Below are 56511 nucleotides of genomic sequence, written 5' to 3' on the forward strand. Positions count from 1 at the left end.
GTCGTCCAAGGAGATCTCCGTTGATTCAAGATGGTCAGCGAGTCGTCGGCGCCTGCGCCGAGCGACTCCCGCCGAGAAGCGGTCGCAAGATCTTCACACAATGATCATATTTTTGACAAGATATGGTCGTACCTAAGGAGGGGTCATGGCCCGAGCCTCGCACGGCTCCGTCACGGACGCGATCGGCACACGGATCGCCGACGGCGACCTCGCCCCGGGCACGGTGCTGACGCTGGGTGGCCTGGAGAGCGAGTACGGCGTGTCCCGCACGGTCGTGCGCGAGGCGGTGCGGGTCCTCGAGGCGATGGGCCTGGTCGAGCAGCGCCGTCGCGTCGGCGTCACCGTCCGCCCTCCCAGCGCGTGGAGCGCCCTCGACACCCGCCTGATCGGCTGGCAGCTGGCCGGAAACCGTCGGGACCAGCTCATCGTCAACACCACGGAGCTGCGGGCGGCGATCGAACCCATCGCCGCCCGCCTCAGCGCGCAGCGGTCGAGCGACGTGCAACGCCGCGAGATTCTCCGCCTCGCGGACGAATTGGCGCGTCTCGGCGCTGAGGGGCGCGGCGACTCCCCGGAGTACCTCGAGGCCGACATCGCCTTCCACGACCTCATCCTCGTCTCCAGCGGAAACCTCATGCTCGCCGCCGCGCGGGCCCCTATCGCCGCCGCGATCGAGGGACGCTCCCTCCACGGCCTGACACCCGGGGTGCCCAATCCCGAGGCCCTCCACAACCACATCGAGACGGCGGCGGCCATCGGACGCGCCGACCCCGACGCCGCCGAGGAGCACACGCGCCGCTACGTCGCCGCCGTGCTCACCGAAGTCCGCCGAACCATCTGATCGACCCCTCCGCGACACCGCGCTTCACCGAAGAGAGAGCCCCTTGGTCACTACCGCCCCCGTCCTCGTCTTCATGGGCCCCGCCGGTACCGGCAAGTCGACCGTCGCGGGCATGCTCGCTGGGCGTCTGGGGTGGGAGTTCCAGGAGGGAGATGACCTGCACCCCGCCGAGAACGTGGCGAAGATGGCGGCCGGTCACGCGCTGAACGATGACGATCGGTGGCCGTGGCTGGACCGGGTCGCGGCGTGGATCGACGGTCAGATCGCGGCGGGCCGCCCGGGCGTCATCACCTGCTCGGCCCTCAAGCGCAGCTATCGCGATGTGCTGCGCCGCGACGGGGTCACCTTCGTGCTTCTCATGGGGGATCCCGCGCTCGTGCTCGAACGGCTCCTGCGTCGACAGGGGCACTACATGCCGCCGTCCCTGCTGACCTCGCAGTTCGAGGCCCTGCAGATGCCGGATGCCGACGAGCAGGCCATCCGCGTCGACCTCGACATGACCCCGCAGCAGCAGGTCGACGAGGTGGTCGCGCGCCTGCACCTCTCCCCCGGCGCCTGATCGGCACCGGACCGAGCCGATACAGTGGCGGGGTGCGCGACTCCCGCCCGCCCACCCTCCTTCCGCACGTGAACACGGAGCAACGAATGACGTCGACCCCCTCCCCGACCGGCCTTTCGACAGACCAGGATCAGGCGCCCCACGAGGCCGCCCAGCACCACGAGGGGGCTCCCGCTCCCGAGGACGTGGCCCGTCCGACCGCCGACGCCGACTCCCGCCCGGAGGGCGAGGGCGACGCCCGCGCGAACATCGGCGTGGTGGGTCTGGCGGTGATGGGCTCGAACCTGGCCCGCAACCTCGCCAGCCGCGAGGGCAACACCGTCGCGGTGTTCAACCGCAGCGCCGACAAGACCGAGCACCTGCTCGAGCAGCACCCCGAGGCGGAATTCGTCGCGTCGTTCTCGTATGAGGACTTCGCCGCGTCCCTGTCGCGGCCGCGCACGGCGATCATCATGGTCAAGGCCGGCCGCGCGACGGACTTCGTCATCGACGAGCTGGTGAAGGTGTTCGAGCCGGGCGACATCATCGTCGACGGCGGCAACGCCCTGTTCAGCGACACCATCCGTCGCGAGAAGGCCGTCCGCGAGACGGGGATCAACTACGTCGGCATGGGTGTGTCCGGTGGCGAGGAGGGCGCGCTCCTGGGTCCGTCGCTGATGCCCGGCGGCTCCGACGAGTCGTGGCAGACGCTCGGCCCGATCCTGCGCTCGATCGCCGCGGTCGCCGAGGGCGAGCCGTGCGTGACCCACGTCGGCCATGACGGCGCCGGTCACTTCGTGAAGATGGTGCACAACGGCATCGAGTACGCCGACATGCAGCTCATCGCCGAGGCCTACGACCTCATCCGTCGCGCCACGGGCAAGACGCCCACCGAGATCGCCGACGTCTTCGCCGAATGGAACCGCGGCGAGCTGGAGTCCTACCTGATCGAGATCACCGCCGAGGTCCTGCGCCAGACGGACGCCGAGACCGGCGAACCCCTCGTCGACGTCATCCTCGACCAGGCCGGCGCGAAGGGCACCGGCGCCTGGACGGTGCAGACCGCCCTCGATCTCGGCGTCCCCGTCTCGGGCATCGCCGAAGCGACGTTCGCGCGTTCTCTCTCGAGCCACCCCGAGCAGCGCGCGGTCTCGCGCGACCTGCCCGGCCCCTCCGGCACCGACCTCCTCGCCGGGGAAGACGCCGACGCGTTCATCGAACAGGTGCGTCTGGCCCTCTACGCCTCCAAGATCGTCGCCTACTCGCAGGGATTCGACGAGATCCGCGCCGGCGCCGCCCAGTACGACTGGAACATCGACCTCGGCGCCGTCTCCAAGATCTGGCGCGGTGGCTGCATCATCCGTGCGCAGTTCCTCAACCGCATCGCCGACGCCTACGACGCCGAGCCCGAGCTGCCCGTGCTGCTGACCGCCCCGTACTTCGTCGAGGCCCTCGGCCGCGCCCAGGAGGCCTGGCGCCACATCGTCTCGCTGTCCGCGGCCAGCGGCATCCCCGCCCCCGCGTTCAGCTCGTCGCTGGCGTACTACGACGGGCTCCGCGCCGACCGACTCCCCGCAGCGCTCATCCAGGGGCAACGCGACTTCTTCGGCGCGCACACCTACCGCCGCATCGACAAGGAGGGCACCTTCCACACCCTCTGGTCCGGCGACCGCACTGAGATCGAGGCCGAGGACACCCACTGACGACGACACACACGAAGCGGCGACGGGCACTGCTCGTCGCCGCTTCGGCGCTGTACGCGTCCGCCCTGTGGTGGATGACGCTGCGACCCGAGCCGTACGGCCCCCGGACGGCCGGCATCCTCCGGCGGGTCTTCGCGCTGCTGGCCGACTGGCCCGCCACGGCGTGGGTGACGTTCGACATGGTCGAGTTCTCGGCGAACATCGTGATGTTCGTCCCCGTGGGGTGCCTCGTCCTGGCCTGGGGCGGGCGCCCGTGGCAGGGCATCCTGATCGGGGTCGCGCTCAGTGCCGCGATCGAGATCACGCAACTGCTCGCGCTTCCCACGCGTGTCGCGGACGTGCGCGACCTCGTGGCCAACACGGTGGGGGCGGCGCTGGGCGTCCTCCTCATCGTCTCCCTCCGGCGAGCCGCCCGGGCTTCACAGCGAGCGCATAGCCGCCGCCATAGAAAGCTCATAGATACCGGCGCACAATGAATGCCATGACCGCGACCGCCAGCGCTCCCGCCTTCACCCGCCCCGATGGCAGTGCCCTCCGCGTCCTCGTCGTCGATGACGAGCAGATGCTCACCGACCTGCTGTCGATGGCCCTGCGCATGGAAGGGTGGGACGTCCGCACCGCGGGCTCCGGATTCGACGCCCTGCAAGCCGCCCGGGATTTCGAACCGGATGCCATGGTGCTCGACATCATGATGCCCGACCTCGACGGCATGGCCGTGCTCCAGCGCCTCCGTCACTCGGGCAACGACGTTCCGGTGCTCTTCCTCACCGCCAAGGATGCCGTCGCCGATCGGGTCGCCGGGCTCACCGCCGGCGGCGACGACTACGTCACCAAGCCGTTCAGCCTCGAAGAGGTCGTGGCGCGTCTGCGCGGTCTCATGCGCCGGGCCGGAACGGCATCCACCCGCGACTCCGAGCCGATCCTGCACGTCGGCGACCTCTCGCTCAACGAGGACAGCCACGAGGTGGTGCGCGCCGGCACCGAGATCGAACTGACGGCGACCGAGTTCGAGCTGTTGCGTTTCCTCATGCGCAATCAGCGCCGAGTGGTGTCGAAGGCGCAGATCCTCGACCGGGTGTGGAACTACGACTTCGGGGGCCGCTCCAGTGTCGTAGAGCTGTACATCTCGTACCTCCGCAAGAAGATCGACGCCGGCCAGGAACCGCTCATCCACACCGTCCGCGGCGTCGGCTACATGATCAAAGCGCCTCAGTGAGCCGAGTCGAAGCGCGCCACCGCTGGACGCTGCAGTCGCGACTGATGGTCGCGGTGATCGGCATGGTGGCGTTCATCCTGGTCATGATCGCCGTCTCCACCGGCGCGATCATCACGGGCGTGCTGCAGACGGGCCTGAACGCACAGGTGAGCGCCGCCGTCCGCAACGTCCAAGTGGGTCCGACGTCGACGGCGATCGACGCGCTCTCGGCGGGCCCCTTCCCCGACGGCACCGTGCTCGTCCTGCGAAATCCCGGCACGGGTGACACCGGCGCGTACGTGGACGGACGTTCCATCCGCGCCCTCGACGAGTCGCAGGTCGACGAGATCCGCGACGCCGTGGCCACCGGACTGCCCCAATCCGACACCATCGACCTGCCGGGGCTGGGCGACTACCGCATCGGCCTCACCGGGAACCAGTCGGGCACGGTCGCCGTGCTCGGTCTCCCCCTCAGCCAGGTCACCGCGACCATCGGGGCGATCCTCACGACCGTCGGCCTCGTGACCGCGGGGGGCCTGCTGCTGCTCTCCGCGATCATCGCCCTCGTCATCCGCGCCGGGTTGCGCCCCCTGCGCGCCGTGGCGGAGACCGCGACGCGCGTGGCCTCCCTCCGCATGGACCAAGGCGACGTCTCCATCGACGAACGCGTGCCCGCCGACCAGGTCGACGAGCACACCGAGATCGGGCAGGTCGGCGCGGCGCTGAACACGCTCCTCGACAAGGTCGATGCCTCGCTGGCGGCCCGCCAGCGCAACGAGGAGCTCATGCGCCGATTCGTGGCGGATGCCAGCCACGAGCTGCGCACGCCCCTGGCATCCATCCGCGGGTTCTCGGAGCTGTCGCTGCGCGCGATGCGTCAGGCGCAGGACGACGAGAGCCGACAGCGGACCGCCGTCGCCGTGGAGACCACGGAGCAGTCGCTCGAGCGCATCCAGGCGCAGTCGCTGCGCATGACCACGCTCGTCGAGGACCTGTTGCTCCTCGCGCGCCTCGACGAGGGCCAGGAGCTCGTCTACGGCACCGTCGATCTGACGCGACTCGCGGTCGAGGCGGTCGGCGACGCGCGCCCCGCCGGGCCCGATCATGCGTGGTCGATCGACGTCGACGACGACCCGGTGGAACTCGCCGGCGATGCCGCGCGCCTCAACCAGGTCGTCGCCAACCTGCTCGCGAACGCCCGCACGCACACTCCCGCCGGCACCGAGGTGACCGTCTCGGTGACACGCGAGGGCGACGACGCCGTGCTCCGGGTGCACGACGACGGCCCCGGGATCGACCCGTCGGTCGCCCCTCAGCTGTTCGAGAGATTCGCCCGTGCCGACCGGTCGCGTGACCGCAAGACCGGCGGCACCGGCCTCGGGCTCTCGATCGCCAAGGCGATCGTGGAAGCCCACAACGGCACCGTCAGCGTGCGCAGCACCCCCGGCGACACCACGTTCGAGGTGCGCCTCCCGGCGAAGCCCCGCGATCCGGCCTGAGCTCGGCCGGCCGCGAGGGCGCCGGTGAAGAGCGTGACGCGGTCGAACTTGCGGCATCACTCCCCCGGGGCTGCGCGTCACCGACGAGAGAACGCAGCCGCACGGCTTCCACTCCGACGCCCGTCGTCCGCGACCGCCACCCGGTCGTCAGTAGCCCGCGAAGGCGTCTGTCGTGAGCGACGTCGCGCGGGCGAGCGCCGGGGCCAGCGCCGCGATCAGCCGCGGCGGTCCGGACACGTAAGCCGCGCGCTGGGCGATGTCGGGAACGGCTCTCCGGAGCCCCTCGGCATCCACGCGGTCGGGACCGGCCCACGTCCACCGCGGGGGAAGGTCCAGCGGCTCGTCCCTGCAGAACACGACCACGGGGATGCCACGGGCGGCGATGTCGTCGCGGAACGCCAGCTCGCTCGCCTCCGAGACGACGTACACGAGCACGACGTCGCGGTGCTGTCCGGTGGCCGCGAGGTGCCGCAGCTGCGACACGAACGGTGTCACGCCGATGCCCGCCGCGACCAGGAGGACGGGAGACGTCGGACGCGCGGGGAGCACGAAATCGCCCCACACTCCGGTCGCCGTCAGGGTGCCGCCGATCGGAACCGCGGCGAGGGCGCGCTTGTACGACGACTGCGAACCGTCCTTGAACGCGATGCGCACCGTCGGAAGGTCCTCGGGCGCCGACGCGATGGAGAACTCCCGCCGCGTGCCGCGCCCGTCGGGACGCCGGTGCGGGACGTCGAGCTCCAGGTACTGCCCCGGCGAGAACGAGAACGACCGCGCCGCCTGGAACGTCAGCTCCCGCACCGTCGGGGTCAGGTCACGGCGACCTTCCAGGCGCAGGCGCACCGCCCCGCGCAGGCAGAACAGGAACGCCACGAGATTGCCGATGAGCAGGGCACGTTCCTGACCGAGCGTGATGCCGCCGAGGGCGATCGGCCAGCCGACGAGCACACCGACGATCGCGGCGACGGCGAACTGCTGCCGCCGACGCGGCGGCAGGGTCAGCGGTTCGGACAGCATGAACGCGCCGAGGAACAGCAGCGGCGACGAGAACGCCACCTGCTGCAGCACCGCCAGCACATCGACGGGGAATCCGGCCGCCTGGAACTGCACCGTGGTCCGGAGGAACGCCACCGTCGCGGCGACCACCCAGAACACCGCCACGACCGCGAGCCGGTCCGTTCGGGCGAGCAGCAGCAGCCCGAGGACGAGGACCGGACCGGCCAGCCACGGCGAGCCCACCCACCACGCGGACCCGCCGAGGTCGGGCGCCGCCACCCCCACGATCGTGAGGACGGTCGCCCCCGTGGCGGCCGGATTGAAGATGTGCCGGCCGCGCCACGCGAGGACGTACTTCGACAGGGATGCCACCGCACCCGCGAGCACGAGGCCGACCAGGCCCAACGGCTCCACTGTCGGGCGCAGCACGAACAGAAGGATCGCGGCGGTGATCAGCGAGGACTCCAGGCGTCGCGGCATCCGGAGCACGCTCTGCGCGGCCAAGTCGGTGACGACGCACGCGGCCGCGAGCACCACGGCACTCACCGCGATCTCGAGCGGGTCGGGCACCACCAGTCCCGCGAAGGCCAGGGCGAGGGCGATGAGGGTCAGCAGCCCGAGAGAGCCCATCACGAGCCGGTACATCGAAACGCGCGCGAGGAGGCCGCGGACGCGGGTCGAACCCGCTGTCAGGGTGACGCTCATCAGAAGATCTCTCCCTCGAATCCGGGCGACCACTCCACGGCGCCATCCGTCCGCATGCGCACCCAGGGCGCACCCCAGGCGGCCGCGAGCTCGGGGCCTCCGTCGAAGAACAGGGCGGTGGCCAAGGCGTCCGCTCGCATCGCGGTGTCGGCGATCGCCCACGTGGCCGCGTAGGCTCGCACGGGCATTCCCGTCCGGGCGTCGAGCACGTGATGCAGGCCCGTACCCCACGTGCGACGCGTGATCGCCGACGCGCACAGCGCGGCATCCCGCACCTCGACCACGCCGATCGCTCGGGTGGGGTCGTAGGGGTGCTCCAACCCGATGCGTACGGGCGCGCCGCGGACGGCGATGTCGCCCGACCCGTCGACGATCACGTCGCCGTCCACGCGCGGCAGGAGCGTCTGGAGCACACGATCGACCAGGCGCCCCTTTCCGAGTGCCCCGACATCGATCGTCGCGGGCCGCGACAGCGACAGGATGCCACTCCCCCACGCGACGACATCCCGCCAGTGCGGCGCAGGCTCGGGGTCTCCCCACGGGGCCAGGGTGAACCGCGCGTCGTAGCCGAGCCGCGCGAGAGCATCGCCGACCAGAGGATTGACGGCACCGCCCGTCGCCGCGTCCACCTCGTCGTACAGCGCCAGCATGGCATCCGCGTCCTCGGGAGCCTCGACGGACGTCGCGCGTCCCTCGGCGAGAGCGGAGACCAGCGAATCCGTCCGGAATCGCGACCACTGCCGGTCGAAGCGGTCCACGACGGCGGACACCGCCGCGCGCGTCGCACTCGACAGTGGATGAGGGGTCTCGATGCCCCACTCCGTGCCGATCGCGTCGAACGTCCAGACCGATCCGGTCGCGGTCGCCGCGGTCATGGCGTCAGGCCCGCGCCTCGGACTTGATCGTGGCGAGGGCCTCCATGAAGCCTCCGCTGGTCAGCGACGAGCCCGCGACCTTGCTGACGGAGATCTCGTCGACCTTCTTGCCCACGACCTCGTCCTTGATACCCCCGATGAACTCGCTCTGGTAGCGGCGGGACTCGGCGGCCTGCGGGTCACCGGTGACGGTGACGTCGGTGACGGTGTCGTCGGCGATCGTGAGGGTCACGTCGACCGTCTCCACGCTCTCGGGGGTCGCGTACTGACCGGTGGCCTCGTACGTGCCGTCGGTGTAGGAGCCCGCGGACGATCCCCCCGCTGCGGCTCGTGCTCGGAGCCGACGAAACGGCGGGAGCGGAGGCCTCTTGATCGACAGCGTCGGCGTTCGCACCGGAGCAGCCGGCGAGCGTCACCACGCCGGCGACGCCCAGGAGGGCGGTACCGAGGCGGACGGGGCGGGGGACGGCGGTCGTGCGGATCATGAGGGTCCTCTTTCGGTCGTGCCTCATCGGCGCGGTCGTGCTCACGGTGAAGACACGATGCCCGTCCGACCCGGGTTCAGACTTTGTGGAACCTCTGCGCCGTCGATGGATCTCAGGCGTCGCCGCCGAACATGCTCGTGACCGATCCGTCCTCGAAGACCTCGTGGATCGCGCGCGCCAGGAGCGGTGCGATCGGCAGCACGGTGAGTCCGGGGAATCGGCGCTCCGGCGGGAGCGGAACGGTGTCGGTCACCACGACCTCATCGATCGCGGGGTCCTGCAGACGTTCGCTCGCGGGGTCGCTGAAGATCGCGTGCGTGGCGGCGACGATGACCTTGCGCGCGCCATTGGCCTTGAGCGCCTGAGCCGCCTTCTGGATCGTGCCCCCGGTGTCGATCATGTCGTCCACGAGCAGACACGTCCGCCCGGTCACATCACCGACGATCTCGTGCACCGACACCTGGTTGGCGACCTTCGGGTCACGACGCTTGTGGATGATCGCCAGCGGCGCGCCCAGGCTGTCCGACCACGTGTCGGCCACGCGGACACGGCCCATGTCGGGAGAGACGACCGTGAGGGTCTCGCGGTCCTCGCCGGTCAGTCCCTGCTCGAAGTGCTCGAGGAGGACGGGCTTGGCGAACAGGTGGTCCACGGGACCGTCGAAGAAGCCCTGGATCTGGGCCGCGTGCAGGTCGACGCTCATGATGCGGTCGGCGCCGGCGGTCTTCAGCAGGTCGGCGACGAGGCGCGCGCTGATCGGCTCGCGTCCGCGGCCCTTCTTGTCCTGACGCGAGTAGGGGAAGTACGGGGCGACGACCGTGATGCGCTTGGCCGAGGCGCGCTTGAGCGCGTCGAGCATGATGAGCAGTTCCATGAGCCACTCGTTGACCGGCGGACCGAACGACTGCACGACGAACACGTCGCAGCCACGGATCGAGACCTCGAAACGGGTGTAGATCTCGCCCGAGGCGAAGGTGCGGTGCTCGGTCGGTGCGAGCTCGGTGCCCAGGTGCTCAGCGACGTCGTGGGCCAGCCCGGGGTGCGACCGGCCCGAGGCGACGACGAGACGCTTCTTGGTCTTGGCGACCAGCCCGGGGGCGATGCCGTTGTCGCGGTCGAGATCTACACGGTTCTTCTTACGAGCCATCGCGCGCTTCCTGTTCACCCCGGGCCCGCGCGGCGACGTCCGCCGCTCCGGTGCCCGGTCGATTCTTCTCGACCCACCCCTCGACGTTGCGCTGGGGTGCGATGCTGAGTGCCAGGGCACCGGGCGGGACGTCCTTGCGGATCACCGCTCCGGCACCGGTCTTGGCGCCGTCTCCAATCGTAACCGGCGCGACGAAGACGTTGTGCGAGCCGCTGTGCACCTCGTCGCCGATGACCGTGCGGTGCTTGGCGAGGTCGTCGTAGTTGGCGGTGATCGCGCCCGCGCCGAGGTTGACGTTCCGACCGATCTGGGTGTCGCCGATGTACGACAGGTGCGGGACCTTGCTGCCCTCGCCGATGGAGGAGTTCTTCACCTCGACGAAGGTGCCGACCTTGCCGTTCGCGCCCACGCGCGCATTGGGACGCAGGTAGGCGAACGGGCCGACGGTCGCCCCCGCCGCAACCACGGCGAGGGTCGCGTCGGTACGGGTGATCGTGGCGTCCTCACCGACTTCGCAGTCCACCAGGCTCGTGTCGGGGCCGATCGTCGCGCCGGCGGCGATGACCGTCGCACCGCGGACGTGCGTGTTGGGGAGGATCGTCACGTCGGGCGCCAGGACGGCGGTCACGTCGATCCAGGTCGTGGCCGGGTCGACGACCGTGACCCCCTCGCGCTGCCAGTGGCGTACCGTGCGCGCGTTGAGGGTGCGCCCCGCCTCGGACAGCTGGACGCGGTCGTTCACCCCGAGCGCGGCGGCGGCGTCCGGGGTGACCGATGCCGCGACCCCGAGCTGCGCGTCCCGCAGCAGCGCCACAACATCGGTGAGGTACTTCTCGCCCTGCGCGTTGGCCGTGCCCACGCGCGCGAGCTGCTCCCGCAGCGGTGACGCGCGGAAGACGTAGACACCGACGTTGATCTCGCGGACCGCGGCTTCGTCGGGCGTGGCATCCTTCTGCTCCACGATGCGGCGCACGCCGTCGGAGTCGTCGCGGATGATGCGGCCGTAGCCCTGCGGGTCGTCGACACGCGCGGTCAGCAGCGTGACGGCTGCGCCGCCCGAACGATGCGTCGCGACCAGCTCGGTGAGGGTGTGCGCCTGCAGGAGCGGCACGTCGCCGCTGAGCACCAGGACATCGCCCGCGAAGTCCTCGAGCGCCCCCAGCGCCGCCTCGACCGCGCGACCGGTGCCGGGGATCTCGTCCTGATCGACGATGACCACGCCCGGTGCCAGCTCGGTGACCGTCTCGGCCACCCGCTCGCGCTCGTGGCGGACGACCACGACGATGCGGGACGGATCCAGGGATGCCGCGGTGTCCAGGACGTGGCCGACGAGCGGGCGCCCTCCCACGGCGTGCAGGATCTTCGGAGTGCGCGAGCGCATGCGAGTGCCTTGACCCGCGGCCAGGACGACGACGGCGAGCTCGGTCGATGAGGTCATGCTCCGCCGCCAGGATTCGAACCTAGACCTAACAGCTCCAAAGGCTGTCGTGCTGCCGTTACACCACGGCGGACCGTGCCCGCGGGCACCGGTCAAGTCTGCCAGACGGCGACGCCGGGACGATCTCGACATAATGAACGGGTGAGCCGGGACAGCGACGAAGTCGATCGCATCGTCGAGGCGTGGGTGCGCCAGCGGCCCGACCTCGACTTCTCGCCGCTCGAGGTGCTCTCCCGCGTCGCGCGCCTGTCCCGCCACCTCGACATCGCGCGGAAGGAGGCGTTCCGCCGCAGTGACATCGAGTCCTGGGAGTGGGACGTGCTCTCGGCGCTCCGCCGCGCCGGCGAGCCGTACCAGCTCAGCCCCAAACAGCTGCTGCAGCAGACGCTCGTCTCCAGCGGCACCATGACCAACCGCATCGACCGGCTCGTCGCCCGCCGGTTCGTGCGACGCGAGGCCGACCCCGGCGACGGACGGAGCATTCTGGTGACCCTGACCGACGATGGTCGCGTGCGCGTGGATGCCGCGATCACCCGCCTCGTCGACGCCGAGGCCGTTCTGCTGGAGAGCCTGTCGCGCGCCGACCGCGACCGGCTGGCGACGCTGCTGCGCAAGCTCAGCATCGGGTTCGACGCGTGAGCGCCCCGACCGCCCCCGTGTCGCGGTGGCGACGGGTGCTGAACTGGCTGGACGTGCGGTTCCGGTCTCCCGCCGCGATCTACGGCCTCATCGTCTTCACGGCCTTCGTGACGATCGCCGAGGACCACGCCGAGAGCATCGAGGACATGCTCGCGACCTCGGTGGCGAGCCTGATCGTGTTCTTCATCGCCCACGTCTTCGCGCACACGCTCACCGAGCACTCGGAGCACGGCTTCCGCGCCGCAACGCGCAACGCGCTGCGACACGGCGCCGGGATGCTGTACGCCTCCGTGCCGTCGATCATCGTCCTGGTGGTGTGCGACCTGACCGGGGCCACGCTCGCCGATGCGGTGGACTACTGCCTGCTGACGGCGTTCATCGTGCTGGCCGTCCTCGGGTACCACGCCTTCCAGAGTCGTCGTGCTCCGATCCTCGGTCGCATCCTCGGGGCTGTCGCCACCGCCATGCTCGGCATCTTCATCGTGATCCTCGAGTACGGCTTCCACTGACACCGAGATCGGCCCGCGTCAGCCGATCGCCTCGGTGAGTTCGAACCAGCGCAGCTCCAGCTCGTCACGCTCGGACTCCCATTCCGAGATCCGCTGCATCTCCTTCCCCAGCCCGACGTAGTCGGACTGGTCGTGGTCGGCCAGCGCCGCCCTGGCCCGGTCGATCTGCGCCTGCAGCTTCTCGATCTTGCGCTCGGTAGCCGCGGCCTCCTTCTGCGCGGCGCGCAGATCGGCGCCCTGGAGACCCGCCGGAGCGGCCGCCGCGGTCGCCGTGGACCGTGAGGGCTCGGCATCCTGAATTGCCCTCAAACGCAGATACTCGTCCACCCCGCCGGGGAGGTGGCGCAAGCGCGCGTCGAGGATGGCGAACTGCTGGTCGGTGACGCGCTCGAGGAAGTACCGGTCGTGCGAGACGACGATGAGGGTGCCCGACCACGAGTCCAAGAGGTCTTCCATCGCGGCCAGCATGTCGGTGTCGAGGTCGTTCGTGGGCTCGTCGAGGATCAGCACGTTCGGCTGGTCGAGCAGGATGAGCAGCAGCTGCAGGCGGCGCTTCTGGCCACCCGACAGGTCTTTGACGGGTGTCGAGAGCTGGGCGCTGGAGAAGCCGAGGCGCTCGAGGAGCTGTCCGGGCGTCAGCTCCTGCGCCTTGGACCCCGCGCCGAACGTGTAGGTCGTCCGCAGCCGCGAGATCACCACGCGGACGGGATCGTTGAGGTGCTCCTCGAGCTCGTCGAGGCGCTGCGTGAGGGTCGCGACCTTGACGGTCTTCCCGCGCTTCACGCGACCGCTCGTGGGCTCGAGCGTCCCGGACACGAGCCCGAGGAGCGTCGACTTGCCGGCCCCGTTCACCCCCAGGATGCCGGTGCGCTCCCCCGGCGCGATCCGCCACTCGACGTCCCGCAGCACGGTGTGGTCGCCGTAGGTCACGCCGACGTCGAGGAGGTCGACGACGTCCTTGCCGAGGCGCGCGACGGCGAGCGATTGCAGCGCGACACGGTCGCGGATCTCGGGCACGTCGGCGATCAGCTCGTTCGCCGCGTCGATGCGGAACTTCGGCTTCGAGGTGCGCGCCGGCGCGCCGCGGCGCAGCCACGCGAGCTCCTTGCGGGCCAGGTTCTGCCGCCGCTGTTCGATCGCGGCGGCCTGCCGATCACGCTCGACGCGTTGCAGGATGTACGCCGCGTAGCCCCCCTCGAAGGGCTCCACGATGCGGTCGTGCACCTCCCACGTCGTGTTGCACACCTCGTCGAGGAACCACCGGTCGTGGGTGACGACGAGCAAGCCGCCCGCGGTGGGCGCCCACCGCTTCTTGAGGTGCCCGGCGAGCCACGTGATGGCCTCCACGTCGAGGTGGTTGGTCGGCTCGTCGAGGAACAGCACGTCCCAGTCGCCGGACAGCAGCCGCGCGAGGGCCACGCGGCGGCGCTGACCACCGGACAGGTCGCCGAGCCGGGCATCCCACGGCAGGTCGCCCAGGAGCCCCGCGATGACGTCGCGCGTGCGCGCGTCACCGGCCCATTCGTGCTCGGCGCGGTCGCCGACGACCGCGTGGCCGATCGTGTCGTCGTCGTCGAGCGTGTCCTGCTGATCGAGGACCCCGACCGTCACTCCCCCGCGCACCGTCACACGGCCGCCGTTGGGCTCGCGGATGCCGGCGAGCATGCCGAGCAGACTCGACTTGCCGTCGCCGTTACGGCCGACGATGCCGATGCGATCCCCCTCGTTGACGCCGAGCGAGACCGAGTCGAACACGACCTTGGTCGGGTATTCCAGGTGCAGGGCTTCGCCCCCGAGCAGATGTGCCATCGATGACCACGCTACGCCTCTGACAGGTGCGCCCGATCACGGTTGGCGGGTGAGCGTCACGCGCGCCTCGCGCCCCGGAGGACAACGATCGCCCGGTCGTCGCGGCGACAGGGGCACGCCCGACGACGCCCGCCCGATCCGAGGCACCACCGGGCGCCCGCCTCACCACATGCGCGGAGGACCGACGGAGGTCGTCGGAGAGGCTGCGCGATATCGCCGGCGAGCGGTTCGGGCTCCCGTCGAGCTGAACGGCGTTGATCGACGCGAGCTCCGGCTGAGCAAGACCTGAGCGAGCACTGAACGCCCGGCTACCGAAGACCTGAAGTGCGCTGGCGACAGTGGATGCCGTGGCGTTCCCGCTCCCCAGTCCGCCGGCGCCGCACCCGTATCGACTCATCGGAGAAAACATGAAGAACTACCTGGACGCCCTCAAGCGTCGCAAGGAGGAGACCGGTGAGTCCGGCTTCTCACTCATCGAGCTCATCGTCGTCGTCGTGATCCTCGGCGTGCTTGCCCTCATCGCGGTGCCCGTTTTCCTCGGCCTGCAGGACAACGCTGAAGAGAACAGCGTGAAGACGGCTGCCGCAAACGGTGCGTCGCAGGTCGCCGCCGCGATTGCGAACGGTGAGACGGTCACCTCGGACTCGCTGAACAACCTCGAAGATGGGGGCATCGAGCTGAGCCTGGAGGGCAACACTCTTGATGACTTCTGCGTAACGGCAACGAATGGCGAGGGTATCACCGAGAAATCGGGCCCCACCTGCGATGATGCCACCCCTGCGCCCACCGCAAGCTAACCACCCCGCCCCACACACCAGCCGGGCCGACGCTTCCCAGCCGTCGGCCCGGCATCCCCCGTCCGATCCCCCCGAAGGACGACCGCATGACCGGCACGCGCGACGACGACCTCGACGACGGCTTCGGCCTCATCGAGGTCGTCGTGGCGATGCTGCTCTTCGCCGTCATCGCGATGGCGATCCTCCCCCTCGCCATCCAGGCGACGACGCTCAGCGCGGGCAACCGCGAGGCGGTCGCGGCGAACGCCGCCGCCTCGGCCGAGCTCGCCGCGCTGCGCACCGACTTCCCCGACGGCGGCGCCAACTCGTGCGGCTCGCTGTCGGAGGCGACGCCGACCGGCGAGCTCGCCGAGCCGCTCGCCGCGACCATCACCGTCGAGCCCTGCCCCGCCGACTTCCCCGCTGCGCTGACCGTCACCGTCGACGTGCGCGACACCGCGGCATCCGACCCCACCGCCGTGCTCGTCACGATGGCCACCAAGATCGTCGTGACTGCGCCATGAGCCCCGCTCCGAGAGCCGCCGCCCCGCGCACCACCGCCGCGGCGGACGACGCCGGTCTCTCGCTCGTCGAGCTCCTCATCACGACCTTCGTCGGCTCGATCGTGCTCGCGCTCGTCGCGACGATCCTCACCACCACCCTCCAGGCGACCGCCGCGACCCGCGACCGCGATCTGGCCACCGGCCGGGTGCAGGCCGTGAGCACCTCGCTCTCGACGAGTCTGCGCAACGCGGCGGACGTCGACCTCCAGAGCGCGAGCGACCTCACCGTGCTGCGCGCGCGCCTCGCGGACGGCGCGTCGTCGTGGCAGTGCCGCGCCTGGGCCGTCGGCGACCTCGACGCCGATGGCACGCCCGAGCTGCGCCTGCACACCCATGGGCCGCTCGGCGCGACCGACCCGGTACCGCAGCCGGCGACGTCGTGGGGCGTGCTCGCCGATCGGGTCGCCGCGGGGCCGGACGCCGCCCTGTTCGCCGTCGCCGCCTCCGCCGACCCCGCCAGCGACCTCGTCCGCGTGACGTGGAGCCTCGAGGTGACGGCATCCGAGCAACCACGGCTCACCGACGCCAGCACGTCGAGCGTCACGGGATCCGCCGCCGTCGCCGCGCGCAGCGAGGGGGCGGGCGCACGATGCTGGTGAGCCACCATCGCCCACGGGCGGCCGACGACGATCGCGGTGACGACCGCGGCGCCGCCCTCGTCACGGTCATCATCGTGGCTCTGGTCCTCGGGCTCGTCACCGTGACCCTGTCGGCCGCCGTCGTCAACACGACCCGCACCTCGGTCGGGGTGCGGGGCAGCCTCCAGGCGCAGTCCGCCGCCGACGCGGGCATCGCCGCAGCCGTCGCGGCCGTGAAGGGCGGCGACATCTGCGACACGTCGGTCCCGGACGACGACATCCCCGGCAGCGGGGGCGGCGCGACCTACAGCGTGACGGTCGAGTGCGCGGGAGACACCGTCACATTCACCTCGACGGGCACCACGGACGCGTCGAGCACGACGGTGCAGGCCGTGTACGGGATCGAGCCCGAGACGATCGAGCAGGTGGACCCCTCCCTCACCCCCGTCGGTCTGGTCCTGTACGAGGGGTCGACGATGGGTCAGGTCACCCTCCTCGCGCACGGTGAGAACGAGCCGCAGATCGTCTCGGTCAAGGGGCCGTTCGGATGCCGCCTCACGATCCCCGGCAACCTCCTCGTCGGGGGCGATGTCACTTCGACCGACGGGTGCAACATCTCGGGCGACCTGTACGCGGGGGGCACCGTGACCTTCGACGGCGGCGCGACCACGGTGACCGGCGACATCATCGCCGCCGGCACGGGCGTGTCGAAGATCAACTCCACGGTCGGGATGGCGGGCGCACCGCTGTCCGCCGTGAAGGTCAACGGCCCCCTCGACCTGCTGTGGAGCGGCGCACCGTTCCGGGCCGACGCCACGGCGAAGGGGGCCGTCACGGTGAACGACCGCACGGTCGCCGGCAGCGTCACACTCCCCGCGGGGAACACGCCCTCCGTCAACGGCGGCAGCATCCAGGGCGGGGTCGTGCACAGCGACACCATCCCCTCGGTGCCCCCGCCGTCCCTCCCCGGCTGGTACGACTACGCGTATCGCACATCCGATTGGCCCGGAGCCGCGGTGATCACGCTCCGCAACGTGCGCACGATGTCGACCGATTCGTGCCGGTACTTCAACGCCAACAACGGCACGTACGCGAACCAGGGCTGGAAGGACCTCGCCACCTACACCGGCACCGTCGTCGTCGACGGCCGCGCGTGCGACGAGCTCACCTCCAACGCCGGCGGCAATCCCGCGCCGAGCATCCAGGCGACGAACGTGGTGCTGCTGGCCAAGAAGTTCAACACGACCGGCCTGACGATGCGTTCGGCCGCGGGCGCGAACCCGAAGGTCTACTTCGTCACCGAAGACACTGTGGCGGACGGCAAACCCACCTGTCCCCTCGGTGCCACGGCCACCAGCTTCGACACCAACGGCGCCAACCTCGAGAACGTGCGGTCGCTCATCTACACCCCCTGTCGCCTGTCGGTGTCCGGTGGCGGCGTGCTGCTCGGCTCGCTGTACACGAACGGGTTCAACTCCGGCGGTCAGATCACCATCAAGGGCGAGTTGATGAGCCTTCCCGGCATGGCGCCGCCCGACGGCGGCTACGGCGGCACGCCCGTGATCGTCGAGACCGGCGACTATGCGCTCGGCGACCTCCTCTCCCGGCGGGACGTGACCCCGTGACCGCCCTGGTCGTCTCGTTCATCGGCATCCTGGGCCTCGCGATCGGCTCGTTCCTCAACGTCGTCGCGTACCGCGTGCCGGCCGGTGAGACGCTCCTGCGCGAAAGCCGCTGCCCGGCGTGCGACGCCCCCATCCGCTGGTGGCAGAACGTGCCCGTGCTGTCGTGGCTCGCACTGCGCGGCCGGTGCGCGTCGTGCCGCAGCGACATCCCGTTCCGGTATCCGCTCGTCGAACTCGCGACCGGCGTCGCGTTCGCCCTCGTCGCGCTGTGGTGGCTCAACGCACCGGATGCCATGCCGGCTATCACCGCGACACCGCTCGCGGCGCGACTGGCCGTGCTCGCGGCGTACCTGTGGTTCGCGGCATCCGGCGTCGTCCTCGTCGTCATCGACCTGGAGATCCGCCGGCTGCCGCACGCGATCACCGGCACCGCCCTCGGCGTCTGCGCCGGGCTCCTGACGCTCGCGTGCGCGCTCGGCGCGGACGGGCAGGCGCTGCTGCGCGCCGGGGTCGGGGCCGCAGGCCTCTTCGCGTTCTACGGGCTGCTGCGCGCGATCCGCCCCGATGGGATGGGCGGCGGCGACGTGCGCCTCGCCGCGGTATGCGGCCTCATGCTCGGGTGGATCGGGTGGATGCCGCTCGTGGTCGGCGCGTTCGCGGCGTTCGCGCTCGGCGGCGTGTTCGGCGTCGCCCTCCTGCTGCGCGGCCGAGCCGGCCGGCGGTCGGCGATCGCGTTCGGTCCCTGGATCGTGGCGGGCGCATGGGTCGGCGTCGTCGCCGGCGACGCGCTCGGCAGGTCGTACCTCGCCCTGGCCGGGGTCGGCTGATGTGTCTCGCGGAGGTGTGCTGATGGCGAAGAAGACCCGGGTGGCGCTGGAGATCACCGAGACGAGCGTGCGCGCGATCGAGGTGACCACCGGCAGGAACCCGACCATCGTGACCGCGGGAGAGGTGCCGCTGCCCGAGGGTGCCGCGAGGGACTCCGAGGTGCTCGACCGCAGCGCCGTCGCCATGGCACTGCAACGGCTGTGGGCCGACGCGCGGATCTCGACGCGTGATGTCGTCCTGGGCGTGGGCAACCGCCGCATCCTCGTGCGCGAGCACTCCACACAGCTGACGAACCCCGACCACATCCGGCAATCGCTGCCGTTCGAGGTGCAGGACCGGCTCCCCGTCCCGGTGGATCAGGCCGTGCTCGACTTCGTCCCGACCCACCAGGACGAGCGCGGCGTGCACGGGCTGCTCGTCGCGGCCGTCGCCGAGCACATGGAGGAGCTCGTCGGCGCGCTCGAGAAGGCGAAGCTGCGTGCCACCTCGATCGACCTCACCGCGTTCGGCTACGCCCGAGCCCTCGCCGCGCTCACCGAACCGGACGAGACCGGGCTGATCCTCGCGACCGGCGAACACACGACCCACATCGTCATCGCGACCGGCGGCATGCCGCGATTCGTCCGCGCCGTACCGATCGACATCGTGCCGCCGCCGGGCGAACCGGCGGTCCTGACGGATGGCGGCGCCGACGACAGCGGAGATCCCCCGGCGTCGCGCCGCTTGCTCCGCCTCGCCGGTGCGGGCGTCGACGAGCGCGGTGTCGCGGTCCTCGAGACGCCGGTCACGCCGGCCCTGCCGCTTCCCGTCGTCGCACCCACGCCCCGTCTGCATCCCGAGGTGCAGGCCGCCCTCATCGACCTCGTCGGTCGGCTCCGCGGCACGGTCGGGTTCTACCGCGACCGCCTCGACGCGGTCCCCGTCGAGCGGACCTTCGTGACCGGCATCCACGCTGATCACGAACGCCTGCGCGAGGCCGTGGGTCGGGTCACCGAGACGCCCGTCACGGTCGTCGGCGCGACCGAGCTCGTCGGCCCGCCGCGCGGGTTCGCGCTATCGGCCGACGTCGACCTCCGTCTCGCCGGTGTCGCGTCGCTGCTGCGCGACACCCCACCGCCGACGGCGCGCCGGCCAGGCAAACACGGAGTCGGACGATGAGCCTGCGGACCACGCGCACCCCGACGCTCACCATCGGAACCTCCCCCCGGGTCGATCTGCTGCCGCCGTCCGAGGTGCGGCGACGCGAGACGATCGCCCGCGCCCGGACGTGGGCGACAGCCGCGGTCGGCGCTCTGCTGGTGACGGTGGTCATGGTGGGCGGCGCGTTCGCGTACAACCTCTCGGCCGACATGCGTCTCGCCACCGAGCGGGCGCGCACGCAGGCGCTGCTCGCGAGCATCGCCGACCTCTCCGACGTCAGCCGGGCGCTGTCGCTGCGCGGCACGCTGCGGGGTCTGCGCATCGACGCGATGGCGGGCGACCTCTCCTGGACCGCCGTCGTGGCGACGGTCGGGTCCCGACTGCCCGCCGGCGTGCAGATCATCGACTACGCGCTTGTCGCGGGACCGGTCCCCGACGTCGCGACGCCGGACGCCCCCGGTGCCAGCGGCACCGTCACGGTGACCAGTGTGGAGCCGCTGTCGTTCGTCACGCTGTCCCGCACCCTCCGCGGGGCGCCGGAGATCCAGCTGATAGAGGTCGACGAGCTCATCAAAGAAGATGACGCGCCAGACTACGAGTACCGCCTCCGCATCAACGTCGACCAGTCGGTCTACACCGGCGACTTCGCTGAGGAAGGAGCGGAATCGTGACCAAGAGCCTCGTCAACCTCATCGGCGCGGCAGTGACCGCCGGCATCCTGCTCTTGGGCGTGCTGGTGTGCGCGCTGCCGCTCCTGTCGACGGCGAACGCGACCATGGCGTCGGCGGACGACGTGGCGACGCAGAACGGCACCCAGCAGGCGGTGCTCGACGGCCTGACCGCGCAGTCCGCCGAGATCGACGTCGTCGAGCGTGAGCTCGCCGAGCTACGACGCGAGTTGCCCGATTCCGAGCACGTGGAGGACGTAGTCGAGCTGGCCGTCGACGCCGCGCGCGCAGCGGGCGCGACCCTGACCGCCGTGCGGCCCGCCGAAGCCACCGCCTTCGCCCCGCGGACCGCCGCGGTGGTCGCCGCCGAGACCGGCGTCGAGCTCGCACCGGCGGCATCCGATCCTGACGCGGGTGACGGCGAGGGTTCGGCCGAGGACGACCCGCCCGTCGACGAGGCCGCCGCGGAGCCGGCGGCGCCGGAGGAGGACGCCGCCGACGGCCCCCAGCAGGTGACCGTGACGGTCGAGTTCGATGCCGCGGACGTCGCCACCGCCACCGCGCTGCTCGATGCGCTGCGGGCCGGCCCTCGCCTGGTCGCCGTCACCGGCGCCACCGTGCAGAGCGACGAGGACGGGGTGTCGCTCACCGCCACGGTACAGGTGTTCTTCCATCCCTGACCTGCAGCGCAGACGAGCCGCTGCACCGTCCGTCGCTACTGCGCGCCGAGCTGGTCGTACATCGTGAACATCGGCATGTAGAGCGCCACCACCATGCCGCCGATCAGCAGACCGAGCACGGTCATCATGATGGGCTCGATCATGCTGGTCAGCTGCTCGGATGCCGCGTTCACCTCGGTCTCGTAGAAGTCGGCGATGCTCTCGAGCATGTCGGGCAGCGAGCCCGACTCCTCGCCGACAGAGACCATCTGGGCGACCAGCGGGGGGAAGACCCCGGCCTTCTCGAGCGGCGCAGAGAACGAACGCCCCAGCCGCACCGACTCGCGGACGCTCTGCAGCGCGTCCTCGACCGCCTTGTTGTTCGCCGCCTTGCCGACGAGATCCAGCGCCTGCATGAGCGGGACGCCCGCTTTGAGCATCATGGAGAGATTGCGGGCGAACCGCGCGACCGCGATCTTCGTGACGAGCGACCCGAAGACCGGCATCCTCAGCAGGAACGGGTCGACCACGCCCCGGAACCGGTCGGTGTTCTTGACGTGCTGGTACCCGATCGTTCCGGCGATGGTCAGGAGGACCAGCACGGGGATGATCCAGGCCATGTTCCGCGAAAGCACGACGAGGATCTGCGTCGGCAGCGGCAGCTCACCGCCCATGCTCGCGAACATGCTCTCGAACACCGGCACGACGAACGCGATCATCGCGATGACGCCGACGATCGCGATGACCAGGACGATGATCGGGTAGGTCATGGCCGACTTGATCTTCTGCTGCAGGTCGACATCGGCGCGGTAGGAGCGGGCGATCGCGTCGAGCGACTCGGCGAGGAATCCGCCCACTTCGCCGACACTCACCAGGCTCACCAGCAGCGGCGGGAAGACTTTCGGGTGCTCGGCGAGCGCAGCCGAGAACGAGCGACCCGACTCGATGTCGACCTGGACGGCGACGAGCGCCTTGGCGAGCTTGGCGTTCTCGGTCTGATCCGCGATGATCGCGAGGGCCCGCATGAGCGGCAGGCCGGCGTGGATGAGCCCCGCGAACTGCTTCGCGAACACGGCGAGATCCTTCGTGGCGACCCGCTTCTCGAAACCGGGGACGGAGATCTCGCGGTTCAGGCCGGTCGTCGACACCGGTGCCACGCTCAGCGGCATCAGCCCCTGCGCACGAAGCTTCGCGACGACCGCGTTCTCACTGGCCGCCTCGAGGGTGCCCTTGGTCTCGCCACCGAGCGCGCTGACGGCCCGCCACTGATATTCCTCGAGAGGCATGTCACACGTTCCAGTCGTCGGCCACGGCGACGCCCGGGGTCGACCCGGCGGACAGCCACGCTTCGGCGTCGTAGTCGCGGGGCCGCACCCGGACGTCGTCGAGCGCGTGGTCGTCGGTGAGGTAGTGGCGGGCGGTGGATGCGGCCACCTCGCCCTCCTCGACGAGGCGCTTCAACGACTGGTCCAGCGTGTGCATGCCATGACCGTCACCGGCCTGCATCGCGTTGTAGAGCTGGGAGATCTGGTTCTCGCGGATGAGATTCGCGACGGCCGGCGTCGACACGAGCACCTCGGTGGCGATGACGCGACCGCCGCCCTGCGCCTTGGGGAGCAGCGTCTGGCTGATGACGCCCTGAAGGGTGTCACCCAGCTGGCTGCGCACCTGGTTCTGCTGGTGCGCAGGGAACGCATCGACGATGCGGTTGATGCTCTTCGCGGCACCCTGAGTGTGCAGCGTCGAGAGCACGAGGTGGCCAGTCTCGGCCGCGGTGAGCGCGGTGGAGATCGATTCCGGGTCGCGGAGCTCGCCGATGAGGATCACGTCGGGGTCCTGACGCAGCACCCGTCGCAGGGCTTCGGCGAACGACCGCGTGTCGGCGCCGACTTCGCGCTGGTGGACCAGCGACCGCTTGCTCGTGTGGACGAACTCGATGGGGTCCTCGACGGTGACGATGTGGTCGCTCTTGGTCTCGTTGATGATGTCGATCATCGCCGTGAGCGTCGTCGACTTGCCCGACCCGGTGGGCCCGGTCACGAGCACCAGCCCCCGGGGTCGCAGTGCGAGCTCGCGGGCGATCGTGGGGGCGCCGAGTTCGTCCAGCGTGAACGCACGGGAGGCGATGAGGCGGAACGCCGCCGCGACCTGACCGAGCTGACGGAACACGTTCACGCGGAACCGCCCGACTCCCGTGACGGTGTACGAGAGATCCACCTCGCCGGTGGACCGGTAGTCCTCACGGTGCGAGGGGCCCATCATCGCGAGCAGCTCGTCCAGGAGCACCGCGCCGGGAATCGGGCCGGGGTGGCCGGCGACAGGCGTGAGCGATCCGTCGAGCCGCTGCAGGGCAGGTCCGTCCGCCGAGAAGTGCGTGTCCGACGCACCCGCCGCCGCCGAGGACCGGAGGATGGCGTCGAGCAGCCCCACCGCCGGTTCCGTCGACGTCCATGCGGCATCGGTCGTCGCGGCAGCGGCCGCCTGCAGGCGCATCTCAGACCGTGACACGCAGCACCTCCTCGATCGTGGTGAGTCCTTCGAGCACTTTGCTCCAGCCGTCGTCGCGAAGGGTCGTCATGCCCTGCGCCAGGGCGAGCTCGCGCAGCCGGGTGCCCGACGCCTGGGTGACCACGAGGGTTTCGAGCTCGTCCGTCATCGCCATGACCTCGTGCAGTCCGACGCGGCCGCGGTAGCCGGTGCCGGAGCATGCGGGGCACCCGGCGGCGCGGAACAGCACCGGCGGGTCGGACGGGTCGTAGGGGATGCCGAGGCGCGTCAGTACGGCGGCGTCCTCGCGATACGGCTGCCGGCAGGAGGTGCAGAGCCGCCGCCCGAGACGCTGCGCGACCACTGCGGAGAGGGCGGTCGCCACGAGGTAGGGCTCCGCGCCGATCTCGGTCAGGCGCGCGACCGCGCCGGGGGCGTCGTTGGTGTGCAGCGTCGAGAGCACGAGGTGACCGGTGAGCGCCGCCTCGATGGAGATGATGGCCGTCTCGCTGTCGCGGATCTCTCCGACGAGCACGATGTCGGGATCGGAGCGGAGGATGCTGCGCAGCGCGGACTGGAAGGTGAGACCGGCCTTCGCGTTGACCTGCACCTGATTGATCCCCGGGATGCGGTACTCCACCGGGTCTTCGACCGTGATGACGTTGACGGCGGGGTTCGCGACCTCTCGGAGCGCGGTGTAGAGCGTCGTCGACTTGCCCGACCCGGTCGGCCCGGTGACCAGCACCATGCCGTGGGGGCGGGTGATGGCGGTGCGAAAACGCGTCAGGTTGCCTCGTCCCATCTGCAGGTCGGACAGGGAGAGGCTCACACCGGTGTTGTCGAGGATGCGCATGACGATCTTCTCGCCCCAGACGGTGGGAAGCGTCGCGACGCGGAGGTCGATCTTGCGGCCGGCGTGGGTGACCGACAGGCGGCCGTCCTGCGGGCGCCGTCGCTCGGCGATGTCTATCGACGCCATGATCTTCAGCCGCGAGATGACGCCGTCCTGGATGGTGCGGTCGGCGCGCTGCATCTCATGGAGCACCCCGTCGATCCGGTAGCGGACGGTGAGGTGCGACTCACCGGGTTCGACGTGGATGTCGCTGGCGCGGTCGTCGATCGCCTGGGTGATCAGCAGGTTGACGAACCGGACGATCGGCGCGTCGCTGTCCTGATCTTCGATGTCCTCGGTCTGGGACACTTCGGTCGCAGCGCTCTCCTCGAGCGTCGCGGAGAGGTCGGAGAGTTCCTCGTCGGAGCGGACGTACCGTTGGAACGCCGACCGCAGGGCGTCCTCCGCGACCACGACGGGGTCGACCCGGAGGTCGGTGAGCGTGGCCACGTCATCCAGGGCGATGATGTCGGTCGGATTGACCATCGCCAACACGATGCGGTCCCCGGTGCGCTCGATCGGCAGCACGCGGTACTTGCGGCAGAGCCCGCCCGGGACGAGCCCGACGACGTTCGGGTCGAGCTGGGCGGAGCCGATGTCGACGAAGCGGTGGCCGGTGTGCCGGGCGACGGTCTCGCCCAGCTGCGTGGGCGTCACCAGCCCTTGCTCGACCAGCAGATTCAGGAAGGCGTCCGTCTCGCCGTGCTCCGCAAGCAGGCCGGAGAGTTCCGAGGCGCGCAAGGTGCCGGTGAGCACCAGGGTCTGCGCGATACCTCTCATGCCGACCAACGGTAGACACGCGCGCACCGCGCGCGCGTACCCAGGAGTCGATGCTGAGTCGACCCTGTGCGACCTGAGCGAAAACTGAAGAATTCTTTGTCGGCGTGAATGCGTGTGAATTATGAGAATTCTGAGAAAAATGAGAATCTACTCATCATCTCGAGTGCATCGTCCAGGAAATCGGACGATCGACGTCCGACCCCCCAACGGACGCCCGCCCCAGCGACGAAAGACACTCCCGCATGCGCCCCATCGCCGCACACCCGCTGTCGGACCCCCACGCCAGGTCCGCGATCGTGATCGATCACGACCCCGATCACGCTCTCGCCCTCGTGACATCGCTCCGCCAGCAGGGATTCACCGTCCGCGAGGCATCCGACGGATTCACCGGGGTGGCGCTCACGCAGCGGCATCAGCCCGACCTCGTGGTGCTGTCGCTCGAACTGCCCGGCATCGACGGGTTCGAGACGACGCGACGTCTGCGCGCATTCTCGGACGCGTTCGTCATGATGCTCTCCGACGACGACTCCGAGTCCGCCGCCGTCGAGGCGTTCCGCGCCGGCTCGGACGACTACATCGTGAAGCCGTACGGCCCCTATGCGCTCCGGGCGCGCATCGATGCGATCATGCGACGCTCACGGGTGCTGCAGACGGCGGCTCCCGTCGTGGCCGAGTCCGACATGCTGACCCACGGCTCCGTCCGACTGTGGCCCGGCTCCCGCCGTGTCGAGGTCGCCGGGAGGGACGTCGAGCTGACTCGGTCGGAGTTCGACCTCCTCCACACCTTCATGCGCGCCCGCGATCAGGTGTTCAGCAAGTCGTCGCTCGCGCTCATGCTGCGCGAGTCGAACGGGCTCAGCGGTGCTCACATCACCGCGCACGACCGGCACGCGGTCGAGGTGCACATCATGAACCTGCGCCGCAAGCTCGCCGACGACCCGCGAGCGCCGCAGTGCGTCGAGACCGTCCGCGGGTTCGGCTACCGCCTCGCGCCGATCGCAGCGGCGACGCGGTTGCTGGAAGCCGCCGCCGGCTGACCCGCCCGTCCACCGACACCCCGCACGGCCCGGCATCCGCCCCTCGCCGGCGACATCCGGGGACCGCGGCTCGACCGCGGATGCCGCGGGTCAGAGCCGCCACGCAGCAAGCGGGGCCGCCCGGGAATCCGGACGGCCCCGCTGGTGCGACTGCGGCTCAGAGGTTGTTCTCGGCGAGCCAGGCACTCGCGATGTCTTCCGGCGACTCCTGGTCGACGGTCGACTTCACGTTGAGCTCCACGAGCCCCTCGGGGGTGAGAGCGGCGGAGACCTTGTTCAGGACCTCAGAGACCTCTCCCGCCACGGCGGAGTTGACCACGGGCACGACGTTGGACGCGAGGAAGAGTCCCTCGGGGTCTTCCAGGGTGACGAGGTCGTCGGTCTGGATGCGCGGGTCGGCCGTGTAGACGTTCGCGACCTGGATGGTGCCGGCGACGAGGTCGTCGACGGTCGTCTCGCCGGTGGGCGAGAACTGCACATCCACCCCGTACGTCGCCTTCAGCCCCTCGGGGCCGTAGGGCCGCTCGGCCAGCTCGGCGTTGCCGCCGAGGGTCAGGCCCGTGGTGACCTTCGACAGGTCGGCGATCGTGGTCAGGCCGTTGGCCTCGGCGAAGGCCGCGGTCACGGTGTACGAGTCCTGGTCGGTCGCCGAGGACTGGTCGAGCACCTCGAGGCCCTCGGGCAGGGCGTCGGGCAGAGCCGCGTAGACCTCGTCGGCCGTGCGGGCGGTGGTCTCTTCGTCGAAGAACTGCAGCAGGTTGCCGCTGTACTCCGGGAACACGGTGATGGTGCCGTCCTCCAGCAGCGGGATGTAGGCGTCGCGCTGGCCGATCTGGAACTGGCGCTTGACCGTGAGCCCGGCGTTCTCGAGGGCCTGAGCGTAGATCTCGGCGATGATCTCGTTCGAGAAGTACGCCTGCGAGCCGACGACGATCTCGTCGGCGGAAGCGCTGGCGTCACCGCCGTCGCTGAGGGGGTCGCTCGATCCGCCGCAGCCGGCGAGGGCGAGCGAGGCGACCGCGAGTCCGGCGAAGACGCCGAGACCCTTGCGAGTTCGTGCTGTGAACATGGGTTCCTCTTTCTGGTGGTGGGAGTCGGGTGAGTCAGGAGGTCGTGGGAGGGGCGGCGGGGGCACCGACCGCGATGGCCTCGGCGCGGCGCTCGCGCGCCGACCGGGTGCGCGGGGAGGCGGCACCGGCGGCTCGGATGCCCCGGGGCACGACGAGATGCTGGAGCAGGGCGAACAGCCCGTCGATCACGAGCGCGAGCACGGCGACCAGGATCGCTCCCCCGATCAGGATGTCGAACCGACGCAGCGGGATCGCCGCGATGATGTACTGACCGAGACCGCCGAGGCCGATGTAGGCCGCGATCGTCACGGTCGCCAGCACCTGCAGGGTCGCGGCGCGGAGTCCGCCGACGAGCAGGGGCAGCCCGAGCGGCACCTCGATGCGCCACAGGATCTGCGACTCGGTCATGCCCATCGACCGACCCGCGTCGAGCACACGGCGATCGATGGCCTCGAAGCCCGTGTAGGCGCCGGCCAGGAGCGACGGGATCGCCAGGACGACGAACGAGATGACGGCGGCCTCGGGCTTGTGCAGCACGCCCAGGAGCAGGGTCAGCAGGATGAGAAGACCGAAGGACGGGATGGCGCGGGCGGCACCGGACACCGCCACCGCGATCTCGCGTCCTTTGCCGGTGTGGCCGATGTACCAGCCCAGCGGGATGGCGATCGCGGCGGCGATCACCACGGAGATCACGGTGTAGAGCAGTTGCACGGCGATGGCGAGGGGAATGGCGTCGAATCCCCGACCCGGGTCACCCGAGAAGATCCAGCCGATCGCGTCGCCGATGAGGTTCATGCGGCCACCGCCGTCCGGCTCGTGCGACGCGCCCGCGTCGTGACCCGGCGCGTCCACGGCATGAGGAGGCGACCCAGGATCACCAGCAGCAGGTCGATGAGGAGGGCGAGGACGACGACGGCGATGACTCCGGCGAACACCTCGGGGATGATGCGGCGCTGAAGGCCGTTCGTGAAGAGGTATCCGATGTTCTGGATGCCGACCAGGATGCCGACGGTGGCGAGGGCGATGGTGCTCGCGGAGGCGACGCGCAGCCCCGCGAGGATCACGGGACCGGCGAGGGGGAACTCCACCGCCCAGAAACGGCGGAATGAACCGTACCCGACGGCCGTGGAGGCCTGGCGCACCCCCGCGTCGACGGAGTCGAGCCCGTCGGCGACCGCCCGCACGAGGATGGCGACCGCGTAGATCGCCAGAGCGACGATGAGGTTCGTCTCGCTGACGATCGAGTACCAGCCCGTGACGACCGGGAGCAGGATGAGCAGCGCCAGCGAGGGGATCGTGTACAGCAAGCCGGTGATCGTGATGACACCGCTGCGTACGAGCCGATAGCGCCACGCGACCCATCCGAGCGGGATGCTCAGCAGGAAGCCCGCGACGAGTGCGATGAGACTCTGGCGCAGATGCACGAGGGTCAGCTCGCCGATGAGGTCGAGGTTGTTCCAGACCCAGGTCACGGGCGCGGCTCCTCCACGAGAGCGCCCTGCGTGCGCCCCTCGGCATCCACCACGACTGTGCCGCGCTCCGTCTTCTTGAGGCGGAGGGCGCGCTTGCCCTTGACCGCACCGATGAAGCTGGCGACGAAGTCGTTCGCGGGGTTCTCGATGATCTCGCTCGGCGCACCCACCTGGGCGACACGCGCGCCCTTCTCGAGCAGCACGACCTGATCGCCCAGCAGGAAGGCCTCGTCGATGTCGTGAGTGACGAAGACGATCGTCTTGCCGATGTCGTTCTGGAGGCGGAGGAGCTCCTGCTGCAGTTCGTCCCGGACGATCGGGTCGACCGCACCGAACGGCTCGTCCATCAGCAGGATGTTGGGGTCGGCCGCGAGGCCGCGCGCCACCCCGACACGCTGCTGCTGCCCGCCCGAGAGCTGGCTCGGGTAGCGGTCGGCCATCGCCGTGTCCAGGCCCACGGTCTCCATGAGCTCGAGTGCGCGTGCGCGGGACTTCTTGCGGTTCTCGCCCTGCAGGACCGGGACGGTGGCGATGTTCTCGGCGACGGTGAAGTGCGGCAGCAGACCGGAGTTCTGCATCACGTAGCCGATGCTGCGCCGCAGCTGCACGGGCGGCCGCGAGGCGATGTCGTCGCCGTCGATCGCGATCGTGCCGGCCGACGGCTCGACCATGCGGTTGATCATGCGCAGCAGCGTCGTCTTGCCGCACCCGGAGGACCCCACGAAGACCGTGGTCTTGCGAGAGGGGATGACGAGACTGAAGTCGTCCACGGCGCGGGTACCGCCGGGGAAGACCTTCGAGACGGTCGAGAACTCGATCATGCGCGTGCCCGACTCAGTCGGAGACCACGACCTTCCGGTCGAACGCGACGTATCCGGCGAAGTCGGTGCCGACGCGGTCGACCGCGCCGGGGCGCAGATCCGGGTAGGACCATGCGCCGTCGGGCAGTTCCGCACCGTCGTGGGAGACGTTCCAGTACTGGGCCGCACCCTTCCACGGGCACGTGTACGGGGTCGGGCTCTGCGAGAGAGCGCCCTCGCGCACGGCGCTCGGCGGGAAGTACCAGTTGCCCTCGATGGAGACGAGGTCGTCACGATCGGCTTCGGCGATCACCACGCCGTCGAGTACTGCCTTCATGGGAGTTCCCCTTCCGTGGTCGCTCGCGGGCACGGCGCCCGCCGGTGCGTGACCACCTCGATCGAGGCTAGCGAGGGGCTCCGACACGAAGGGGCAGATTGCCGCGTGTGACGACCTGGGCTATGGTGCGGGGCGGTCAGACCACACGCGCGCCCGCGACGGGCCCGTGCACGCGCACCGCGTGATGGCCGGCGGCGCTGAGCGTGACCTGCAGATCGATGGCGGCGGTCTCGTCGGCGGCCAGGAAGGCCAGGGTCGGCCCCGACCCGGACACGAGTCCGGCCAGAGCGCCGGCACGCTCGCCGCGCTCGAGGACGCGCGCGAGATCGGGACGCAGGTGCAGCGCGGGCGCCTGCAGATCGTTGCGGACGGTGGCGGCGAGCATGCGTGCATCACCCTGGCGGATCGCATGCAGCACGTCCGGGTCGACGGCGGGGACGCGCGGGGCGGGACCGATGTCCACCGCGTGCCGCTCGCGGTGCGCATCGAGCTCGCCGTAGACCACGGGGGTCGACAACCCCACGTCGTTGGGGACGAGGACCCAGTCGAACCGACCGGATGCCAGGGCGGGGCTCAGTTCGTCGCCCCGGCCCGTGCCGACCGCCGTCCCGCCCAGCAGGGCGAACGGCACGTCCGCGCCCAGCTGCGCCGCCAGACGCGCGAGCTCTGCCGTCGGCATCCCGATCCCCCACAGGGCGTCGCACGCCACGAGAGCCGCCGCGGCGTCGGCGGACCCGCCGCCCATGCCCCCGGCGACGGGGACGGCCTTGTGGACCGAGAGGTGCGCACCCTGCTCGACCCCCGCGACCCGCGCGAGCAGTCGGGCGGCGCGCACGGCGAGATTGCGCTCGTCGGTGGGGACGCCTTCGACGTCGACCGTCGAGGTCCCCGCGATCTCGATCGTGATGCCGTCGGCCGCCGTGGCGGTGACCTCTTCGTAGAGCGAGACCGCCTGGTACGCCGTGGCCACCTCGTGGTAGCCGTCGTCGGCGACGTCGCCCACCTCGAGGAAGACGTTGATCTTCCCGGGGGCGCGCACGCGGACCGGCGCGGGCGCGTGGGCGCTCATGGACGAGCCCATCGGACAGGGGCCCCGGACACCGCGCCATGTGCGAGACTGGAACGTCGGTCCGACGTCGTCCGGCCCGCTGACGACGGGTCGAGGGCGGCCGGTCCGGAACGGGCGATCTCAGTCACTCTTCGACAGTAGTGCCCCACCCCCCGCCGTTCGGCGCCGTCGCCGAAACGCGGACGTAACGCCGGCTCCCTACGGTGTACGAACCGTCCCCACCACCCCCCGAGGAGGCACAGTATGCGATCGATGGTCCCTCTTTCTTTCGAGACCGACCCGTGGCGCGCCCTCCTCTCCCGGTCCGACATCCGCATGGTCGACGGCATCCTGCACGTCGTCGACGACACGCGCACCCCCGCCGACGCCGAGCGGGACGACCTGCTCACGGTCGCCGCGGCGATCGAGGGCGCCGGGGTCGCGGTGATGTTGGTGCGGGATGCCAACCGCCGACCGAAGCTCGTCGTCGACACCGCGCACGCCGAGGCCGCCCTCGCGGCGTTGCGCGATCCCGACCTGGGGCCCGTGTATCTCAAGGCCCGCGGCGAGGACCCCGTGCCGGCGCACAGCGTCGCACCGAGCCGCAACGCGGTGGAGGCCTACGCCGTCTTCCGGCCGCGCACGTCGACCGAGGGCTCCTACCGGTACGGCGCGGCGCTGGCGCCGCGCCTGGAGCTATGGCGCTTCGGCACCAAGACGATCGAGGCCCCGCGCTCGAGCGCCCTGACGCGCCGCACCTTCGCCGCCGCCGACCTGGACGTCGTCGAGGTCGAGCGCTACGGCCGGCGCTGGCGCACGGTCGCGGGCATGTTCGACCCGCACCCGAACGAGTTCACCGAAGACGTCGACATGGTCTTCTCGTGGGTGGACGGTTCCTCCAGCGAGTTCCAGCGCCAACGCGCCGCACGCATGAAGGGGTACGTCGTCGGCGACGGCGACGACAACGCCGCCCGATACCGTCAGGTCGACGAGCTGCGTTACGCCCTGCGCAGCGTTCACATGTACGCCCCGTGGGTGCGCCGCATCTTCATCGCGACCGACTCCCCCACCCCCGGGTGGCTCGCGGATCACCCGAAGGTCACGATCGTGCGCAGCGAGGAGTTCTTCGCCGACCCGTCGGTGCTCCCCACCCACAACTCGCACGCCGTCGAAGCGCAGCTGCACCGCATCCCGGGCCTGGCCGAGCATTTCCTGTACAGCAACGACGACATGTTCTTCGGCCGGCCCGTCACCCCCGAGCTGTTCTTCAGCGGAGCCGGCATCAGCCGCTTCGTCGAGAGCGGCATCCGCATCGGCAGCGGTCCCGCCCACGTCGACCGCTCCGGTCACGACAACGGGCTGCGCGTCAATCGCGCGCTGCTGAAGGAGCGCTTCGGCCGCGTCATCACGCTCGACCTCGAGCACTGTGCGACACCCCTGCGTCGCTCGGTCGCGTACGAGCTCGAGCGTGAGTTCGCCGACGACTACGCGCGTACGGCCGCGAGCCGGTTCCGCTCGGCGACCGACATCTCCGTGACCAACAGCCTGTACCACTACTACGCCCTGGCCACGGGGCGCGCGGTCATCACGACCGAGCCGCGCACGCGGTACGTGCAGACGACGCAGCTGGACGCGCTGCGGCGCATGGAGCGTCTCGTCTCGCGCCGCGACACCGACATGTTCTGCCTGAACGACGGCAGCGTGCCCGAGATCCCCGAGGAGGTCCGCGTGCCCGCTCTCCGCGCGTGCCTGGAGCGCTACTTCCCCGTGCCGGCGCCGTGGGAGAAGCAGACGGTCAGCGCAGGATCGGCAGCGGCGTCGTCGGCGGCGACACCCGCCCGCTGAGCTGCACGCTCGTCGGCACGGCGATGCCGGCCGACCGCAGACGCTCCTGGGACTCGGCGGCATCGACGTACTGCAGCACCTCGGCGGTGCCCACGGGCACGACCGAGTGCACGATCGTCTCGTCGTAGACGTGCACGAGGTTGAACCCCTGTGCGCCGTCCTGCGGGCGCGTCCCGCCGACGGGGACCATGAGGTCCTGCGTGTAGCACGTGGCGGACGCCACCGACACCGGGATCCCCGCGAACGTGGCGAACGTCGAGTAGTGGAGATGACCCGCGAGGATCGTGCGCACGTCGCTGCCGCGGAGCACGTCGGCCAGCAGACGCTGATCACGCAGCTCGACGGTCGCGGCGAGGTCAAGGACGCTCGGCACCGGCGGGTGGTGCATGGCGAGGATGGTGCCCAGCGGCGCCGGGACGGAGAGCACGTCGGCGAGCCACTCGCGCTGGGCGGCGGTGACCTCGCCGTGGTGACGGCCGGGTACTGAGGTGTCGAGGGTCACGACGCGGAGGCCGTTGAGCTCGTCCACGCGGTCGACGGGCGCCTCGGGATCGCCCTCGTCGCCGGGGAGCAGGTGGGAACGGAACGTCGCCCGGTCGTCGTGGTTGCCCATGACCCAGATGACCGGAGCCCCCAGGCGAGCGGCCGCGGGCTCGACGATCGCCCGCACGCGAGCGTACGCGTCGCCTTCACCGAAGTCGGCGAGGTCGCCGGTGAAGATCAGGCCGTCGGGACGGATCCCGGATGCCTCGATCGCCGCGACCGCCTGGACGAGGTACGCCTCGGAGTCGACGCGGTCGTACAGCGGGGCCGCGCCGGCGCGCAGGTGGGTGTCGCTCAGGTGCAGCAGCACGCGTTCGGCGCGCGGATATTCGGCGTAGCGCATCTCGTTCCCTTCGGGTCGTCGGGTGCGACCTTTGACCGGCGTGATGCTCCCGGCTGGGGAGAAATGTTACAGGCATGTTTCGCGAACGCGTGATGAACACGACAAGAACTCCGCTCCCCGGCGGAGCCGCCTCGATGCGTCGTCGCGGCACACCCGTGCGCTTTCGGGACGAGCCGCTCACGCGGAGCGGTCTCAGCCGGCGGCGATCCGCACGAAGTCGTCGATCGAGAGCTGCTCGCCACGCAGGGTCGGATCCACACTTGCGCGCTCCAGCGCCTCCGACGCAGCGGCGGCCGAGCCGCCGAGCACGCCGGCCAGCGCCTGCCGAAGCATCTTGCGACGCTGCTGGAAGGCCGCATCCACGAGGGCGAACGTGCGGCGCCGAAGCTCCTCGCCTCCGCGGGGCTCGGCATCCCGGTCGAAACCGACGAGCACACTGTCGACGTTGGGCACGGGCCAGAACACCTGGCGCGAGACCGTCCCGGCCAAGCGCCACGGCCCATACCACGCGGCTTTGACGCTCGGGGCGCCGTACACCTTCGATCCCGGCGGAGCCGCGAGGCGCTCGCCCACCTCGGCCTGCACCATGACGACGCCGCGCTGCAGGAACGGGAACGTCTCGAGGAAGTGCAGCAGCACCGGGACGGAGACGTTGTAGGGCAGGTTCGCCACCAGCACCTCGGGCTCGCCGGGCAGGTCGCGCACCTGCAGGGCGTCGGCGTCGATGACGGTCAGACGATCGGACGACACGCCGTGGGCGGCCGCGGTCTCGGGTAGCCGTGCAGCCAGGCGGTGGTCGATCTCGACGGCGACGACCGACGCGCCGGTCTCGAGGATCGCCAGCGTCAGCGATCCGAGCCCGGGTCCGATCTCGACCACCCGATCGGATGCCGAGACGCCCGCGGCCTGCACGATCTTGCGGACCGTGTTGGCGTCGACGACGAAGTTCTGGCCCAGCTTCTTCGTCGGTGTGACGTCGAGGTCGGCGGCGAGCCGGCGGATCTCGGCGGCACCGAGCAGCGAAACGGGCATTGTTCCACTGTAACCAGCCTCCGCGCCATCGCCCGCTGCGAGCAGTAACGTGGGCGGGTGAGCCAGACGCAGTCGATACCCGCCAACGCCTTCACCCTTCGCAGCCCCTACGGGCGGCGAGCGGTCGTCCTCTCGATCGCCGCCGCGGTCGGCGGGTTCCTCTTCGGCTTCGACTCGTCGGTGATCAACGGCGCGGTCCGCTCGATCGAGTCGGACTACACCAAGGAGCCGATCCTCACCGGCTTCGTGGTCGCCATCGCGCTGATCGGCTGCGCCGTCGGCGCCATCGCCGCCGGGGCGCTGTCCGACCGCTACGGCCGCCTGAAGGTGATGATCGTCGGCAGCGCACTGTTCCTCATCTCCTCCGTCGGATCGGCCCTCACCTTCAGCGTCCCCGACCTCATCGTCTGGCGCATCCTCGGCGGCCTCGGCATCGGCATCGCCTCGGTCGTGGCCCCCGCCTACATCGCCGAGGTGGCGCCGCGCCAGATCCGCGGCAGCCTGGCGTCACTCCAGCAGCTCGCGATCACGCTCGGCATCTTCGCCGCCCTGCTGAGCAACGCCCTGCTCGTGGCCGCCGCGGGCGGCAGCGCCGACAACATGCTGTGGTGGGGGCTGGACGCCTGGCGCTGGATGTTCCTGATCGGCGTCATCCCGGCCGCCGTGTACGGCTTCCTCGCCTTCACGATGCCCGAGTCGCCGCGCTTCCTGCTCTCGCGCGGCCGCACGGACGAGGCCCGCGCGATCTTCGCCCGCCTGGTGCCGCCGGCCGACCTCGAGAAGACCGTCAAAGACCTCACCACCGCCATCGAGACCGATCGGAAGAACAAGGGTGCCTCCCTCGCGGGCCCCGCTCTCGGCCTGCAGCCGATCGTGTGGATCGGCATCATCCTGTCGGTGTTCCAGCAGTTCGTCGGGATCAACGTCATCTTCTACTACTCCACGAGCCTGTGGCGCGCGGTCGGCTTCGACGAGAGCAACTCGCTGCTCATCGGTGTCATCACCTCCGTCACGAACGTGCTGGTGACCCTCATCGCGATCTGGCTGGTCGACCGCGTCGGTCGCAAGCCCCTGCTGCTGGTGGGTTCGGCCCTCATGACCCTGTCGCTCGGAGCGATGGCGCTGGCCTTCTCCTTCGCCACGGGTTCGGGTCAGGACGTCTCGCTCCCCGGCGCGTGGGGCCCGGTCGCCCTCGTGGCCGCGAACCTGTTCGTCGTCGGCTTCGGCGCCTCGTGGGGCCCGCTGGTGTGGGTGCTGCTGGGTGAGATCTTCCCCAGCCGCATCCGCGGCAAGGCGCTCGGCGTCGCCGCGGGCGCGCAGTGGCTCGCGAACTTCCTGGTGTCGTGGACCTTCCCCGCCCTCGCGGACTGGTCGCTGACGATCACGTACGGCGCTTACGCGTTCTTCGCCGCGCTGTCGTTCGTGTTCGTCATGTGGAAGATCCCCGAGACCAAGGGCATGGAGCTCGAGCAGACCGAGACGCTGTTCGTGCGAAAGCCCAAGACGAAGGCCTGACGACAGCGACGACGGCCGGCGCCCGGAAGGGTGCCGGCCGTGTCGTGTGTCCGCCGCCGGCACGACCTCGATGATGCGCACGAACTCAGCGGCATTCCGGCGATCCGGCTGAGGATGCGCGGATCAGTGAGGTTGCCCGACGCGCGACGGCGCCGACGAGGTCAGAACTCCCCGTACACCGCGAGGGTGTTCGCCGCGATCTGCGCCCCGAGCTCGTCGGCGTCCGTGCCGAGCTCAGCGGCCATGAAGCGGAGCGTCACGGGGATGAGGTACGGCGCGTTCGGCCGGCCGCGGTAGGGCGTCGGGGTGAGGAACGGCGCGTCGGTCTCGACCAGGATCCTCTCGCGCGGGGTCACCGCGAGGGCGTCGCGCAGGTTCTGCGCGTTCTTGAACGTGACGTTCCCCGCGAACGACAAGTAGTAACCGCGCTCGGCCGCGATGCGCGCCATGTCTTCCCCGCCGGAGAAGCAGTGGAAGACCGTCTTCTCGGGGGCGCCGACGCGCTCGAGCGTCTCGAGGACCGCATCGTGCGCGTCCCGGTCGTGGATCTGCATGGCGATGCCGTGCTTCTTCGCCAGCGCGATGTGCGCCTCGAACGAGCGGATCTGGGCGGGGATGCCATCCTCATCGGTCCGGAAGAAGTCCAGGCCCGTCTCGCCGATCGCGCGCACCCGGGGCTCGGCCGCGAGCTCGTCGATCACCGCGATGGCGGCATCCAGCTCTCCCGCCGCCTCGTACGCCGGCGCCTCATTCGGATGGATCGCCACGGCGGCGAGCACGCGCGGGTGCTGCCGTGCGGCCCACGCCGACCAGCGCGACGAGTCGACGTCTCCCCCGGCCTGGACGACGCCGTGCACGCCGACGGCCAGCGCCCGCTCGAGCTGCTCGTCCAGCGAAAGGCCCGTCTCGCCGTCCTCGATCTCGAGGTGGCAGTGGTTGTCGTAGACCGGCACGCCCAGCGGTTCGGGTGCGGGCGGATAGCTCACGTCGCGACGGCCGTCCGACGAGCGCTCCCGCACGTACTGGCTGGGATCGCCGCCGTCGATGGTGCCGCGGGGGCGTTCGACGGGCGTGCTCATGCCTGCTCGACGCGCGGGAACAGCGGTGACAGGCCGTTCACGGACGTGCCCGGGCGCAGCACGCCCCACGTTCCGGCCTCGCGGAGGGGCTGGTCGTGCAACCGGCCGATGCTCTCGGCGGCGCCGAGCGCGATCCACAGCTTCTCGGTCGAGATCGGCATGATCGGCGACAGCAGCACCGCGAGGGCGCGCAGGCCCTCGGCGGCGGTGTACAGCACCGTACCCAGACGTTCGCGGCGCGCCTCGTCCTTGGCCAGGGCCCACGGCTCGTTCTCGGTGATGTACTGGTTCAGAGCGTCCACGATCGTCCAGATCGCGTCGATCGCCTCGTCGATGCGGAACCGCTCGATGGCCGCGTCCGCGTTCGAGGCGGCATCCGCCACGGTCTTCTGGACCGCCCGGTCGGCGTCGGTGTACTCCCCCGCCGGGGGCACGACGCCCTCGAAGTAGCGCTCGATCATGGCGATCGTTCGGGATGCCAGGTTGCCGAAGCCGTTGGCCAGCTCGGCCTGGTACCGGGCCGAGAGGTCCTCCCACGAGAACGATCCGTCCTGGCCGAACGCGATCGCGGACAGGAAGTAGAAGCGGTACGCGTCGGAACCGAAGACGTCGGTGATCTCGGTCGGCGCGATGCCCGTGAGCTTGGACTTCGACATCTTCTCGCCGCCGACGAGCAGCCACCCGTGCGCGAAGACGCCGCGGGGCACCTCCAGCCCCGCCGCCATCAGCATGGCGGGCCAGATCACGGCGTGGAAACGCAGGATGTCCTTGCCCACGACGTGGTACGCCGGCCAGCGGCGCGCGAACTCTTCGGGGTCGCTGCCGTAGCCGACGGCGGTAGCGTAGTTCAGCAGCGCGTCGACCCACACGTAGATGACGTGCGACTCGTCCCACGGCACCTGGATGCCCCAGTCGAACGTGGACCGCGAGATCGACAGATCCTTCAGGCCGTTCTTGACGAAGGACATGACCTCGTTGCGGGCCGAGTCGGGCCGGACGAAGTCGGGGACCGACCGGTAGAGCTGGAGCAGCGGCTCCTGGAACTCGCTGAGCTTGAAGAAGTAGTTCTTCTCCTGCAGCAGCTCGAGCGGCTTCGAGTGGATCGCACAGACCTTCAGTCCCTCGAAGGGTCCCTCGCCGTCGACGATCTCGGCCTCGGTCTTGAACTCCTCGCAGCCGACGCAGTACAGCGCCTCGAACTCGCCCGCGTAGATGTAGCCGCGGTCGTACAGCGCCTGCACGAACTTCTCGACGCGCTCCTCGTGACGCGGCTGGCTCGTGCGGATGAAGTCGTCGTTGGCGACGTCGAGCGTCTTCAGCAGGGGGAACCACGACTCGCTGACCAGCTTGTCGACCCACTCCTGCGGGGTGTGGCCGTTCGCGGCGGCCGCGCGCATCATCTTCTGGCCGTGTTCGTCGGTGCCCGTGAGCATCCAGGTGTCGTCACCGGCCTGGCGGTGCCAGCGCGCGAGGGCGTCGACCGCCACGGTCGTGTAGCCGTGGCCGATGTGGGGCACGTCGCTCGGGTAGTAGATCGGCGTGGTGATGTAGAAGGATCGGCCGGAAGTCACCCCAGGATTCTACGTGGGACGGCCCCGCCCTCCGGCCGGTGTGACGCGTCAGCCCTTCACGGCGAGAGCGGCCTGGTACAGCTCGCGCGAGGAGTGCCCGGTGAGCGACGCGACCTCGGCAGCGGCCTCCTTGAGCCGCGCGCCGTCGCGCACGAGCTCGAGCACCTGGGTCACGGCATCCGGGAACGCCACCTCCCGCGCCGACGCGCCCCCCACGACGATCGCGATCTCGCCGCGCACGCCCTCGCCCGCCCACGCGGCGAGCTCGGCGAGCGGGCCGCGGCGCACCTCCTCGTGCAGCTTCGTCAGCTCGCGACACACCGCCGCCGGCCGGTCCGGCCCGAACGCGGCGGCGAGGTCGTCGAGAGTGGATGCCAGCCGTGACGGCGACTCGAAGAACACCAGGGTGCGCGTCTCGGCGGCGAGCTCGGCGAAGGCGCGGCGCCGGTCTCCGGGCTTGCGGCGCGGGAAGCCCTCGAACGCGAAACGATCGGTGGGAAGCCCTGCGACCGCGAGAGCGGTGACGACCGCGCTCGGACCGGGAAGCGCGGTGACGGTGACGCCCGCGGCCGCCGCGGCGGCGACGAGTCCGTAGCCGGGGTCGCTCACGGTCGGCATCCCGGCATCGCTGAGCACCAGCAGGTCGTCCTCGCGGGCGAGTTCGACGAGCTCGGCAGCGCGCTCCTTCTCGTTGTGGTCGTGCAGCGCGATCAGGCGCGGCCGGTTGTCGACGCCCAACCCGGCGAGCAGCCGCTGCGTCGTGCGCGTGTCCTCGGCGGCCACGACGGTGGCGTTCTCGAGGGCTTCGACCAGGCGCCGCGACGCGTCGCCCAGGTTGCCGATGGGGGTCGCCGCGAGGATGATCACCGCCCCACCTTATGCTGGGGGCCGTGACCGCCGTCCCCCCGTTGATCCCCACGGACGAACGGACGCGCCTGGATCGCTGGCGCGACGCACTGCTGGCCGATCCCCGCGGCGCGCGGGTGTGGCGCTGGCTCATGCCGACGCTGATCACGGTGTTCGCCTTCGTCCTGCGCGTGGTGAACGTGGGAGATCCGCACGAGCTGATCTTCGACGAGACCTATTACGTCAAGGACTCCTGGAGCCAGTGGCTGCAGGGATTCCCCTCGACGTGGCCACCGGAGGGCGCCGACGAACGTTTCGCGGCGGGCGACACCGACGCCTTCCTCGGCGTCGGCAGCTACGTCGTCCACCCGCCGCTGGGGCGCATCTTCATCGGTGCCGGCATGGCGCTGCTGGGGTCGGATTCCGCGACCGGCTGGCGGATCGCCGCGGTCGTGTTCGGCACGGCGCTCGTGTTGCTGATGTACCTGTTCGCGAAGACGCTGACCGGGTCCCTCGTCTTCGCGTCGGTGGCATCCGGTCTTCTGGCGATCGACGGGCTCGGGATCGTGCTCAGCCGCGTCTCGCTGCTGGACATTTTCCTGACGTTCTTCATCGTGCTGGCGCTGTGGTTCGTGGCGCTCGATCGTCGTGCGACGCTCGCCCGGTGGGCCGCACGCGAGCCCGGCGAGGCGACGTGGGGGCCGGTGTTCTGGAATCGGCCGTGGCTCGTCGCCGCCGGCGCCGCTGCGGGTGCGGCCACGGCCGTGAAGTGGTCGGGGCTGTACGTCATCGCGGCCATCGGGCTGTACGTCGTGATCTCCGACGCCCTCGCGCGTCGGCGCGCCGGCATCGCGCAGTGGCCCATGGACGCGGTCCGCCAGGGCCTGGTGTCGTTCGTGCTCATCGTGCCGGTTGCGGCGGCGGTGTACCTCGCGAGCTGGTCGGGCTGGCTGTTCACCGACGGCGGCTACAGCCGGCACGCGCTCGACGCGACGCCCGCGACGGGTGTGTGGTCGTGGGTGCCGCTGCCGCTGCAGAACCTGTGGGCCTACCACCAGGCCATGTACGCCTTCCACGTCGGCCTGTCGACCCCGCACGCGTACGCGAGCCCCGCGTGGCAGTGGCCGTTGATGATCCGTCCCACCTCGATGTACTGGCATCAGGACGATGTCGGGGTGAACGGATGCCGGCTCCCCGACGGCTGCACGGAGGCGATCTCGAGCATCGACAACCCGTTGCTGTGGTGGGCGGGGATCGCCGCCTCGATCTACCTGCTCGCGCGCTTCATCCTCGTTCGCGACGGACGATACGCGCTCGTGCTCACGGGCCTGGCCGCCACGTACGTGCCGTGGCTGCTGTACCCCGAGCGCACGATCTTCCAGTTCTACACGGTCGCGATGGTGCCGTTCCTGCTGCTCGCGCTGACGTTCGCGCTCCGCGACATCGCCCGCGGGCCGAGATCGATGACGCGCGCGAGCGGGCAGGCGTGGGTCGTGGTGTTCCTGGCCGTCTGCGTGCTGCTGTCGGCGTTGTGGTACCCCGTGTGGACGGCGCTCCCGGTGCCGTACGAGTTCTGGCGCCTCCACAACTGGCTGCCGACCTGGATCTGACATGACGCGCGGGGACGACTGGCTGCACGACCCGCGACCGGTGCGGCGCGCGAGACTGTTCAGCGACGCCGCCATCGAGCCGGATCACTGGCCGGCGAACATTCCCGCCGTCGCGCAGTTCCTCGAGGTCGCGGGTGCCGAGGGGTGGGAGTTCGCCCTGGGTGTGACCTTCCTCGTCGGCGAGAACGGCTCGGGGAAGTCGACGCTCATCGAGGGCATCGCCGAGGCGTACGGTCTGCCCGCCGAGGGCGGGTCGTCGAACGGCGGCGGTCAGACGCGGCGCACCGAGAGCCCGCTCGGCGAATGGTTGCGTCTGGAGCGGAGCCCTCGCGCCGCCCGCTTCGGGTTCTTCCTGCGTGCCGAGACCATGCACGGCTACTACTCGTGGCGCGACGACCTCGGCGGAGCCGCGCCCAGCCTGCACACCATGAGCCACGGCGAGTCCTTCAACGCCCTCCTCGACGAGACCCTCGACCACCCGCACTACGTCGCCGGCCTGGCGTGCCTGGACGAGCCCGAGGCGGCCCTGTCGTTCTCGTCGACCCTGCGATGGGTGGCATCCCTCGACCGCATGCGCTCCCGTGGTACGCAGGTCATCTGCGCGACCCACTCCCCCGTCCTCTCCGCGCTCCCCGGCGCGACGATCCTCGAGCTCGGCGAGTGGGGTATCCGCGAGTCCGCGTGGGAAGACCTCGAGATCGTGCGGCTGCACCGCGGTTTCCTCGAGTCGCCCGGCAGGTACCTCCGGCACCTGCTCGGCTGACGAGGGATCGCGCCGACCTCAGCGGAACATCATCTTCTCGTAGAGCGTCCGCCCGCGGACCCGGTCCACGATCCCACCCAGGCGGACCTCCAACTCGGCGTCGGCGGTGAAGTCGTAGTACTCCGGGTGCTCACCGGCGTGGAGGACGGCCGACAGCGGCGTGCGGCGGGGGCGCATGTCGAGGGCCTCGATCAGGCGCGGGTCGGTGACGGTGAAGGCGATCCGGTCGTCGCCGCGCTCCCACGTCCACTCCAGCCGCGTCGGGTACGACTGGTGGCCGGGACCTGCGACCTCGCCGCTCGTGGACAGCCGGAGAGGCAGGAGGTCGTCGGTCAGCAGCTCTTCCCCGCGCGCCAGGTAGAACGTCGGGATCTGGATCTGCCCCATCCCGAACAATCCCTTCGTCGTCATCTGCATGTAGACGAGCGTGTAGTCGCCGATGTGCGCGCGACCCCAGAACCAGTGGTCGAGGAACGACCCCATCAGGTGGTTGCCCCAGTTGTGGTCGTGGTAGGCCGTACCGGTCACCGACGCGGTGCGATCGTCCTGCGTGATGGTCGCCTCCACGGTCCCGTACGGGACGGGGACGACCCAGGCGAGGTAGTGCGACTTCGCCGCGTCGAAGAAGGTGATGCCTGCGCCGGGCCGCCACGACGGCGCCGCGCGCCGGATCGTGACCTCGGCGGTGAGCCCCTCGACCTCGAGGTGCAGCCGATACGTGTCGAGATCGCCCGTGACGGTGTTCGGTCCGATCCGCACGTCGCAGTGCTCGGTCGCGGCCGTGAACGTCTCGGCGGGGAACACGGGCTCGACGTGCATCCTCGTGCCGTCGGGGTGCTGGCGGATGACCAGAACGGTCGGGGTCAGCGGACCCCCCGGATCGGTGTGCGGCTTGTTCGAGAAGGTCACCACGAGGGTCGAGCCATCGTCGAACTGGCAGTCGAAGTACCACCACTCGAACGTGGAGTCGGCGGCCGCCGCGGCGCGATACCCGTCCTCCCAGGCCTCCACGTCACTGCCGTGCAGTCCCAGGGCCTGCATGCCTTCGGCCTGGGCGGCATCCATCCGTGCGCGGATCTCTGGGGTGTCGGGGATGGCGTGGGCGGACATGGTGCTCCTCCTCGAGCGGTCGGGTACTCCACATCTTGGCCGAGAGCGCGCGCGGCGGCCAGAGCCGGTCGTCGGTCAGGCGAGCGCGGCGGGATCCGTCGTCGGCAGGGCGCAGGTGAAGGCGCGACAGTCGTACGCGGTCGCCTCGCCGCCGCGGGAGACCTTGCCCTCGAACAGCTCGAAGCCGGCGCGGGCGAATGCCTCGGCCTGCCCGGGGGACACCACCGCGACCACGTCGGCGACGACCCGGCGGGCGGCATCGGCGAGGGCGGCATCCGTCTCGCCCACCACGACCACCTGCCGCGGGGGCGTGGCCAGGCCGAGCGCGACGTCGAGGATCGCCCCGTACGCCAGCGGCGCGCCCAGCGCCGCGGGCGCCGCGGCGCGGACGAGCGATTCCGCGGCCGCGCGGTAGCGCTCCCCGGCTCCGAGACGCCACAGGTCCGACGCCGCGGCGGCGAACGCCGACGGCCCCGACGGTGCAGCCCCGTCGCTGGGAACGCCCTGCGGCTGCATCCCCTGCAGGGAGAGCACCGGGTCGCCTCCCCCGGGCGGATGGATGCCGTCCTCGACGAGGCACGCGTCGACGAGAGCGCGGGCACGCTCGGCGTACGCCACCTCGCCGGTGACGCGCGCGAGGGCGAGCAGCCCCCGGGCCAGCCCGCCGTAGTCCTCCAGGGTCGCCGGTGCGGCGGAGCGGATCTCGTCCAGCGACGCACGGCGGAGCGTTCCGTCCTCGGCGACGTTGTTCTCCAGGACCGTGTCGGCGGCCCAGCGCGCGGCCTCGACGAAGCGCGGGTCGGTGCGGGAGCCGGCGACCGCGAGCGCCGCGATCGCGTGCCCGTTCCAGCCGGTGACGACCTTGGCATCCAGAGCGGGCGGCACGAGCTCGGCGCGATCGTCGGTGCGGTAGTACCCGCCCTCCGAGCGCTGTCCGTCGATGATCGACTCGGAGTCCTGCGCCGCGGCGATCCCACCGGACGGCAGCTGCAGCACGTCGACGAGGAAGCGCGCCGTCTCGGCGGCGATGTCGTCCTCGCCCGCGGCGAGGGCGACCTCGATCAGCCCGGCATTGTCGGTGAGCATGCGCTCGTAGTGCGGCACGGTCCAGTCGCGGCGGGTGGCGTAGCGGAAGAATCCGCCCTCGACCGGGTCGCGCAACTCCGACCCGGACATGGCCGAGAGAGCACGGGATGCCACGCCCGCCGCACCGGGGACGAGGGACGCGAGCGCGGGGTGCTGCAGCAGGCGCAGCACGGGGGTATTGGGGAACTTCGGGGAGTCGAGGGAGGCCCCGGCGGCGAAGCCGCCGAACTCGAGGTCCTCGCGGGAGACCACGTCGGTGACCGCGTTCGCGAGCACGTCGGCGTCGGGGATCGCGTCGGCGGCGGCGGGCGCCGCGGCGGCCAAAGCCTCGCGGAGCGACGCCCCCGTGGCATCCACTTCTCCGCGCCGCTCGGTCCAGGCCTCGCGGACGGCGCCGAGCACCTGCCGGAAGGAGGGCAGCTGTCCGCGGGGTTGGGGCGGGAAGTAGGTGCCGGCGTAGAAGATCCGCCCCTCGGGCGTCGCGAACGCGGTCAGGGGCCAGCCCAGGTGCGGCGTGAACGCGGATGCCGCGTCGAGGTAGGCCGCGTCGACGTCGGGGTGCTCCTCGCGGTCGACCTTGATCGCCACGAACCCGTCGTTGACGAGCGCGGCGGTCTCGGCATCCTGGAACGACTCCCGCGCCATGACGTGGCACCAGTGGCACGTGCTGTAGCCGATGGACACGAGCACGGGGACGTCGCGCGCGGCCGCGACGGCGAACGCCTCGGGCCCCCACGGGAACCACGCGACGGGGTTGTCGGCGTGAGCCCGCAGGTAGGGGCTCGAGGCGTTCGCGAGGCGGTTCAGCGTCTCATCCGTCCTCAGTTGAGGTCGTCGGGGTGGGTGCCGACGCGGCCGGAGTCGTCGCCGGGGTCGATGGCGTCGATCGCGGCCATCTCGTCTGCGCTGAGCTCGAAGTCGAACAGGTCGAAGTTCTCCTCGAGGCGCTCGCGGCGCACCGACTTGGGGAAGACGATGAGGCCGTGCTGGATGTGCCACCGCAGCACCGCCTGCGCGGGCGACTTGTCGTGGGCGTCCGCGGCGTCGACCACGGCGGGGATCTCGAACAGGTCGTACTTGCCCTGGCCCAGGGGTCCCCACGACTCGATGTGCATGTCGTGCTCGGCACCCCAGGCCCGGATCTCGCGCTGGCTGAGCGCCGGGTGCAGTTCGATCTGGTCGACCACCGGGGTCACGCCCGTCTCGGCGACGATGCGGTCGAGGTGCGGCACGAGGAAGTTCGAGACGCCGATCGACCGGGTCTTCCCGGCCTCGCGGATCTCGATCATCTTCTGCCAGGCGTGCACGTAGTTGTCGTTCTTCGGCGTCGGCCAGTGGATGAGGTACAGGTCGACCGCGTCGAGACCGAGCTTCTGGAGGCTCTCGTCGATCGCGGCGTGCGGCTCTTCGCCGTCGTGGCGGTCGTTCCAGAGCTTGGTCGTGACGAACAGTTCGTCGCGCGGGATGCCGCTGGCGGCGATGGCGCGACCGACACCCTCTTCGTTCTTGTAGATCGCGGCGGTGTCGATGTGGCGGTAGCCGACCTCGAGGGCCTCGGACACGGCGCGCTCGGCGTCGTCGGCGGGAACGAGGAACACGCCGTAGCCGAGCTGGGGGATGGAGTTTCCGTCATTGAGCTGGACAGAGGGAACAGTCATGCCTTCAACCCTAGGAGCAGCCACCGACAACGGGGGCGGGGTTGACGCCCGGCTACGACAGGGGCGCGGCATGGGCTGCGCGCGCAAGCGCCTCGGCGACCAGGCGCACGTTCTCCACCACCGATCCGGCGGTGACACGCACGCGCGGTCCGGCGGCGGACCCTTCCGTCTCGACCACGAAGGGCGATCCGGCCGCGATCCCGATGCCTTCGGCCGCCGCGTGCACGAGGGCGGCGCGTTCGTCGCGCACCGGCATCCAGAGGTTGATCCCGTCGGGATCGCCCACGTCGATGCCGAGGCGCCGCAGGGCCGCCGCGACCCGGTCCAACCGATCGCGGTAGATCAGGCGCGCGGTGCGCACGGGAGCGGTGGAGCGCGGATCGGTGAGCAGTTCGTACAGCACCGACTGCAGCAGTCGCGACGTCCACCCGGGGCCCAGCATGCGGCGGCGGACGATGCGGTCCACGATCGCCGCCGGCCCTCCCAGCGCCGCGATGCGCAGGTCGGGTCCGTGCGACTTCGAGAAGCCGCGCACGTGCACCACCTGGCCGGGGAGCCACAGGGCCAGCGTCACCGGCGGCGCGCTGGCGATGAGGGCGGAGTGGTCGTCCTCGATGACGGTGACCCGCGTCCCGCCCGGGACGCTCAGCAGCACGTTCGCCAGCCGCCGGGCGCGCTCGATCGACATCGACACCCCGGTGGGGTTCTGCGCGCGCGGCTGCAGCAGCACCGCCGTGGGCCCCAGCGCGAGGGCGTGGGCGAGTGAGGCGGGCAGGATGCCGTCGGCATCGGTCTCGAGGGGTACCGGGACGGCGCCCGCGGCCTCGATGAGGTCGAAGAAGTAGGGGAAGCCGGGCGACTCGACCGCGACGCGATCGCCGAAGCGCACCACCTGATCGAGCGTGCGGGAGATGCCGTCGAGGGCGCCGTCGACGACCGTGAGCTCCTCGACGCCGCGTACCGGCCACTGCTCGCGCAGGACGTCGTACAGGTCGGGCAGCACGGGCAGGTCGTGGTACCGGCCCGTGTCGGCCCGTGGGCGGGCCAGCGTCAGCGCCCGCTCGATCGAGGGCAGCATCGCCGGATCGGGCGTGCCCAGGGACAGGTCCAGTCGGGGGGCCGTCGGGCCCTCCCCTCCGGCTCCCAGCCCCCGCGGCGCCCCCGGCATGCGGTCGGCGGACATGCCCTGCACGCGCGGGCTCAACCACTCGCGGCGCTCGGCGCGGACGAACGTGCCCGCCCGGCCGCGCGAGGAGACCACGCCCGCGTCCGCGAGCGCCCGCCACGCCGAGGCCACGGTGCCGGTGGACACCCCCAGCGCCGCGGCGACCTCGCGCACGGTCGGCAGTCGCGCGCCCGGCGCGAGCGTGCCATCGCTGACCAGCCGGGCGATCTCGGCGGCCAGACCGGCGGGGGTGCGGTCGACGAAGGCATCGGGCGGGATCATCCGGCCCCCAATTTACGGCGGTGTCACTCGTGGAAATCGTGGAGAAATGTTCACGCGCGACAGTAACAGAACCGGGCGACGACGGCCCGGAGGAACGAGGGGACCATGACGACGGTACGCGCCGCGATCACGCAGACCACCTGGACCGGCGACAAGGCATCCATGCTCGACAAGCACGAGCAGTTCGCCCGGGATGCCGCGGCGCAGGGCGCCGAGGTCCTGTGCTTCCAGGAGTTGTTCTACGGCCCCTACTTCGGCATCACCCAGGACCAGAAGTACTACCGCTACGCCGAGCCCGCCGACGGTCCCATCGTCCAGCGGTTCGCCGCCCTCGCGAAGGAACTCGGCCTGGTCACCGTGCTCCCCATCTACGAGGAGGCCCAGACCGGGGTGTACTACAACACCTCCGTGCTGGTCGACGCCGACGGCACGGTGCTCGGCAAGTACCGCAAGAACCACATCCCGCACGTGGAGAAGTTCTGGGAGAAGTTCTACTTCCGCCCGGGCAACCTCGGCTACCCCGTCTTCGACACCGCCGTCGGCAAGGTCGGCATGTACATCTGCTACGACCGGCACTTCCCCGAGGGCTGGCGCGAGCTGGGCCTCAACGGCGCTCACATGGTCTTCAACCCCAACGCCACCAAGCCCGGCCTCTCCAACCGTCTGTGGGAGGTCGAGGGACCGTGCGCCGCGGTGGCGAACGGATACTTCGTGCTGCAGCCCAACCGCGTCGGCCGCGAGGACAACGAGTACGGCGACGAGGCGGTCACCTTCTACGGCACGAGCCAGGTCATCGACCCGCGCGGCAACCACGTCGGCGCGCTCGGATCGGACGAGCACGAGGAGATCCTCGTCCGCGACCTCGATCTCGACCTCGTCCAGCAGATGCGCGACGACTGGCAGTTCTACCGCGACCGTCGCCCCGACACCTACGGCGAGATCGTGGAGGCGTGAGATGACCACGACCCTCCTCACCGGCGGCACGGTGGTCTCGGCCACCGGACGCACCGCGGCCGACGTCCTCATCGACGCAGACACGATCGCGGCAGTGCTCGCACCCGGCTCCACCCTGCTGGGCCACGACCTCGCGGCATCCGTCGACCGCGTCATCGACGCGACCGGGAAGTACGTCATCCCCGGCGGCATCGACGCCCACACCCACATGCAGCTGCCCTTCGGTGGCACGAGCGCCTCCGACACGTTCGAGACCGGCACCCGCGCCGCCGCGTGGGGCGGAACGACGACGATCGTCGACTTCGCCGTGCAGCGCACCGGCGAGCGCATCCAGGACGGACTGGCCCACTGGCACGAGCTGGCCGCCGGCAACTGCGCGATCGACTACGGCTTCCACCAGATCGTCGGCGGCGTCGACGCGGATTCTCTCGCCGCCCTCCCCGGCCTCGTCGACGAGGGCGTCTCGAGCTTCAAGATGTTCATGGCCTACCCCGGAGTGTTCTACGCCGACGACGCGCAGATCCTCCGCGCCATGCAGGTCGCCGCTGACACGGGGCTGCTGACGATGATGCACGCCGAGAACGGACCGGTCATCGACGTCCTCGCCGAACAGCTCGTCGCGAAGGGGAAGACCGACCCGTACTTCCACGGGGTCGCCCGAGCGTGGCAGATGGAGGAGGAAGCGACGCACCGCGCGATCATGCTGTCGCACCTGACCGGTGCGCCGCTCTACGTCGTGCACGTGAGCGCGAAGCAGGCGGTCGAACAGCTCGCGTGGGCGCGCGACAACGGCCAGAACGTGTTCGGCGAGACCTGCCCGCAGTACCTCTACCTGTCGCTCGAGGACCAGCTCGGCGCCTCCAGCGAGGAATGGGGCGCGTTCGAGGGAGCCAAGTGGGTGTGCTCCACCCCGCTGCGCTCGAAGCACGAGGGTCACCAGCACCACATGTGGCAGGCGCTGCGCACGAACGACATCCAGATGGTCTCCACCGATCACTGCCCGTTCTGCATGAAGGACCAGAAGACCCTCGGACTCGGCGACTTCCGTGCGATCCCCAACGGCATCGGTTCCGTCGAGCACCGGATGGATCTGATGTACCAGGGTGTCGTGACCGGGCAGATCACGCTCGAGCGGTGGGTCGAGCTGACCAGCACGACCCCCGCGCGCATGTTCGGGATGTACGGCAAGAAGGGCGTCATCGCCCCCGGCGCGGACGCCGACATCGTCGTCTACGACCCGGCGGGTCACACCTCGATCGGCGTCGGCAAGACGCACCACATGAACATGGATCACTCCGCGTGGGAAGGCTTCGAGATCGACGGGCACGTCGACACGGTCATCTCGCGCGGCAAGGTCGTCGTCGACGACGGCGCGTACCTCGGCACCAAGGGTGACGGACGCTTCGTCAAGCGCGGCCTGAGCCAGTACCTGGTCTGAGAGGGGCACACATGGATTTCGGCGTCGTCCTGCAGACCAACCCGCCCGCGGCCCGCACGGTGCAGCTCTCGCAGCTCGCCGAGGCGCACGGGTTCAGCCACGTGTGGACGTTCGACTCCCACCTGCTCTGGCAGGAGCCGTACGTCGTGCACTCGGCGATCCTCGCCGCCACGCGTCGCGTGACCGTCGGCCCGTTCGTGACCAATCCCGCCACCCGCGACTGGACCGTCACGGCATCCACGTTCGCCACGCTCAACGAGATGTACGGCAACCGCACCATCTGCGGCATCGGCCGGGGCGACTCGGCGGTGCGCGTCACCAACGGCCGCCCGACGACCCTCAAGGCGCTGCGCGAGTCGATCCACGTCATCCGCGAGCTCGGCAACTCGCGGGCCGTGGAGTACAACGGCGCGACACTGCAGTTCCCGTGGAGCCGCGGGTCGAAGCTCGACGTGTGGGTCGCCGCCTACGGCCCCCTCGCGCTCAAGCTCACCGGTGAGGTCGGCGACGGCTTCATCCTGCAGCTGGCCGACCTCGACATCGCCGAGTGGATGATCGCGACCGTGCGCCGCGCGGCCGAGGAGGCCGGGCGCGACCCGGACGAGATCGCGTTCTGCGTGGCCGCGCCCATGTACATCGGGGAGGACACCCCCGAGAGCCGGGCGCACATGATCGAGCAGTGCCGCTGGTTCGGCGGCATGGTCGGCAACCACGTCGCCGACATCGTGGCGAAGTACGGCGGCGACTCCGACGTGCCCGCCGCCCTCACCGACTACATCGCCGGACGCACGGGCTACGACTACAACTCGCACGGCAAGAGCAGCAACGACCACGTCGACTTCGTCCCGGACGAGATCGTCGAGCGCTTCTGCGTCCTCGGCACCGCCGAGGAGCACATCGCCAAGCTCGAGAAGCTCCGCGCGCTGGGCGTGACGCAGTTCGCCGGATACCTCCAGCACGACAACAAGGAGGAGACCATGCGGGTGTACGGCGAGACCGTCATCCCCGCACTCACTCCCCCGGTGACGGCCAAACGGTGACCGACCAGGCGATCGCCCCGGGGTCGGTGACCTCGATCGCCCCCGAGGACGGCGGCGGGATGCCACGCGCCCGCCGTCGACGCGGGGCGGGCACCGTCGTGCGGGTGGCGTGGGGGGTCGCGGGCGTCGCGGCCGTCATCGCGATCTGGGAGCTCTACAAGCTGCTCGGGCCCGCGGACGGCGTCACCGTCGGCGGGGACGGATCCGCCGGATCCGGCGTCATCCTCCTCCCGCGCACGCACGACCGCGCCATGCCGCATGTCTGGGAGATGGTCGCGCGCATGTTCGCGCCGACGAGCGGCGGCGACACCCCGCCGCTGATCGTCTCGGTGCTCGAGGCCGCCGGGACCACCCTGGGCCTGGCGGCGCTGGGCTGGCTGATCGGCGTCGCCGTCGGAGGCATCCTGGGCATCGTCATGCAGCGCTGGCGACTGGTCGAGTGGGGCCTGCTGCCCTGGATCGTCGTGAGCCAGATCGTGCCGCTCATCGCCTTCGCCCCCGTCGTCAACGCACTCGGCAACCAGATCGACCGCGCCGGGGTGTTCCCCTGGCCGCAGTGGTTCTCGGTGGCGCTGATCGCCTCGTACCTGGCGTTCTTCCCCGTCGCCATCGGCATGCTCCGGGGCCTCGAAGCCCCGGACGCGCTCCACCTCGACCTGTTCCACGCGGGTGCGGCCGGCTGGTGGTCGACGCTCGTGCACCTGCGGCTCCCCGCCGCCGTACCGCACCTGCTGCCGGCCCTGCGCCTGGCCGCGGCCTCCGCCGTCGTCGGCGCCGTGGTCGCCGAGGTGTCGATCGGGCTGCGGGGCGGGATCGGGCGCATGCTCATCCAGCTCGCCGGACAGGCGTCGTCCGATCCGGCGGCGCCCTGGGCACCCACGTTCGGCACCGTCGCCATCGGGCTCGTCGCCGCCGCGGGCGTCGCGCTGATCGGTGTGACGCTGCACCGCTTCCGTCGCGGAGAGGAGATCCGATGACCGTCCCCGCCACCGCCGTCCACGCCTCGGGCGTAGGGAAGGTGTTCCCCTCCACCGGTGGTGAGGTGACCGCCCTCACGGGGGTCGACCTCGACGTCGCCGCCGGAGAGTTCGTCTCGCTCATCGGCCCGTCCGGCTGCGGCAAGTCCACGCTGCTGCGCCTCATCGCCGACCTCGACACCCCGAGCACCGGCGACCTGGCGATCTTCGGCAAACCCGCCCGGCAGGCGCGCATCGACCAGGACTACGGCATCGCCTTCCAGCAGGCGGGACTGCTGCCGTGGCGCACGGTCGCCGCGAACATCGCGCTCCCCCTCGAACTGCACCGGTGGAGCCGCGCCCGCCGAGACGCGCGCGTCGCCGAGCTCGCGGGCCTCGTCGGGTTGTCGGAGTTCGTCGGACGCTACCCCGACCAGTTGTCCGGCGGCATGCAGCAGCGCGTCGCGATCGCCCGCGCGCTGGCGGCGTCGCCGCAGCTGCTGCTCATGGATGAGCCCTTCGGCGCGCTCGACGAGATGACGCGGGAGCGACTGCAGACCGAACTCGCCCGCATCTCCGCCGAGACGGGCGCCGCGGTGGTCTTCGTGACCCACTCGATCCCGGAGGCGGTGTTCCTCTCCGACCGGGTCGTCGTCATGAGCCCGCGGCCGGGGCGGATCACCGAGGTCGTCGACACGCGCCCGGGGCGTCCCCGCGACGAGGCGCTGCGCGAATCGCCCGAGTACTTCGCGCGGGTGACGGCGGTGCGCGAAGCGCTGCACGGCGCTCCCCTCCAGCGGGCGAACGAACGATGACCGTCACCCGGCTCCCCTCCTGGCTGCGCATCGCCGCCCCGGTCGGCGTGGGCCTGCTCGGGCTCGGCGTGTGGTTCGCCTACGTCGCCTCGGGGAGCGCGCCGCGCATGCTGCCCGATCCGGGCGCGATCCTCCTCGAGGGCGTGGAACGCTTCCCCCTCATCGTCGACGCCGCGGCGATCACCGGCACCAACGCCCTCGTCGGCCTCGTCGCCGGGACCGTCGTGGCCGTGGCCCTGGCCGCACTCGCCGCGACGTGGCGTCCCGTGGACGGGATGACCGCCCCTCTGGTGGCCGCGCTCGCGGTCGTACCGATCGTGGCCATCACACCGATCCTCAACACGATGTTCGGCGCGTCGAGCCAGTTCGGGCGGCAGGCCGTCGCGGCGATCGCCGCGTTCGTCCCCGTCTTCGTCAACACCCTCCGCGGACTGCGGCAGACCCGGCCCGTCCAGCGGGACCTGTTCACCGCCACCGCGGCCAGCGGTGGCCAGACGTTCCGGTTCCTCACCCTCCCCACCGCGCTGCCGTACCTGCTGACCGGCATCCGCGTCGCCGCGTCGCTCGCGGTGATCTCCGCCCTCGTCGCCGAGTACTTCGGCGGCCCCTCCGACGGCATCGGCACGGCGATCGCCACCTACGCCAAGTCCGGGCGCGCCGCCCTGGCCTGGGCGTTCGTCGGCGGCGGCATCGTGATCGGTCTCGTCTTCTTCCTCGTCACCTCGCTGCTCGAACGCGTCGTCGCACGACGCCTCGGCGCGGGGCGTCCGCCGGCCTGACCGGCATCCCTCCCGTCCGCCCTCGACAGAACAGGTTCCACCCGCTCCACACCTGCACCACCCGCACCCGAAAGGACTCCCATGACACACAGCACACGTCGCGCCCTCGGCGCGGCTGCGGGGATCGCCGTGGCATCCCTCGCCCTCTCCGCCTGCGCCGGCGGCTCCGCGCCCGAGGCATCCGAGGACGGCGATTTCACGCCGCTGACCTCGGTGAAGCTGCAGCTGCAGTGGCTGCCGCAGGCGCAGTTCGCCGGCTACTACGTCGCCCTCGAGAAGGGCTACTTCACGGAGGAGGGCTTCGACGAGGTCGAAATCATCCCCTCCGGCGGCGACATCGTCCCGCAGGACGCCCTCGTCGCCGGCGATGTCGACTTCGCCGTCGCGTGGGTGCCCAAGGTCCTCGGCACCATGGAGAACCAGGGTGTCGAGCTCACCGACATCGCCCAGGTGTACCAGAAGTCCGGCACGACCCAGGTGTCGTGGAAGGACTCGGGCATCACCAGCGTCGAGGACTTCGAGGGCAAGCGCATCGGCTCGTGGGGCTTCGGCAACGAGTGGGAGATCTTCGCCGCGATGGCCGACAAGGGCCTGGACGCCTCGACGGTCCAGATCACGACGCAGGACTTCTCGATGAACGCGCTCCTGGACAAGGACGTGGATGCCGCCCAGGCGATGACCTACAACGAGCTGGCGCAGCTGCTGGAGACGGTCAACCCGGCCACCGGCGAGCTGTACACGATGGACGACATCAACGTCATCTCGTACGAGGACACCGCCGGTGCCATGCTCCAGGATGCGATCTGGGCAGACACCCAGCGGCTCGCGGACGACCCCGCGTACGCCGACGCCGCCACGCGTTTCCTGAAGGCCGTCATCAAGGGGTGGGTGTTCGCGCGCGACAACCCCACCGAGGCCGCCGACATCACCTACACGGCCGCGACCGCTCCCGGCGTGAGCGCGTTCCCCGTGGGCCCGGTGCACCAGCTGTGGCAGATGAACGAGGTGAACAAGCTCATCTGGACCGGCGGCGACTTCGGCCTGATCGACTCCGCCGCGTGGGACAAGACCGTCCAGGGCGCGCTCTCCGCGGTGAACCAGGACGGACTCAACCTCATCACCACCGAGCCCCCGGCGTCGGCGTACTCGAACGAGTACATCGAGGCCGCGCTGGCAGCGCTGGAGGACGAGGGCGTCGCCGTCGACGGCGAGTACACGCCGATCGAGGTGACGCTCACCGAGGGCGGGCAGTAATGCCACACGGGGCGGTCGGTTCCGCGGCCGCCCCGTGTCTCACCGTGTTCTCGGGGGGGGCGTGGTTGACTACCCGGATGAGGCAGCCTCCCGCGCAGCACGCGCGCCGCACGCCCGTCTCGGGCTGGCGCCGCGGAGCCAAGGCCCTCGCGATCGTGCTGACCGTCGCGGTCGTGGCCGCCGTCGCCGTCGGCGGCTTCTACGCCTGGTCGCTCTCGCAGCGCCTGCAGGAGGCGGCCGTCCCTCTCCAGGACGCTCCCGCCCAGCCGCCGGCGTTGAGCGCGTACGACGAGGCGTTCTCCGTGCTCGTGGTCGGCACGGACGAGTGCGACGACCAGGTGAAAGAGGCGTTGGGTGCCCGCTGCAGCGACCCCGAGAACGACGGGGCGCGCAACGACGTCAACATGCTCGTCCACGTCTCGACCGACCCGCGGCGGGTGACGGTGGTGTCGTTCCCGCGTGACCTGCAGATCCCCATCCCGGAATGCACGGCCCCCGACGGCACACTCTTCGAAGGCGCGTTCAAGGCCCCGATCAACAGCTCCTACGAGGACGGCGGCCTCACGTGCGTCGCCGACACCGTGTCCGAGCTGAGCGGCCAGAGCATCCCCTTCGCGGCGAAGCTCAGCTTCGGGAACGTCGTGAACATCACCGACGCGATCGGCGGCGTCGAGGTCTGCATCGGCGGTGACGGCATCGACGACCCCGACGCGGGAATCGACTGGGAGCCCGGACCCCGCGTGGTCACCGGCTACGACGCACTGGCTTTCCTCCGTACGCGGAAAGGCATCGGCGACGGCAGCGACCTCGCCCGCATCGGCAATCAGCAGCAGTACCTCTCGCGGCTGGTGAACAAGCTCCGCAGCGATGAGGTGCTGTCCAACCCCGGGACGCTCATCGCGCTCGCCAACACCGCGGTGAACAACATCACCCCCAGCGAGAGCCTCGCCGACCCGATCCGCATCGCGCAGCTGGCCTACACCCTCAAAGACGTCCCGTTCGAGGACATCACTTTCGTGCAGTTCCCGGTCGTCGACGATCCCGACGACCCGAACCGGGTCATCCCGGACGAGGCGGCCGCCGCGGTGCTGTGGGACGCCCTCGCGCGCAACGCGCCGCTGGCGCTCACGGGTGAGGCCGGAACCAACGGCGGCGTGATCGCCGACCCGTCCGCGCCGGCCCCGACCGAGGCCGCTCCCGCCCCCGCCGAGACGACCCCTGCCCCGGATGCCACCGGAGCCGACGCCGCGCCGGAGGTCGTCGAACTGCCGAGCAATGTGAGCGGCTCGAAGGCGAACCAGGCCACGTGCTCGGCCGGCAACGGCTGACCCCCACTCGGTCGCGCGGACGTGCGCGACGGAGTCTCGGCGCCGGAGTCAACCCTCGGGCCGATCCGCCCCCGCGGCGCGGTGATACGCGACGATCGACGGATGACGAATCCCACGCGGTCCGCGACGCTGCTCGTGCTGGTCGCGCTCGCGCTGTCCGGCTGCGTCCCCGAACCGGCGCCTGCGCCGACCGAGACGCCGACGCCCACACCGACGCGGACGGCGACGCCGACACCCACTCCGACGCCCGATCCCCTCGCGGGCCTGAGCCTGGAGGACAAGGTCGGGCAGATGTTCATGGTGGGCACCTCCGTCGACGGCGCTGACGCCACGACCCTGGCCGCCGTCCGAGACGACCGC

Annotated in this window: 55 protein-coding genes and 1 tRNA gene (2 of these 56 only partly in view); 30 read left to right on the forward strand and 26 right to left on the reverse strand. The window is 70.6% G+C overall.

Annotated features, from left to right (window positions below; translation table 11 throughout):
- On the reverse strand, nt 1-9 hold the start of the coding sequence (locus tag LL239_RS11420; RefSeq protein ID WP_228163562.1) for a GntP family permease. The gene continues 1380 nt to the left of window position 1, outside the view; 9 of the gene's 1389 nt are visible here — the first part of the coding sequence; its start codon is at nt 7-9; its stop codon lies beyond the left edge, outside the window.
- A gap of 136 nt (nt 10-145) precedes the next feature.
- Between LL239_RS11420 and LL239_RS11425 the strand changes: the two genes are divergently transcribed.
- The 6 genes from LL239_RS11425 (at nt 146) to LL239_RS11450 (ending at nt 5776) form a co-directional block, all read left to right on the forward strand.
- Nucleotides 146-841: a FadR/GntR family transcriptional regulator gene (locus LL239_RS11425; protein ID WP_228163563.1), complete on the forward strand. Its 696-nt coding sequence runs from the start codon at nt 146-148 to the stop codon at nt 839-841.
- 43 nt (nt 842-884) lie between these two features.
- Complete coding sequence (locus LL239_RS11430; RefSeq protein ID WP_228163564.1) at nt 885-1400, forward strand: gluconokinase; 516 nt, start codon at nt 885-887, stop codon at nt 1398-1400.
- An 86-nt stretch (nt 1401-1486) separates the two neighbouring features.
- Nucleotides 1487-3082, forward strand: coding sequence for an NADP-dependent phosphogluconate dehydrogenase (gene gndA / locus LL239_RS11435; RefSeq protein ID WP_228163565.1), 1596 nt, complete (start codon nt 1487-1489; stop codon nt 3080-3082).
- A gap of 50 nt (nt 3083-3132) precedes the next feature.
- Entirely contained in the window at nt 3133-3558 is a 426-nt protein-coding gene (locus tag LL239_RS11440) for a VanZ family protein (protein ID WP_228163710.1), read from the forward strand.
- A 5-nt stretch (nt 3559-3563) separates the two neighbouring features.
- On the forward strand, nt 3564-4298 hold the full coding sequence (locus tag LL239_RS11445; protein WP_228163566.1) for a response regulator transcription factor: 735 nt from the start codon (nt 3564-3566) through the stop codon (nt 4296-4298).
- Nucleotides 4295-5776: an ATP-binding protein gene (locus tag LL239_RS11450; protein ID WP_308218575.1), complete on the forward strand. Its 1482-nt coding sequence runs from the start codon at nt 4295-4297 to the stop codon at nt 5774-5776. The genes LL239_RS11445 and LL239_RS11450 overlap by 4 nt, the downstream gene beginning before the upstream one ends.
- Before the next feature lie 147 nt (nt 5777-5923).
- On the opposite strand, the gene LL239_RS11455 is transcribed toward LL239_RS11450, so the two are convergent.
- From LL239_RS11455 to LL239_RS11480, 6 genes are all read right to left on the reverse strand, one after another.
- Nucleotides 5924-7477: an FAD-dependent oxidoreductase gene (locus tag LL239_RS11455; RefSeq protein WP_228163567.1), complete on the reverse strand. Its 1554-nt coding sequence runs from the start codon at nt 7475-7477 to the stop codon at nt 5924-5926.
- Nucleotides 7477-8352 (reverse strand): FAD:protein FMN transferase, encoded by an 876-nt coding sequence (locus tag LL239_RS11460; RefSeq protein ID WP_228163568.1) that lies wholly within the window; start codon nt 8350-8352, stop codon nt 7477-7479. The genes LL239_RS11455 and LL239_RS11460 overlap by 1 nt, the downstream gene beginning before the upstream one ends.
- Before the next feature lie 4 nt (nt 8353-8356).
- Complete coding sequence (locus LL239_RS11465; RefSeq protein WP_308218576.1) at nt 8357-8746, reverse strand: hypothetical protein; 390 nt, start codon at nt 8744-8746, stop codon at nt 8357-8359.
- 203 nt (nt 8747-8949) lie between these two features.
- Nucleotides 8950-9984 carry a ribose-phosphate diphosphokinase gene (locus LL239_RS11470; protein WP_228163569.1) on the reverse strand — a complete coding sequence of 345 codons (1035 nt, stop codon included), beginning with the start codon at nt 9982-9984 and terminating at the stop codon, nt 8950-8952.
- Nucleotides 9974-11422, reverse strand: a complete 1449-nt coding sequence (gene glmU / locus LL239_RS11475; RefSeq protein WP_228163570.1) for a bifunctional UDP-N-acetylglucosamine diphosphorylase/glucosamine-1-phosphate N-acetyltransferase GlmU — start codon at nt 11420-11422, stop codon at nt 9974-9976. Before glmU ends, LL239_RS11470 begins: the two co-directional genes overlap by 11 nt.
- Nucleotide 11423: 1 nt before the next feature.
- Nucleotides 11424-11495: transfer RNA gene (locus LL239_RS11480), tRNA-Gln, on the reverse strand.
- Between the two features lie 68 nt (nt 11496-11563).
- Here LL239_RS11480 and LL239_RS11485 point away from each other — a divergent pair.
- Together LL239_RS11485 and LL239_RS11490 are read left to right on the forward strand one after the other, a co-directional pair.
- Nucleotides 11564-12061, forward strand: coding sequence for a MarR family winged helix-turn-helix transcriptional regulator (locus LL239_RS11485; protein ID WP_228163571.1), 498 nt, complete (start codon nt 11564-11566; stop codon nt 12059-12061).
- Nucleotides 12058-12570 (forward strand): hypothetical protein, encoded by a 513-nt coding sequence (locus LL239_RS11490; protein ID WP_228163572.1) that lies wholly within the window; start codon nt 12058-12060, stop codon nt 12568-12570. Before LL239_RS11485 ends, LL239_RS11490 begins: the two co-directional genes overlap by 4 nt.
- 18 nt (nt 12571-12588) lie before the next feature.
- Here LL239_RS11490 and LL239_RS11495 read toward each other — a convergent pair whose 3' ends face one another.
- Nucleotides 12589-14379 carry an ABC-F family ATP-binding cassette domain-containing protein gene (locus tag LL239_RS11495; protein WP_228163573.1) on the reverse strand — a complete coding sequence of 597 codons (1791 nt, stop codon included), beginning with the start codon at nt 14377-14379 and terminating at the stop codon, nt 12589-12591.
- Nucleotides 14380-14786: 407 nt separating this feature from the next.
- On the opposite strand from LL239_RS11495, the gene LL239_RS18045 reads away from it, so the two are divergent.
- From LL239_RS18045 to LL239_RS11535, 8 genes are all read left to right on the forward strand, one after another.
- Nucleotides 14787-15176: a prepilin-type N-terminal cleavage/methylation domain-containing protein gene (locus LL239_RS18045; RefSeq protein WP_308218577.1), complete on the forward strand. Its 390-nt coding sequence runs from the start codon at nt 14787-14789 to the stop codon at nt 15174-15176.
- Nucleotides 15177-15262: 86 nt separating this feature from the next.
- Nucleotides 15263-15679 (forward strand): type IV pilus modification PilV family protein, encoded by a 417-nt coding sequence (locus LL239_RS11505; protein ID WP_228163574.1) that lies wholly within the window; start codon nt 15263-15265, stop codon nt 15677-15679.
- Complete coding sequence (locus LL239_RS11510) at nt 15676-16317, forward strand: hypothetical protein (protein WP_228163575.1); 642 nt, start codon at nt 15676-15678, stop codon at nt 16315-16317. The genes LL239_RS11505 and LL239_RS11510 overlap by 4 nt, the downstream gene beginning before the upstream one ends.
- Nucleotides 16314-17921 carry a hypothetical protein gene (locus tag LL239_RS11515; RefSeq protein ID WP_228163576.1) on the forward strand — a complete coding sequence of 536 codons (1608 nt, stop codon included), beginning with the start codon at nt 16314-16316 and terminating at the stop codon, nt 17919-17921. The genes LL239_RS11510 and LL239_RS11515 overlap by 4 nt, the downstream gene beginning before the upstream one ends.
- Nucleotides 17918-18748 carry a prepilin peptidase gene (locus tag LL239_RS11520; RefSeq protein WP_228163577.1) on the forward strand — a complete coding sequence of 277 codons (831 nt, stop codon included), beginning with the start codon at nt 17918-17920 and terminating at the stop codon, nt 18746-18748. The genes LL239_RS11515 and LL239_RS11520 overlap by 4 nt, the downstream gene beginning before the upstream one ends.
- Before the next feature lie 22 nt (nt 18749-18770).
- Entirely contained in the window at nt 18771-19907 is a 1137-nt protein-coding gene (pilM, locus tag LL239_RS11525; protein WP_228163578.1) for a type IV pilus biogenesis protein PilM, read from the forward strand.
- Nucleotides 19904-20560 carry a hypothetical protein gene (locus LL239_RS11530; RefSeq protein WP_228163579.1) on the forward strand — a complete coding sequence of 219 codons (657 nt, stop codon included), beginning with the start codon at nt 19904-19906 and terminating at the stop codon, nt 20558-20560. The genes pilM and LL239_RS11530 overlap by 4 nt, the downstream gene beginning before the upstream one ends.
- Nucleotides 20557-21237 (forward strand): hypothetical protein, encoded by a 681-nt coding sequence (locus LL239_RS11535; protein ID WP_228163580.1) that lies wholly within the window; start codon nt 20557-20559, stop codon nt 21235-21237. The genes LL239_RS11530 and LL239_RS11535 overlap by 4 nt, the downstream gene beginning before the upstream one ends.
- Nucleotides 21238-21272: 35 nt before the next feature.
- Here the strand turns inward: LL239_RS11535 and LL239_RS11540 are convergent, their stop codons facing one another.
- From LL239_RS11540 to LL239_RS11550, 3 genes are read right to left on the reverse strand one after another with little or no spacing between them, the layout of a single operon-like run.
- Nucleotides 21273-22502 (reverse strand): type II secretion system F family protein, encoded by a 1230-nt coding sequence (locus LL239_RS11540; protein ID WP_228163581.1) that lies wholly within the window; start codon nt 22500-22502, stop codon nt 21273-21275.
- A 1-nt stretch (nt 22503) separates the two neighbouring features.
- Nucleotides 22504-23724, reverse strand: a complete 1221-nt coding sequence (locus tag LL239_RS11545; protein ID WP_228163582.1) for a type IV pilus twitching motility protein PilT — start codon at nt 23722-23724, stop codon at nt 22504-22506.
- Nucleotides 23711-25375: a GspE/PulE family protein gene (locus tag LL239_RS11550; RefSeq protein WP_228163583.1), complete on the reverse strand. Its 1665-nt coding sequence runs from the start codon at nt 25373-25375 to the stop codon at nt 23711-23713. The genes LL239_RS11545 and LL239_RS11550 overlap by 14 nt, the downstream gene beginning before the upstream one ends.
- 242 nt (nt 25376-25617) lie before the next feature.
- Between LL239_RS11550 and LL239_RS11555 the strand changes: the two genes are divergently transcribed.
- Entirely contained in the window at nt 25618-26412 is a 795-nt protein-coding gene (locus LL239_RS11555; RefSeq protein WP_228163584.1) for a response regulator transcription factor, read from the forward strand.
- A 157-nt stretch (nt 26413-26569) separates the two neighbouring features.
- On the opposite strand, the gene LL239_RS11560 is transcribed toward LL239_RS11555, so the two are convergent.
- The 6 genes from LL239_RS11560 to LL239_RS11585 all read right to left on the reverse strand — a co-directional run bounded on the left by LL239_RS11560 (nt 26570) and on the right by LL239_RS11585 (nt 31160).
- On the reverse strand, nt 26570-27481 hold the full coding sequence (locus tag LL239_RS11560) for an ABC transporter substrate-binding protein (protein ID WP_228163585.1): 912 nt from the start codon (nt 27479-27481) through the stop codon (nt 26570-26572).
- Between the two features lie 34 nt (nt 27482-27515).
- Nucleotides 27516-28277 carry an ABC transporter permease gene (locus LL239_RS11565; protein ID WP_228163586.1) on the reverse strand — a complete coding sequence of 254 codons (762 nt, stop codon included), beginning with the start codon at nt 28275-28277 and terminating at the stop codon, nt 27516-27518.
- Complete coding sequence (locus LL239_RS11570) at nt 28274-28954, reverse strand: ABC transporter permease (RefSeq protein ID WP_228163587.1); 681 nt, start codon at nt 28952-28954, stop codon at nt 28274-28276. Before LL239_RS11570 ends, LL239_RS11565 begins: the two co-directional genes overlap by 4 nt.
- Nucleotides 28951-29775, reverse strand: coding sequence for an ABC transporter ATP-binding protein (locus LL239_RS11575; RefSeq protein WP_228163588.1), 825 nt, complete (start codon nt 29773-29775; stop codon nt 28951-28953). The genes LL239_RS11570 and LL239_RS11575 overlap by 4 nt, the downstream gene beginning before the upstream one ends.
- A 13-nt stretch (nt 29776-29788) precedes the next feature.
- Complete coding sequence (locus LL239_RS11580; RefSeq protein WP_228163589.1) at nt 29789-30091, reverse strand: DUF427 domain-containing protein; 303 nt, start codon at nt 30089-30091, stop codon at nt 29789-29791.
- A gap of 136 nt (nt 30092-30227) precedes the next feature.
- Nucleotides 30228-31160, reverse strand: coding sequence for a 4-(cytidine 5'-diphospho)-2-C-methyl-D-erythritol kinase (locus tag LL239_RS11585; protein ID WP_228163590.1), 933 nt, complete (start codon nt 31158-31160; stop codon nt 30228-30230).
- A 243-nt stretch (nt 31161-31403) separates the two neighbouring features.
- Here LL239_RS11585 and LL239_RS11590 point away from each other — a divergent pair, with 243 nt between their 5' ends.
- Nucleotides 31404-32984, forward strand: coding sequence for a stealth family protein (locus tag LL239_RS11590; RefSeq protein WP_228163591.1), 1581 nt, complete (start codon nt 31404-31406; stop codon nt 32982-32984).
- Here the strand turns inward: LL239_RS11590 and LL239_RS11595 are convergent.
- Together LL239_RS11595 and rsmA are read right to left on the reverse strand one after the other, a co-directional pair.
- Nucleotides 32935-33870, reverse strand: coding sequence for a phosphodiesterase (locus LL239_RS11595; RefSeq protein ID WP_228163592.1), 936 nt, complete (start codon nt 33868-33870; stop codon nt 32935-32937). The two genes, LL239_RS11590 and LL239_RS11595, sit on opposite strands and share 50 nt — an antisense overlap.
- Before the next feature lie 192 nt (nt 33871-34062).
- The gene (gene rsmA / locus LL239_RS11600) at nt 34063-34902 is read right to left on the reverse strand and encodes a 16S rRNA (adenine(1518)-N(6)/adenine(1519)-N(6))-dimethyltransferase RsmA (protein WP_228163593.1); all 840 of its coding nucleotides are present in this window, start codon (nt 34900-34902) and stop codon (nt 34063-34065) included.
- Nucleotides 34903-34959: 57 nt separating this feature from the next.
- Between rsmA and LL239_RS11605 the strand changes: the two genes are divergently transcribed.
- A complete protein-coding gene (locus LL239_RS11605; RefSeq protein WP_228163594.1) occupies nt 34960-36417 on the forward strand; it encodes a sugar porter family MFS transporter in 1458 nt (485 codons plus the stop codon).
- Between the two features lie 161 nt (nt 36418-36578).
- On the opposite strand, the gene LL239_RS11610 is transcribed toward LL239_RS11605, so the two are convergent.
- Genes LL239_RS11610 through rsmI form a run of 3 tightly spaced genes read right to left on the reverse strand, consistent with a single transcriptional unit; the run spans nt 36579 to nt 39934 of the window.
- Nucleotides 36579-37496, reverse strand: a complete 918-nt coding sequence (locus LL239_RS11610) for a TatD family hydrolase (protein ID WP_228163595.1) — start codon at nt 37494-37496, stop codon at nt 36579-36581.
- On the reverse strand, nt 37493-39067 hold the full coding sequence (metG, locus tag LL239_RS11615; protein WP_228163596.1) for a methionine--tRNA ligase: 1575 nt from the start codon (nt 39065-39067) through the stop codon (nt 37493-37495). Before metG ends, LL239_RS11610 begins: the two co-directional genes overlap by 4 nt.
- Before the next feature lie 48 nt (nt 39068-39115).
- Nucleotides 39116-39934, reverse strand: coding sequence for a 16S rRNA (cytidine(1402)-2'-O)-methyltransferase (gene rsmI, locus LL239_RS11620; RefSeq protein ID WP_228163597.1), 819 nt, complete (start codon nt 39932-39934; stop codon nt 39116-39118).
- 23 nt (nt 39935-39957) lie between these two features.
- On the opposite strand from rsmI, the gene LL239_RS11625 reads away from it, so the two are divergent.
- Nucleotides 39958-41523: a dolichyl-phosphate-mannose--protein mannosyltransferase gene (locus LL239_RS11625; protein WP_228163598.1), complete on the forward strand. Its 1566-nt coding sequence runs from the start codon at nt 39958-39960 to the stop codon at nt 41521-41523.
- A gap of 1 nt (nt 41524) precedes the next feature.
- Entirely contained in the window at nt 41525-42286 is a 762-nt protein-coding gene (locus tag LL239_RS11630; RefSeq protein ID WP_228163599.1) for an AAA family ATPase, read from the forward strand.
- An 18-nt stretch (nt 42287-42304) separates the two neighbouring features.
- Here LL239_RS11630 and LL239_RS11635 read toward each other — a convergent pair whose 3' ends face one another.
- The 4 genes from LL239_RS11635 to LL239_RS11650 form a co-directional block, all read right to left on the reverse strand.
- Nucleotides 42305-43396, reverse strand: coding sequence for a hypothetical protein (locus tag LL239_RS11635; protein ID WP_228163600.1), 1092 nt, complete (start codon nt 43394-43396; stop codon nt 42305-42307).
- A 75-nt stretch (nt 43397-43471) separates the two neighbouring features.
- A complete protein-coding gene (locus tag LL239_RS11640) occupies nt 43472-45307 on the reverse strand; it encodes a thioredoxin domain-containing protein (protein WP_308218580.1) in 1836 nt (611 codons plus the stop codon).
- Complete coding sequence (locus tag LL239_RS11645) at nt 45304-46140, reverse strand: aldo/keto reductase (protein ID WP_228163601.1); 837 nt, start codon at nt 46138-46140, stop codon at nt 45304-45306. The genes LL239_RS11640 and LL239_RS11645 overlap by 4 nt, the downstream gene beginning before the upstream one ends.
- A 52-nt stretch (nt 46141-46192) precedes the next feature.
- Nucleotides 46193-47587 (reverse strand): aminotransferase class I/II-fold pyridoxal phosphate-dependent enzyme, encoded by a 1395-nt coding sequence (locus LL239_RS11650; protein ID WP_228163602.1) that lies wholly within the window; start codon nt 47585-47587, stop codon nt 46193-46195.
- 105 nt (nt 47588-47692) lie between these two features.
- Here LL239_RS11650 and LL239_RS11655 point away from each other — a divergent pair, with 105 nt between their 5' ends.
- The 9 genes from LL239_RS11655 to LL239_RS11695 form a co-directional block, all read left to right on the forward strand.
- Nucleotides 47693-48541, forward strand: coding sequence for a nitrilase-related carbon-nitrogen hydrolase (locus tag LL239_RS11655; RefSeq protein WP_228163603.1), 849 nt, complete (start codon nt 47693-47695; stop codon nt 48539-48541).
- 1 nt (nt 48542) lies between these two features.
- Nucleotides 48543-49979, forward strand: coding sequence for a dihydropyrimidinase (gene hydA, locus LL239_RS11660; RefSeq protein WP_228163604.1), 1437 nt, complete (start codon nt 48543-48545; stop codon nt 49977-49979).
- 11 nt (nt 49980-49990) lie between these two features.
- Entirely contained in the window at nt 49991-51019 is a 1029-nt protein-coding gene (locus LL239_RS11665; protein ID WP_228163605.1) for a TIGR03842 family LLM class F420-dependent oxidoreductase, read from the forward strand.
- Nucleotides 51016-51996 (forward strand): ABC transporter permease, encoded by a 981-nt coding sequence (locus LL239_RS11670; RefSeq protein ID WP_228163606.1) that lies wholly within the window; start codon nt 51016-51018, stop codon nt 51994-51996. Before LL239_RS11665 ends, LL239_RS11670 begins: the two co-directional genes overlap by 4 nt.
- Nucleotides 51993-52790 (forward strand): ABC transporter ATP-binding protein, encoded by a 798-nt coding sequence (locus tag LL239_RS11675; RefSeq protein WP_228163607.1) that lies wholly within the window; start codon nt 51993-51995, stop codon nt 52788-52790. The genes LL239_RS11670 and LL239_RS11675 overlap by 4 nt, the downstream gene beginning before the upstream one ends.
- Entirely contained in the window at nt 52787-53569 is a 783-nt protein-coding gene (locus LL239_RS11680) for an ABC transporter permease (protein ID WP_228163608.1), read from the forward strand. The genes LL239_RS11675 and LL239_RS11680 overlap by 4 nt, the downstream gene beginning before the upstream one ends.
- A gap of 81 nt (nt 53570-53650) precedes the next feature.
- On the forward strand, nt 53651-54823 hold the full coding sequence (locus tag LL239_RS11685; protein WP_228163609.1) for an ABC transporter substrate-binding protein: 1173 nt from the start codon (nt 53651-53653) through the stop codon (nt 54821-54823).
- 77 nt (nt 54824-54900) lie between these two features.
- Nucleotides 54901-56151, forward strand: coding sequence for an LCP family protein (locus LL239_RS11690; protein WP_228163610.1), 1251 nt, complete (start codon nt 54901-54903; stop codon nt 56149-56151).
- Between the two features lie 102 nt (nt 56152-56253).
- Nucleotides 56254-56511, forward strand: partial view of a glycoside hydrolase family 3 N-terminal domain-containing protein gene (locus LL239_RS11695; RefSeq protein ID WP_228163611.1) — the 5' end (the start) only. The gene runs 906 nt beyond the window's last position; the window shows 258 of its 1164 coding nt (coding positions 1-258); its start codon is at nt 56254-56256; the stop codon falls past the right edge of the window.

It is taken from the genome of Microbacterium testaceum, assembly GCF_020781835.1.
Classification (GTDB): Bacteria; Actinomycetota; Actinomycetes; order Actinomycetales; family Microbacteriaceae; genus Microbacterium; species Microbacterium testaceum_H.

Excerpts from the sequence above, each read along its gene's own strand:
- LL239_RS11655 (WP_228163603.1), top strand. The coding sequence starts at position 47,693 with ATGACGACGGTACGCGCCGCGATCACGCAGACCACCTGGACCGGCGAC.
- LL239_RS11550 (WP_228163583.1), bottom strand. The coding sequence starts at position 25,375 with ATGAGAGGTATCGCGCAGACCCTGGTGCTCACCGGCACCTTGCGCGCC.
- LL239_RS11510 (WP_228163575.1), top strand. The coding sequence starts at position 15,676 with ATGAGCCCCGCTCCGAGAGCCGCCGCCCCGCGCACCACCGCCGCGGCG.
- LL239_RS11650 (WP_228163602.1), bottom strand. The coding sequence starts at position 47,587 with ATGATCCCGCCCGATGCCTTCGTCGACCGCACCCCCGCCGGTCTGGCC.
- LL239_RS18045 (WP_308218577.1), top strand. The coding sequence starts at position 14,787 with ATGAAGAACTACCTGGACGCCCTCAAGCGTCGCAAGGAGGAGACCGGT.
- rsmA (WP_228163593.1), bottom strand. The coding sequence starts at position 34,902 with ATGCCCGTTTCGCTGCTCGGTGCCGCCGAGATCCGCCGGCTCGCCGCC.
- glmU (WP_228163570.1), bottom strand. The coding sequence starts at position 11,422 with ATGACCTCATCGACCGAGCTCGCCGTCGTCGTCCTGGCCGCGGGTCAA.
- LL239_RS11445 (WP_228163566.1), top strand. The coding sequence starts at position 3,564 with ATGACCGCGACCGCCAGCGCTCCCGCCTTCACCCGCCCCGATGGCAGT.
- LL239_RS11630 (WP_228163599.1), top strand. The coding sequence starts at position 41,525 with ATGACGCGCGGGGACGACTGGCTGCACGACCCGCGACCGGTGCGGCGC.
- LL239_RS11560 (WP_228163585.1), bottom strand. The coding sequence starts at position 27,481 with ATGTTCACAGCACGAACTCGCAAGGGTCTCGGCGTCTTCGCCGGACTC.
- LL239_RS11455 (WP_228163567.1), bottom strand. The coding sequence starts at position 7,477 with ATGAGCGTCACCCTGACAGCGGGTTCGACCCGCGTCCGCGGCCTCCTC.
- LL239_RS11595 (WP_228163592.1), bottom strand. The coding sequence starts at position 33,870 with ATGCGCTACGCCGAATATCCGCGCGCCGAACGCGTGCTGCTGCACCTG.
- LL239_RS11575 (WP_228163588.1), bottom strand. The coding sequence starts at position 29,775 with ATGATCGAGTTCTCGACCGTCTCGAAGGTCTTCCCCGGCGGTACCCGC.
- LL239_RS11690 (WP_228163610.1), top strand. The coding sequence starts at position 54,901 with ATGAGGCAGCCTCCCGCGCAGCACGCGCGCCGCACGCCCGTCTCGGGC.
- LL239_RS11610 (WP_228163595.1), bottom strand. The coding sequence starts at position 37,496 with ATGAGCACGCCCGTCGAACGCCCCCGCGGCACCATCGACGGCGGCGAT.
- hydA (WP_228163604.1), top strand. The coding sequence starts at position 48,543 with ATGACCACGACCCTCCTCACCGGCGGCACGGTGGTCTCGGCCACCGGA.
- LL239_RS11495 (WP_228163573.1), bottom strand. The coding sequence starts at position 14,379 with ATGGCACATCTGCTCGGGGGCGAAGCCCTGCACCTGGAATACCCGACC.
- LL239_RS11505 (WP_228163574.1), top strand. The coding sequence starts at position 15,263 with ATGACCGGCACGCGCGACGACGACCTCGACGACGGCTTCGGCCTCATC.
- LL239_RS11680 (WP_228163608.1), top strand. The coding sequence starts at position 52,787 with ATGACCGTCACCCGGCTCCCCTCCTGGCTGCGCATCGCCGCCCCGGTC.
- LL239_RS11585 (WP_228163590.1), bottom strand. The coding sequence starts at position 31,160 with ATGAGCGCCCACGCGCCCGCGCCGGTCCGCGTGCGCGCCCCCGGGAAG.
- LL239_RS11580 (WP_228163589.1), bottom strand. The coding sequence starts at position 30,091 with ATGAAGGCAGTACTCGACGGCGTGGTGATCGCCGAAGCCGATCGTGAC.
- LL239_RS11470 (WP_228163569.1), bottom strand. The coding sequence starts at position 9,984 with ATGGCTCGTAAGAAGAACCGTGTAGATCTCGACCGCGACAACGGCATC.
- LL239_RS11685 (WP_228163609.1), top strand. The coding sequence starts at position 53,651 with ATGACACACAGCACACGTCGCGCCCTCGGCGCGGCTGCGGGGATCGCC.
- gndA (WP_228163565.1), top strand. The coding sequence starts at position 1,487 with ATGACGTCGACCCCCTCCCCGACCGGCCTTTCGACAGACCAGGATCAG.
- LL239_RS11540 (WP_228163581.1), bottom strand. The coding sequence starts at position 22,502 with ATGCCTCTCGAGGAATATCAGTGGCGGGCCGTCAGCGCGCTCGGTGGC.
- LL239_RS11590 (WP_228163591.1), top strand. The coding sequence starts at position 31,404 with ATGCGATCGATGGTCCCTCTTTCTTTCGAGACCGACCCGTGGCGCGCC.
- LL239_RS11635 (WP_228163600.1), bottom strand. The coding sequence starts at position 43,396 with ATGTCCGCCCACGCCATCCCCGACACCCCAGAGATCCGCGCACGGATG.
- LL239_RS11460 (WP_228163568.1), bottom strand. The coding sequence starts at position 8,352 with ATGACCGCGGCGACCGCGACCGGATCGGTCTGGACGTTCGACGCGATC.
- LL239_RS11530 (WP_228163579.1), top strand. The coding sequence starts at position 19,904 with ATGAGCCTGCGGACCACGCGCACCCCGACGCTCACCATCGGAACCTCC.
- pilM (WP_228163578.1), top strand. The coding sequence starts at position 18,771 with ATGGCGAAGAAGACCCGGGTGGCGCTGGAGATCACCGAGACGAGCGTG.
- LL239_RS11565 (WP_228163586.1), bottom strand. The coding sequence starts at position 28,277 with ATGAACCTCATCGGCGACGCGATCGGCTGGATCTTCTCGGGTGACCCG.
- LL239_RS11665 (WP_228163605.1), top strand. The coding sequence starts at position 49,991 with ATGGATTTCGGCGTCGTCCTGCAGACCAACCCGCCCGCGGCCCGCACG.
- LL239_RS11675 (WP_228163607.1), top strand. The coding sequence starts at position 51,993 with ATGACCGTCCCCGCCACCGCCGTCCACGCCTCGGGCGTAGGGAAGGTG.
- LL239_RS11645 (WP_228163601.1), bottom strand. The coding sequence starts at position 46,140 with ATGACTGTTCCCTCTGTCCAGCTCAATGACGGAAACTCCATCCCCCAG.
- LL239_RS11425 (WP_228163563.1), top strand. The coding sequence starts at position 146 with ATGGCCCGAGCCTCGCACGGCTCCGTCACGGACGCGATCGGCACACGG.
- LL239_RS11555 (WP_228163584.1), top strand. The coding sequence starts at position 25,618 with ATGCGCCCCATCGCCGCACACCCGCTGTCGGACCCCCACGCCAGGTCC.